This window comes from Staphylococcus hominis subsp. hominis, assembly GCF_002901845.1.
In the GTDB taxonomy this organism is placed as follows: Bacteria; Bacillota; Bacilli; order Staphylococcales; family Staphylococcaceae; genus Staphylococcus; species Staphylococcus hominis.
Genome location: NZ_PPQE01000030.1, coordinates 1 through 57671, shown reverse-complemented (window position 1 = coordinate 57671; position 57671 = coordinate 1). Strand labels below are relative to the sequence as shown.

Annotated in this window: 72 protein-coding genes (1 of these 72 running past the window's edge); 65 read left to right on the top strand and 7 right to left on the bottom strand. The window is 32.3% G+C overall.

The window, feature by feature from the left end:
• Window positions 1-376, top strand: the 3' end of a protein-coding gene (locus CD034_RS09430) for an AEC family transporter (RefSeq protein ID WP_002448531.1). It extends 533 nt beyond the left edge of the window; 376 of the gene's 909 nt are visible here — the last part of the coding sequence; the start codon falls outside the window, past its left edge; its stop codon occupies window positions 374-376.
• Between the two features lie 70 nt (window positions 377-446).
• Here the strand turns inward: CD034_RS09430 and CD034_RS09425 are convergent, their stop codons facing one another.
• The gene (locus tag CD034_RS09425) at window positions 447-1238 is read right to left on the bottom strand and encodes a glucose 1-dehydrogenase (RefSeq protein ID WP_002448461.1); all 792 of its coding nucleotides are present in this window, start codon (window positions 1236-1238) and stop codon (window positions 447-449) included.
• A 21-nt stretch (window positions 1239-1259) separates the two neighbouring features.
• Window positions 1260-2123, bottom strand: coding sequence for a GRP family sugar transporter (locus tag CD034_RS09420; protein ID WP_002448386.1), 864 nt, complete (start codon window positions 2121-2123; stop codon window positions 1260-1262).
• A gap of 286 nt (window positions 2124-2409) precedes the next feature.
• On the opposite strand from CD034_RS09420, the gene CD034_RS09415 reads away from it, so the two are divergent.
• Window positions 2410-4545 (top strand): DNA topoisomerase III, encoded by a 2136-nt coding sequence (locus CD034_RS09415; protein WP_002448594.1) that lies wholly within the window; start codon window positions 2410-2412, stop codon window positions 4543-4545.
• Window positions 4546-4657: 112 nt separating this feature from the next.
• On the top strand, window positions 4658-5992 hold the full coding sequence (locus tag CD034_RS09410; RefSeq protein ID WP_002448576.1) for an NCS2 family permease: 1335 nt from the start codon (window positions 4658-4660) through the stop codon (window positions 5990-5992).
• 57 nt (window positions 5993-6049) lie between these two features.
• On the opposite strand, the gene CD034_RS09405 is transcribed toward CD034_RS09410, so the two are convergent.
• On the bottom strand, window positions 6050-6439 hold the full coding sequence (locus tag CD034_RS09405) for a hypothetical protein (RefSeq protein WP_002448355.1): 390 nt from the start codon (window positions 6437-6439) through the stop codon (window positions 6050-6052).
• A gap of 383 nt (window positions 6440-6822) precedes the next feature.
• Here CD034_RS09405 and rpsJ point away from each other — a divergent pair, with 383 nt between their 5' ends.
• The 35 genes from rpsJ (at window position 6823) to rpsI (ending at window position 25458) form a co-directional block, all read left to right on the top strand.
• Entirely contained in the window at window positions 6823-7131 is a 309-nt protein-coding gene (gene rpsJ / locus CD034_RS09400; protein ID WP_001118667.1) for a 30S ribosomal protein S10, read from the top strand.
• 27 nt (window positions 7132-7158) lie between these two features.
• On the top strand, window positions 7159-7821 hold the full coding sequence (gene rplC, locus CD034_RS09395) for a 50S ribosomal protein L3 (protein ID WP_002448523.1): 663 nt from the start codon (window positions 7159-7161) through the stop codon (window positions 7819-7821).
• A 27-nt stretch (window positions 7822-7848) separates the two neighbouring features.
• The gene (gene rplD / locus CD034_RS09390; protein WP_002448327.1) at window positions 7849-8472 is read left to right on the top strand and encodes a 50S ribosomal protein L4; all 624 of its coding nucleotides are present in this window, start codon (window positions 7849-7851) and stop codon (window positions 8470-8472) included.
• Complete coding sequence (gene rplW, locus CD034_RS09385) at window positions 8472-8747, top strand: 50S ribosomal protein L23 (protein WP_103288317.1); 276 nt, start codon at window positions 8472-8474, stop codon at window positions 8745-8747. The genes rplD and rplW overlap by 1 nt, the downstream gene beginning before the upstream one ends.
• A 36-nt stretch (window positions 8748-8783) precedes the next feature.
• Window positions 8784-9617 (top strand): 50S ribosomal protein L2, encoded by an 834-nt coding sequence (gene rplB, locus CD034_RS09380; RefSeq protein WP_002448473.1) that lies wholly within the window; start codon window positions 8784-8786, stop codon window positions 9615-9617.
• Window positions 9618-9681: 64 nt separating this feature from the next.
• Window positions 9682-9960: a 30S ribosomal protein S19 gene (rpsS, locus tag CD034_RS09375; RefSeq protein WP_002448348.1), complete on the top strand. Its 279-nt coding sequence runs from the start codon at window positions 9682-9684 to the stop codon at window positions 9958-9960.
• Window positions 9961-9990: 30 nt separating this feature from the next.
• Entirely contained in the window at window positions 9991-10344 is a 354-nt protein-coding gene (gene rplV / locus CD034_RS09370; RefSeq protein ID WP_001829734.1) for a 50S ribosomal protein L22, read from the top strand.
• 23 nt (window positions 10345-10367) lie between these two features.
• Entirely contained in the window at window positions 10368-11021 is a 654-nt protein-coding gene (gene rpsC / locus CD034_RS09365; RefSeq protein ID WP_002448525.1) for a 30S ribosomal protein S3, read from the top strand.
• 2 nt (window positions 11022-11023) lie between these two features.
• Window positions 11024-11458: a 50S ribosomal protein L16 gene (rplP, locus tag CD034_RS09360; RefSeq protein WP_002448374.1), complete on the top strand. Its 435-nt coding sequence runs from the start codon at window positions 11024-11026 to the stop codon at window positions 11456-11458.
• Window positions 11448-11657: a 50S ribosomal protein L29 gene (rpmC, locus tag CD034_RS09355; RefSeq protein ID WP_000644737.1), complete on the top strand. Its 210-nt coding sequence runs from the start codon at window positions 11448-11450 to the stop codon at window positions 11655-11657. Before rplP ends, rpmC begins: the two co-directional genes overlap by 11 nt.
• A 26-nt stretch (window positions 11658-11683) precedes the next feature.
• Entirely contained in the window at window positions 11684-11947 is a 264-nt protein-coding gene (rpsQ, locus tag CD034_RS09350; protein ID WP_002448443.1) for a 30S ribosomal protein S17, read from the top strand.
• A 31-nt stretch (window positions 11948-11978) separates the two neighbouring features.
• Window positions 11979-12347 (top strand): 50S ribosomal protein L14, encoded by a 369-nt coding sequence (gene rplN, locus CD034_RS09345; RefSeq protein WP_002432661.1) that lies wholly within the window; start codon window positions 11979-11981, stop codon window positions 12345-12347.
• 35 nt (window positions 12348-12382) lie between these two features.
• On the top strand, window positions 12383-12700 hold the full coding sequence (gene rplX / locus CD034_RS09340; protein WP_002448459.1) for a 50S ribosomal protein L24: 318 nt from the start codon (window positions 12383-12385) through the stop codon (window positions 12698-12700).
• 25 nt (window positions 12701-12725) lie between these two features.
• Window positions 12726-13265: a 50S ribosomal protein L5 gene (rplE, locus tag CD034_RS09335; RefSeq protein WP_002448593.1), complete on the top strand. Its 540-nt coding sequence runs from the start codon at window positions 12726-12728 to the stop codon at window positions 13263-13265.
• Window positions 13266-13287: 22 nt separating this feature from the next.
• Window positions 13288-13473: a type Z 30S ribosomal protein S14 gene (locus CD034_RS09330; protein ID WP_001140799.1), complete on the top strand. Its 186-nt coding sequence runs from the start codon at window positions 13288-13290 to the stop codon at window positions 13471-13473.
• Window positions 13474-13504: 31 nt separating this feature from the next.
• Window positions 13505-13903 (top strand): 30S ribosomal protein S8, encoded by a 399-nt coding sequence (rpsH, locus tag CD034_RS09325; protein WP_002448514.1) that lies wholly within the window; start codon window positions 13505-13507, stop codon window positions 13901-13903.
• Between the two features lie 24 nt (window positions 13904-13927).
• Complete coding sequence (gene rplF, locus CD034_RS09320) at window positions 13928-14464, top strand: 50S ribosomal protein L6 (RefSeq protein ID WP_002448579.1); 537 nt, start codon at window positions 13928-13930, stop codon at window positions 14462-14464.
• A 31-nt stretch (window positions 14465-14495) separates the two neighbouring features.
• Window positions 14496-14858: a 50S ribosomal protein L18 gene (gene rplR / locus CD034_RS09315; protein WP_002448369.1), complete on the top strand. Its 363-nt coding sequence runs from the start codon at window positions 14496-14498 to the stop codon at window positions 14856-14858.
• A gap of 20 nt (window positions 14859-14878) precedes the next feature.
• Window positions 14879-15379, top strand: coding sequence for a 30S ribosomal protein S5 (rpsE, locus tag CD034_RS09310; RefSeq protein WP_002448405.1), 501 nt, complete (start codon window positions 14879-14881; stop codon window positions 15377-15379).
• A gap of 16 nt (window positions 15380-15395) precedes the next feature.
• Window positions 15396-15575 (top strand): 50S ribosomal protein L30, encoded by a 180-nt coding sequence (rpmD, locus tag CD034_RS09305; RefSeq protein ID WP_001096576.1) that lies wholly within the window; start codon window positions 15396-15398, stop codon window positions 15573-15575.
• Between the two features lie 19 nt (window positions 15576-15594).
• On the top strand, window positions 15595-16035 hold the full coding sequence (gene rplO / locus CD034_RS09300; RefSeq protein WP_002448533.1) for a 50S ribosomal protein L15: 441 nt from the start codon (window positions 15595-15597) through the stop codon (window positions 16033-16035).
• Entirely contained in the window at window positions 16035-17327 is a 1293-nt protein-coding gene (gene secY, locus CD034_RS09295) for a preprotein translocase subunit SecY (RefSeq protein ID WP_002448596.1), read from the top strand. Before rplO ends, secY begins: the two co-directional genes overlap by 1 nt.
• Window positions 17328-17345: 18 nt before the next feature.
• Window positions 17346-17996, top strand: a complete 651-nt coding sequence (locus CD034_RS09290; RefSeq protein WP_002448556.1) for an adenylate kinase — start codon at window positions 17346-17348, stop codon at window positions 17994-17996.
• A 199-nt stretch (window positions 17997-18195) separates the two neighbouring features.
• Window positions 18196-18414: a translation initiation factor IF-1 gene (gene infA, locus CD034_RS09285; RefSeq protein WP_001829792.1), complete on the top strand. Its 219-nt coding sequence runs from the start codon at window positions 18196-18198 to the stop codon at window positions 18412-18414.
• Window positions 18415-18445: 31 nt separating this feature from the next.
• Complete coding sequence (rpmJ, locus tag CD034_RS09280) at window positions 18446-18559, top strand: 50S ribosomal protein L36 (protein WP_001829709.1); 114 nt, start codon at window positions 18446-18448, stop codon at window positions 18557-18559.
• Window positions 18560-18581: 22 nt separating this feature from the next.
• On the top strand, window positions 18582-18947 hold the full coding sequence (gene rpsM, locus CD034_RS09275; RefSeq protein WP_002448629.1) for a 30S ribosomal protein S13: 366 nt from the start codon (window positions 18582-18584) through the stop codon (window positions 18945-18947).
• Between the two features lie 23 nt (window positions 18948-18970).
• Complete coding sequence (gene rpsK / locus CD034_RS09270; RefSeq protein WP_000101625.1) at window positions 18971-19360, top strand: 30S ribosomal protein S11; 390 nt, start codon at window positions 18971-18973, stop codon at window positions 19358-19360.
• Window positions 19361-19442: 82 nt separating this feature from the next.
• Window positions 19443-20387, top strand: a complete 945-nt coding sequence (locus CD034_RS09265) for a DNA-directed RNA polymerase subunit alpha (RefSeq protein WP_002448356.1) — start codon at window positions 19443-19445, stop codon at window positions 20385-20387.
• Window positions 20388-20408: 21 nt separating this feature from the next.
• Entirely contained in the window at window positions 20409-20780 is a 372-nt protein-coding gene (gene rplQ, locus CD034_RS09260) for a 50S ribosomal protein L17 (protein WP_002448491.1), read from the top strand.
• Window positions 20781-21081: 301 nt separating this feature from the next.
• Entirely contained in the window at window positions 21082-21894 is an 813-nt protein-coding gene (locus CD034_RS09255; RefSeq protein ID WP_002448370.1) for an energy-coupling factor transporter ATPase, read from the top strand.
• Window positions 21891-22754, top strand: a complete 864-nt coding sequence (locus tag CD034_RS09250) for an energy-coupling factor transporter ATPase (protein ID WP_002455011.1) — start codon at window positions 21891-21893, stop codon at window positions 22752-22754. The genes CD034_RS09255 and CD034_RS09250 overlap by 4 nt, the downstream gene beginning before the upstream one ends.
• The gene (locus CD034_RS09245) at window positions 22744-23550 is read left to right on the top strand and encodes an energy-coupling factor transporter transmembrane component T family protein (RefSeq protein WP_002448411.1); all 807 of its coding nucleotides are present in this window, start codon (window positions 22744-22746) and stop codon (window positions 23548-23550) included. The genes CD034_RS09250 and CD034_RS09245 overlap by 11 nt, the downstream gene beginning before the upstream one ends.
• A gap of 4 nt (window positions 23551-23554) precedes the next feature.
• Window positions 23555-24358, top strand: coding sequence for a tRNA pseudouridine(38-40) synthase TruA (gene truA, locus CD034_RS09240; RefSeq protein ID WP_103288316.1), 804 nt, complete (start codon window positions 23555-23557; stop codon window positions 24356-24358).
• A 250-nt stretch (window positions 24359-24608) separates the two neighbouring features.
• Complete coding sequence (rplM, locus tag CD034_RS09235; RefSeq protein ID WP_103288315.1) at window positions 24609-25046, top strand: 50S ribosomal protein L13; 438 nt, start codon at window positions 24609-24611, stop codon at window positions 25044-25046.
• A 19-nt stretch (window positions 25047-25065) separates the two neighbouring features.
• A complete protein-coding gene (gene rpsI, locus CD034_RS09230; protein ID WP_002448344.1) occupies window positions 25066-25458 on the top strand; it encodes a 30S ribosomal protein S9 in 393 nt (130 codons plus the stop codon).
• Between the two features lie 219 nt (window positions 25459-25677).
• On the opposite strand, the gene CD034_RS09225 is transcribed toward rpsI, so the two are convergent.
• A complete protein-coding gene (locus CD034_RS09225) occupies window positions 25678-26409 on the bottom strand; it encodes an NAD-dependent protein deacylase (RefSeq protein ID WP_103288314.1) in 732 nt (243 codons plus the stop codon).
• A gap of 205 nt (window positions 26410-26614) precedes the next feature.
• On the opposite strand from CD034_RS09225, the gene CD034_RS09220 reads away from it, so the two are divergent.
• The 9 genes from CD034_RS09220 (at window position 26615) to CD034_RS11490 (ending at window position 34302) form a co-directional block, all read left to right on the top strand.
• Window positions 26615-27370 carry a DeoR/GlpR family DNA-binding transcription regulator gene (locus CD034_RS09220; protein ID WP_002448463.1) on the top strand — a complete coding sequence of 252 codons (756 nt, stop codon included), beginning with the start codon at window positions 26615-26617 and terminating at the stop codon, window positions 27368-27370.
• A gap of 231 nt (window positions 27371-27601) precedes the next feature.
• On the top strand, window positions 27602-28030 hold the full coding sequence (lacA, locus tag CD034_RS09215) for a galactose-6-phosphate isomerase subunit LacA (RefSeq protein WP_064206705.1): 429 nt from the start codon (window positions 27602-27604) through the stop codon (window positions 28028-28030).
• 15 nt (window positions 28031-28045) lie between these two features.
• Window positions 28046-28561 (top strand): galactose-6-phosphate isomerase subunit LacB, encoded by a 516-nt coding sequence (gene lacB / locus CD034_RS09210; RefSeq protein ID WP_064206706.1) that lies wholly within the window; start codon window positions 28046-28048, stop codon window positions 28559-28561.
• A 12-nt stretch (window positions 28562-28573) separates the two neighbouring features.
• Window positions 28574-29506, top strand: coding sequence for a tagatose-6-phosphate kinase (locus CD034_RS09205; RefSeq protein ID WP_002488608.1), 933 nt, complete (start codon window positions 28574-28576; stop codon window positions 29504-29506).
• A gap of 3 nt (window positions 29507-29509) precedes the next feature.
• Entirely contained in the window at window positions 29510-30487 is a 978-nt protein-coding gene (gene lacD / locus CD034_RS09200) for a tagatose-bisphosphate aldolase (protein WP_011275158.1), read from the top strand.
• A 19-nt stretch (window positions 30488-30506) separates the two neighbouring features.
• The gene (locus CD034_RS09195; RefSeq protein ID WP_049432359.1) at window positions 30507-30821 is read left to right on the top strand and encodes a PTS lactose/cellobiose transporter subunit IIA; all 315 of its coding nucleotides are present in this window, start codon (window positions 30507-30509) and stop codon (window positions 30819-30821) included.
• Window positions 30822-30826: 5 nt separating this feature from the next.
• Entirely contained in the window at window positions 30827-32578 is a 1752-nt protein-coding gene (locus CD034_RS09190) for a lactose-specific PTS transporter subunit EIIC (protein ID WP_103288313.1), read from the top strand.
• A 15-nt stretch (window positions 32579-32593) separates the two neighbouring features.
• A complete protein-coding gene (lacG, locus tag CD034_RS09185; RefSeq protein ID WP_103288312.1) occupies window positions 32594-34006 on the top strand; it encodes a 6-phospho-beta-galactosidase in 1413 nt (470 codons plus the stop codon).
• Between the two features lie 29 nt (window positions 34007-34035).
• A complete protein-coding gene (locus CD034_RS11490; protein WP_308446610.1) occupies window positions 34036-34302 on the top strand; it encodes an alpha/beta hydrolase in 267 nt (88 codons plus the stop codon).
• Between the two features lie 278 nt (window positions 34303-34580).
• Here the strand turns inward: CD034_RS11490 and CD034_RS09175 are convergent, their stop codons facing one another.
• Complete coding sequence (locus CD034_RS09175) at window positions 34581-35582, bottom strand: LLM class flavin-dependent oxidoreductase (protein ID WP_002455023.1); 1002 nt, start codon at window positions 35580-35582, stop codon at window positions 34581-34583.
• 139 nt (window positions 35583-35721) lie between these two features.
• On the opposite strand from CD034_RS09175, the gene CD034_RS09170 reads away from it, so the two are divergent.
• From CD034_RS09170 to CD034_RS09145, 6 genes are all read left to right on the top strand, one after another.
• The gene (locus CD034_RS09170) at window positions 35722-36729 is read left to right on the top strand and encodes an NADP-dependent oxidoreductase (protein ID WP_002448412.1); all 1008 of its coding nucleotides are present in this window, start codon (window positions 35722-35724) and stop codon (window positions 36727-36729) included.
• Window positions 36730-36761: 32 nt separating this feature from the next.
• The gene (locus tag CD034_RS09165; RefSeq protein ID WP_103288311.1) at window positions 36762-37775 is read left to right on the top strand and encodes a zinc-binding alcohol dehydrogenase family protein; all 1014 of its coding nucleotides are present in this window, start codon (window positions 36762-36764) and stop codon (window positions 37773-37775) included.
• 163 nt (window positions 37776-37938) lie between these two features.
• Entirely contained in the window at window positions 37939-39513 is a 1575-nt protein-coding gene (locus tag CD034_RS09160; RefSeq protein ID WP_049432348.1) for a BCCT family transporter, read from the top strand.
• A gap of 168 nt (window positions 39514-39681) precedes the next feature.
• Complete coding sequence (amaP, locus tag CD034_RS09155) at window positions 39682-40218, top strand: alkaline shock response membrane anchor protein AmaP (protein WP_002448415.1); 537 nt, start codon at window positions 39682-39684, stop codon at window positions 40216-40218.
• Window positions 40219-40230: 12 nt separating this feature from the next.
• A complete protein-coding gene (locus CD034_RS09150; RefSeq protein ID WP_002448488.1) occupies window positions 40231-40467 on the top strand; it encodes a DUF2273 domain-containing protein in 237 nt (78 codons plus the stop codon).
• A gap of 78 nt (window positions 40468-40545) precedes the next feature.
• Window positions 40546-41094, top strand: a complete 549-nt coding sequence (locus CD034_RS09145; protein WP_002448598.1) for an Asp23/Gls24 family envelope stress response protein — start codon at window positions 40546-40548, stop codon at window positions 41092-41094.
• 110 nt (window positions 41095-41204) lie between these two features.
• Here the strand turns inward: CD034_RS09145 and CD034_RS09140 are convergent, their stop codons facing one another.
• Entirely contained in the window at window positions 41205-43148 is a 1944-nt protein-coding gene (locus tag CD034_RS09140) for an IucA/IucC family protein (protein ID WP_103288310.1), read from the bottom strand.
• A 213-nt stretch (window positions 43149-43361) separates the two neighbouring features.
• On the opposite strand from CD034_RS09140, the gene CD034_RS09135 reads away from it, so the two are divergent.
• The 6 genes from CD034_RS09135 to CD034_RS09110 all read left to right on the top strand — a co-directional run bounded on the left by CD034_RS09135 (window position 43362) and on the right by CD034_RS09110 (window position 50983).
• Window positions 43362-45119, top strand: a complete 1758-nt coding sequence (locus CD034_RS09135; protein ID WP_002455027.1) for an IucA/IucC family protein — start codon at window positions 43362-43364, stop codon at window positions 45117-45119.
• The gene (locus CD034_RS09130; RefSeq protein ID WP_002455028.1) at window positions 45120-46181 is read left to right on the top strand and encodes an alanine racemase; all 1062 of its coding nucleotides are present in this window, start codon (window positions 45120-45122) and stop codon (window positions 46179-46181) included.
• A gap of 192 nt (window positions 46182-46373) precedes the next feature.
• Window positions 46374-47372 (top strand): ABC transporter substrate-binding protein, encoded by a 999-nt coding sequence (locus CD034_RS09125; RefSeq protein ID WP_049417823.1) that lies wholly within the window; start codon window positions 46374-46376, stop codon window positions 47370-47372.
• A 12-nt stretch (window positions 47373-47384) separates the two neighbouring features.
• Window positions 47385-48416, top strand: a complete 1032-nt coding sequence (locus CD034_RS09120; protein WP_002455029.1) for a FecCD family ABC transporter permease — start codon at window positions 47385-47387, stop codon at window positions 48414-48416.
• Complete coding sequence (locus CD034_RS09115; RefSeq protein WP_002448568.1) at window positions 48413-49378, top strand: FecCD family ABC transporter permease; 966 nt, start codon at window positions 48413-48415, stop codon at window positions 49376-49378. The genes CD034_RS09120 and CD034_RS09115 overlap by 4 nt, the downstream gene beginning before the upstream one ends.
• A 288-nt stretch (window positions 49379-49666) precedes the next feature.
• Window positions 49667-50983, top strand: coding sequence for a YjiH family protein (locus CD034_RS09110; RefSeq protein WP_049417826.1), 1317 nt, complete (start codon window positions 49667-49669; stop codon window positions 50981-50983).
• Between the two features lie 59 nt (window positions 50984-51042).
• Here the strand turns inward: CD034_RS09110 and CD034_RS09105 are convergent, their stop codons facing one another.
• The gene (locus tag CD034_RS09105) at window positions 51043-51357 is read right to left on the bottom strand and encodes a heme oxygenase (protein WP_049432335.1); all 315 of its coding nucleotides are present in this window, start codon (window positions 51355-51357) and stop codon (window positions 51043-51045) included.
• 176 nt (window positions 51358-51533) lie between these two features.
• Here CD034_RS09105 and CD034_RS09100 point away from each other — a divergent pair, with 176 nt between their 5' ends.
• The 6 genes from CD034_RS09100 (at window position 51534) to salA (ending at window position 57274) form a co-directional block, all read left to right on the top strand.
• Window positions 51534-52052 (top strand): metal-dependent hydrolase, encoded by a 519-nt coding sequence (locus CD034_RS09100; protein ID WP_002448517.1) that lies wholly within the window; start codon window positions 51534-51536, stop codon window positions 52050-52052.
• Window positions 52053-52157: 105 nt separating this feature from the next.
• Window positions 52158-53345, top strand: coding sequence for a UTP--glucose-1-phosphate uridylyltransferase (locus tag CD034_RS09095; RefSeq protein ID WP_002448545.1), 1188 nt, complete (start codon window positions 52158-52160; stop codon window positions 53343-53345).
• A 16-nt stretch (window positions 53346-53361) separates the two neighbouring features.
• Window positions 53362-54045 carry a PAQR family membrane homeostasis protein TrhA gene (gene trhA / locus CD034_RS09090; protein WP_002448539.1) on the top strand — a complete coding sequence of 228 codons (684 nt, stop codon included), beginning with the start codon at window positions 53362-53364 and terminating at the stop codon, window positions 54043-54045.
• 187 nt (window positions 54046-54232) lie between these two features.
• Window positions 54233-55573 carry a multidrug efflux MFS transporter SdrM gene (sdrM, locus tag CD034_RS09085; protein ID WP_002448601.1) on the top strand — a complete coding sequence of 447 codons (1341 nt, stop codon included), beginning with the start codon at window positions 54233-54235 and terminating at the stop codon, window positions 55571-55573.
• Window positions 55574-55650: 77 nt separating this feature from the next.
• Entirely contained in the window at window positions 55651-56118 is a 468-nt protein-coding gene (locus CD034_RS09080) for a SepA family multidrug efflux transporter (protein ID WP_002448546.1), read from the top strand.
• Between the two features lie 91 nt (window positions 56119-56209).
• Window positions 56210-57274: an iron-sulfur carrier protein/transcriptional regulator SalA gene (salA, locus tag CD034_RS09075; protein ID WP_002448502.1), complete on the top strand. Its 1065-nt coding sequence runs from the start codon at window positions 56210-56212 to the stop codon at window positions 57272-57274.
• Window positions 57275-57671: the final 397 nt, after the last annotated feature.

The window sequence follows — 57671 nt, the reverse complement described above, 5'->3', positions numbered from 1 at the left end:
TCATTTACCAAAAGCTTCAATTGACTTTTTTACAATAATTTCTAAAGCGAACATGCCATTATCAATGATTTTACTTGGAATTATGTTGAGCTTCAGAATTGAAAAACAATTTTTACCAATTGCAGTGAAATATTTAATTGTCCATTACGGACTTGGATGTATTGCTGGTTTATTAGTCCACTTTTTCTTACCAACATCAGATGATATGATTAAAACAACGTTATTAATTACATGGTTACTTCCTGTGGGTGTGGCAATTATTCCATATTCAATTCAATTTAAATATAAAACATTACCGTTAGTGGGAATGGTTACTAATATTTCTATTGTGATAAGTATTATTATTATATATATTTATCAAGCTATCTTTGTATAAAAACTACATATACACATGAAAAAAGCAAGCGATTTTTAATCATCGCTTGCTCTTTTACTTTATAGTATGATTACCCTTTTCCACCCATAAATGCAGGATAGTTCATCATACCACCATCAACATATAATGTTGTTCCATGAACATAGCTAGCTAAATTAGAAGCTAAAAACAATGCACCGTTTGCTACATCTTTTGCATCACCGATTTCTCTAGCTGGAATCATTTCTAATGTTTCGGCACGTGTTTTTGGATCAGAGAATTTTTCTTTTGTATGCTCAGTCACAACGGCACCTGGAGAGATATTATTAATACGAATGCCATGTTGGGCATATTCCATTGACATTGTTTCCATCATTAACTTAAGACCGCCTTTACTTGCAGCATAGTTAACGTAATTTGGCCAAGGAATTGTATCATGCACGCTTGAAGTATTAATAATAATACCTTTCTTATCTTCTTTTAAAAATTGTTTTACCGCTTCACGTGAACCAATAAATGCACCTGTTAAGTTAATATCAAGGACTTTTTGCCATTCAGCCATAGACATTTCATGACTTGGAGTGGCTTTTTCAAAACCAGCATTATTAATCATGATATCAACTGTTCCAAATTCTTTAACAGCCGTTTCTACTAATCGTTTCACATCTTCTTCGACTGAAACATCGGCTTGCACCGTAATTGAGTCACCGCCAGATTTTTTGATTGTTTCTTGAAGGGCATCAAGTTCTTCCATATGATTTTCTGATCTATAATTTAAGACTACTTTCGCTTTTTCTTTACCAAAAACTTCCGCCATTGCTTTTCCTATGCCACTGCCAGAGCCAGTAATAACCACAACTTTATTTTCTAATTCAGAAAACATTGTATGACCTCCTCAATATACCTATTTTAAGTTTCCTAATATAATTGCTGCGATGATAATCAACGCAATACCTGACCAAATCCCAATCATTTGGCGTCGATCTTTTTTCTCACCTAATAAGAATATACCACCAAGAGTAGAAACTATAACTAATAATTGTGATAATGAGAAACTTGTTGCTACACCAACTTTAGGTTGAGAATAGAACATAAATAAGTTACCTATTCCCCAAACAATCCCTGGAATAATATTAAGTGCGGTAGATTTAATATTTGTTTCATGTCTCATTGAAAGTAGAAATCCACCAATAGCCATACCAACTGATTGGAAGAATAAGGCATCAGTACCATTTACGCCAAATATATTGCCGATTACTACATAACCTACATAACCTAATGTACCTACAACTAGAATTACCATTGCTTTACTAAAATTAGGATCTTTTGTAGAACGCTCATTTTTTCCTTTTAGTGATGTAAGTGCAATCCCTGTTACTAATAAAACCATTGCAATAAGTCCTAAAGTAACTTGTAATCCAGTACTCCATTCACCTAAAAAGATAGCACTAAATAAAGTTGTACCTACTAATTGTAAACCAGTAGAAATAGGCATTGTTTTAGATACGCCGACAAGGTTAACAGATTGTAATTGAGTTCCTTGACCGAATGCCCACATTGCACCAGAAATTAACCCTACAATGATGACAGTAGGGTTATCAAATTGTGCATGACCTGTAAGAAGTAAGATTAGACCAATAACCAATGTACCTAACGTTGTACCTCTAATTTGATTGTATGGACCTCCTCCTACAAATACATTGATTAATACGAGACTTCCCCAAAATAATGCAGGTAATAAGGCGATTAATATGTTAATAATCTGCATTTATTACTCACTCTCCTTTTCAAAAATAAGTGCTTTCCTTTCCATAACACTTGGTGAATATTTTATATTATTTGTGATTGATATAAAACGCAATTGCTCATTTTTTTATAAAATATAAAAGACTAATATTATAAAAATGTATAGCCTAAGTATTTTAGTAAGCTGAATTTAATATAGGGGTTTTACTTTAAATTAATAAGATGAGATGGAAAGTAACACTATTGCTATACATGTTACAATATTAAACGTATGAAAATAAAAAGTAAGAATGTGAAAGGAAATTTGAATGAAATCATTAATTCTAGCGGAAAAACCCTCGGTAGCGAGAGATATTGCAGAAGCACTAAATATTAAAGAAAAACATCATGGATATATTGCAAATCAGCGCTATATAGTGACATGGGCTTTAGGTCATTTAGTAACAAATGCTCAACCAGAACATTATGACAAAACATATAAAGAATGGAAATTAGAAGATTTACCTATACTACCTAAGCAAATGCATACTGTGGTCATAGGGAAGACAAGTAAACAATTTAAAATTGTAAAATCTTTAATATTAAATAAAGATGTGAAAAACATTATTATTGCTACAGATGCTGGGCGTGAAGGAGAGCTAGTAGCACGTCTCATCTTAGATAAAGTAAAAAATAAAAAGCCAATTAAACGTTTATGGATTAGTTCGGTGACTAAAAAAGCAATACAACAAGGCTTTAAACATTTAAAAGATGGTCGTGAATATAATCACTTGTATCAAGCAGCTCTTGCACGAAGTGAAGCGGACTGGATAGTGGGTATTAATGCTACTAGAGCACTGACAACTAAATATGATGCTCAACTTTCATTAGGAAGGGTACAAACACCAACGATTCAACTGGTTTATCATCGACAACAAGAAATTAATCATTTTAAACCTCAAAAGTATTACACACTTTCTTTAAAAGTAAATGACGCTACATTTGATATTCAAACTAATAAAAGATTTACTAATAAAGAAGAAATACAAAAATTATCTGAAAAAATAGAAAGACAATCAGGTCAGATTGAAGATGTTTCAATTAAGCAAAAAAAATCTTACGCAAAACCTTTATATAATTTAACTGATTTACAACAAGCATCTTACCAACGATTTAAAATAGGACCCAAAGAAACTTTGAATATTTTACAGAGTCTTTATGAACGTCATAAATTATTAACATATCCAAGAACAGATTCTAACTACTTATCTAACGATATGACAGATACCATACAAGAACGTCTCCAAGCCTTATTAGCGACTGATTATAAATCACATGCTCGTCAGTTAATGACTAAGTCATTTACAACTAAGATGCATATTTTTAATAATCAAAAAGTGTCAGACCATCATGCGATTATTCCAACTGAAATTAGACCCAACTTTGATACATTAACTAACAGAGAAACAAAAATATATTTAATGGTTGTACAACGATTTTTAGAAACATTAATGGATCCTTATCAGTATGAAGCGACACAGGTTATTTTAAAAGTGGGAGAATATCAATTTAAACATGCTGAAAACGTCACACGTAAATTAGGATTTAAAGCACTTAGTAACAATGATTCTACTTCTAATAAGACTATCACTTTTAGCAAGAATGAAACCTATCGTGTACAACAAGTCAAAGTAAGCGAACATGAAACCACACCACCTGAATATTTCAATGAAGGTAGCTTACTTAAGGCGATGGAAAATCCACAAAATTATATTCAATTGAATGACAAAAAGTATGCTAATACCCTTCATAAGACGGGAGGAATTGGAACAGTAGCGACGCGTGCAGATATTATTGAAAAACTATTCAAGCTTAATGCAATAGAATCAAAAGATGGGAAATTAAAAGTGACATCTAAAGGAAAACAAATATTAGAGCTTTCTCCTAAAGCACTAACTTCTCCTTTAATGACTGCGGAATGGGAAGAAAAATTACTTTCTATTGAGAAAGGTAAATATAATGCTAAACAATTTATTAATGAGATGAAAGATTTTACTAAAAAAATTGTTGGGGAAATCAAACATAGTGATCAAAAATATAAACATGATAATTTAACTTCTACTGAATGTCCAAATTGCGGTAAATTTATGATAAAAGTAAAAACTAAAAACGGACAAATGCTAGTGTGTCAAGATCCTACCTGTCATACTAAAAAGAATATTCAACGTAAAACGAATGCACGTTGTCCTAACTGTAAAAAGAAAATGACATTGTTTGGAAGAGGAAAAGAAGCGGTCTACCGATGTGTATGCGGTCATACTGAAACACAAGCACAAATGGATCAACGATTGAAAAATAAAAATAATGGTAAAGTTTCTAAAAAAGATATGAAAAAATATATGAATAATCACGATGAATTGGATAATAATCCTTTTAAAGATGCATTAAAGAACTTGAAACTTTAAATAAAATCGAACTTATAATGAAATAAATCGATAAAAGTTCGTTTTTAGTATTGTTTTTTTAAGTAAGTAATATTAAACTATTAAAGTATTTTAAAAAAAGGAGTTTAAAGCTGTGAAAAAATACTTCCAATTCGACGAGTATGGTACTAACTACAAAAGAGAAATCATCGGTGGTATCACAACTTTCTTATCAATGGCTTATATATTAGCCGTGAATCCTCAAGTCTTAAGTTTAGCAGGTGTTAAAGGTATATCTGGGGATATGAAAATGGATCAAGGTGCCATTTTTGTAGCGACAGCATTAGCAGCCTTTGTAGGATCTTTATTCATGGGACTAATTGCAAGATATCCGATTGCGCTTGCCCCAGGGATGGGATTAAATGCGTTCTTTGCATTTACAGTTGTTTTAACAATGGGAATTCCTTGGCAAATCGGTTTAACAGGTGTGCTGTTTTCTGGTATATTCTTTGCGATATTAACAGCAACTGGATTGAGGGAAATAATTATTAATGCAATACCCTATGAAATGAAAATGGCAGTTTCGGCAGGTATAGGGCTATTTATTACTTTTGTAGGTTTACAAAGTGCAGGTATTATTGTAAAAAATGATTCAACGCTTGTAACATTAGGTCATCTAACTAAACCATCAGTACTTTTAGCTATATTTGGGATTGCTATAACAATCATTTTATATGCTAGAAAGGTTCCAGGTTCAATCTTTATTGGTATGATTATAACTGCAATTGTAGGGATGATTACAGGTCAAATTCATACACCATCAGGTATTGTAGGTAAAATTCCAAGTATTACACCTACATTTGGAGCAGCTTTTGAAGCATTTAAAGATCCAGGCCAATTATTTACCATCCAATTTCTTATTGTTATTTTAACGTTCTTCTTTATTGATTTCTTTGATACTGCAGGTACTTTAGTAGCAGTAGCAACCCAAGCAGGTATAATGAAAGACAATAAGTTACCAAGAGCTGGAAGAGCATTATTTGCAGACTCACTTGCTACAATTGTTGGGGCTATTTTTGGTACAACTACAACAACCTCTTATATTGAATCTACTTCTGGTGTTGCAGTAGGAGCACGTACAGGTTTTGCAAGTATCATAACTGGTTTTTGTTTCTTATTAGCATTATTCTTTAGTCCGCTAATTGAAGTCGTTACAAGTGCAGTAACAACACCAGCGTTAGTTGTAGTTGGTATTTTAATGGCGGCAAACTTTGCTGAAATTAATTGGAAAAAATTTGAAGTAGCAGTACCAGCATTTATTACAATCATTATGATGCCTTTATCATATTCAATTGCTACAGGTATTGCATGTGGGTTTATCTTCTATCCAATAACAATGTTAATTACTAAAAAACATAAAGAAGTTCATCCTATCATGTATGTATTAATGGTATTATTTATTTTATACTTCGTGTTTGTACACGGTTAAACATAAAAAGACACATTTAATTCAAAAATTAAATGTGTCTTTTTAATATTGAAATTATTAATTGTTTTTATCATCTTTGTATTGAGTATAAATAACTTTAGAATCTTTATTTGGAATGTAAGTTGGTGCGTTGAGCACAACAAATATAAAGAATACCATTAAGAAAAAGAGTACCCAATGCGTAAACATACCAATAATAGGTAGAAAAGCAACAAATGATCCAATTAATCCAATAAATGGGATCATTGCCATAGGCTTAATTGTATTTTGAGAATCTACTAATAGAATGATGCCTAAAATAAGATAAAGTAAAGCATTTAATAACAAAGGTTGCCAACCAAAGCTAAGAATAACTGTGCCTCCTAAAAAAGGAATACCATAGAACAATTCGCTAGCTATTAAGAAAATACTAATGATTGATAAAGTAAGTTTCACATTTCTTTTCATTTATATAATATTCACCTCCGATAAAGTTCATGAATTTTAAAATAATTAACATTAAAAATATATAGTTGCAATTTCAAAATTCATTACTCTCTATATCTATTATAAAGGTTTATAGAAAAAAGGGAAAAAATTTACTCAAAATGGTTGAACTACATAAAAATTTTCAGTAAAATAATTAAGTATGTGTTAGACGTAAATAAAAAAGTTAAAGAAAAACCTTGATTTATTAGTGTTTTTCTTGTAACATATTTAATGTTGGACTTGAAGAAAGCGATGAAGCGAAAGGTTACTGACACACCCGGCCGCTTTGCCATGGCGTTGTGTGAGATAGTTTTCGTGGAGAAGTCTATCACTTCAATGTAGACGAACAAGGAGGGAAAATTATGGCAAAACAAAAAATCAGAATCAGATTAAAAGCTTATGATCACCGTGTAATTGATCAATCAGCAGAAAAGATTGTTGAAACTGCTAAACGTTCTGGTGCAGATGTATCTGGACCAATTCCGTTACCAACAGAAAAATCTGTTTACACAATTATTCGTGCGGTGCACAAGTATAAAGATTCTCGTGAACAATTCGAACAACGTACACATAAACGTTTAATCGACATTGTTAACCCAACACCAAAAACAGTTGATGCTTTAATGGGCTTAAACTTACCATCTGGTGTAGACATCGAAATTAAATTATAATAGATCAATTTAGGAGGTGGACTTTCGATGACCAAAGGAATCTTAGGAAGAAAAATTGGGATGACACAAGTATTCGGAGAAAATGGTGAATTAATCCCTGTTACAGTAGTAGAAGCAAATCAAAACGTAGTATTACAAAAGAAAACTGAAGAAGTTGATGGCTACAATGCTATCCAAGTAGGTTTTGCAGACAAACAAGCATATAAAAAAGATGCTAAATCAAATAAATATGCAAATAAACCAGCTGAAGGTCACGCTAAAAAAGCTGGCGCAGCACCTAAGCGCTTCATTCGTGAATTCAGAAACGTTAATGTTGATGAATACGAAGTAGGTCAAGAAGTCACAGTAGATACTTTTGAAGCTGGAGACATTATTGATGTTACAGGAACTTCAAAAGGTAAAGGTTTCCAAGGTGCAATTAAACGTCATGGTCAAGGTCGTGGACCAATGGCTCACGGTTCTCATTTCCATAGAGCTCCAGGTTCAGTAGGTATGGCTTCAGATGCTTCAAGAGTATTTAAAGGTCAAAAAATGCCTGGACGTATGGGCGGTAACACAGTTACAGTTCAAAACTTAGAAGTTGTTCAAGTTGATACTGATAACAATGTTATTTTAGTAAAAGGTAATGTACCTGGACCTAAAAAAGGTTTTGTAGAAATTAAATCTTCAATTAAAAAAGGTAATAAATAATAAGTAGCGAAAGGAGGAAAAAGCATAATGGCTAATTATGATGTATTAAAAGTAGACGGATCAAAATCTGGTTCAGTTGAATTAAGCGATTCAGTTTTCGCAATCGAACCAAACAACAGTGTTCTTTTCGAAGCAATCAATTTACAACGTGCTTCTTTACGCCAAGGTACACATGCAGTGAAAAATCGTTCAGCTGTTCGTGGTGGTGGACGTAAACCATGGAGACAAAAAGGTACAGGACGTGCACGTCAAGGTACAATTCGTGCTCCACAATGGCGTGGTGGTGGTATCGTTTTCGGACCAACTCCAAGAAGCTATTCATACAAAATGCCTAAGAAAATGCGTCGTTTAGCATTACGTTCTGCATTATCTTTCAAAGTTCAAGAAAACAACTTTACAATCGTTGATACTTTTGGCTTTGATGCACCAAAAACAAAAGAATTCAAAAATGTTTTAACTACACTTGAACAACCTAAAAAAGTGTTAGTAGTAACAGAAAACGAAGATGTAAACGTTGAATTATCTGCACGTAATATTCCTGGCGTACAAGTAAGTACAGCTCAAGGATTAAACGTATTAGATATCACTAGCGCTGACAGTGTAATCATTACTGAATCAGCTGCGAAAAAAGTTGAGGAGGTGCTCGGATAATGGAAGCTAGAGATGTTCTTAAGCGCCCCGTAATCACTGAAAAATCTTCTGAAGCAATGGCTGAAGATAAATATACTTTTGACGTAGATACTCGTGCTAACAAAACTCAAGTTAAAATTGCAGTTGAAGAAATCTTCGACGTTAAAGTTGAAAGTGTAAATATTATCAACTACAAACCAAAGAAAAAACGTATGGGCCGTTATCAAGGCTATAAAAATAAAAGAAGAAAAGCGATTGTAAAACTTAAAGAAGGTTCAATCGACTTATTCAACTAAAATAAAATAATATTACCATTAAGGAGGTAAGCGACAATGGCTCTTAAAAAATATAAGCCAATTACAAATGGTCGTCGTAATATGACTACGTTAGACTTCGCTGAAATCACGAAGACTACACCTGAAAAGTCATTATTACAACCGCTACCGAAAAAAGCGGGTCGTAACAATCAAGGTAAATTAACAGTTCGTCACCATGGTGGAGGACATAAACGTCAATATCGTGTAATTGACTTCAAACGTAATAAAGACGGAATCACTGCTAAAGTTGATTCAATTCAATATGATCCAAACCGTTCAGCTAACATTGCTTTATTAGTATATGCTGATGGTGAAAAACGTTACATTATCGCACCAAAAGGATTACAAGTAGGCCAAACAGTTGAAAGTGGTGCTGAAGCAGATATCAAAGTTGGTAATGCTTTACCATTACAAAATATTCCAGTTGGTACTGTAATTCATAATATCGAATTAAAACCTGGTAAAGGCGGACAAATTGCTCGTTCAGCAGGTGCAAGTTCACAAGTACTTGGTAAAGAAGGTAAATATGTATTAATCAGATTACGTTCTGGTGAGGTACGTATGATTTTATCTACTTGCCGTGCTACAATCGGTCAAGTTGGTAACTTACAACATGAACTTGTTAACGCTGGTAAAGCTGGTCGTTCAAGATGGAAAGGTATCCGTCCAACAGTTCGTGGTTCTGTAATGAACCCTAACGATCACCCACACGGTGGTGGTGAAGGTCGTGCTCCTATCGGTAGACCATCTCCAATGTCACCATGGGGTAAACCAACGCTTGGTAAGAAAACACGTCGCGGTAAAAAATCATCTGATAAACTTATCGTTCGTGGACGTAAGAGAAAATAATAACAACTTATTTGAGTGTGCGGCTTAACAGCTGCACGCACACAATAAGAAGGGAGGCGCCCAAATGGCTCGTAGTATTAAAAAAGGACCTTTCGTTGATGATCATTTAATGAAAAAAGTAGAAGCTCAAGACGGAAGTGAAAAGAAACAAGTAATTAAAACATGGTCACGTCGTTCTACAATTTTCCCAAATTTCATCGGTCATACTTTTGCAGTATATGATGGTCGTAAACATGTACCTGTTTATGTAACTGAAGATATGGTTGGTCACAAATTAGGTGAATTTGCTCCAACTCGTACATTTAAAGGACATGCAGCTGACGATAAGAAAACTAGTAGATAATAATATATATAAGTAGAGGAGGATATCCTAATGGAAGCAAAAGCGGTTGCTAGAACAATCAGAATCGCACCTCGTAAAGTAAGATTAGTTCTTGACTTAATTAGAGGTAAAAATGCTGGAGAAGCTATTGCTATTTTAAAATTAACTAATAAAGCTTCATCACCAGTAATTGAAAAAGTATTAATGTCCGCTTTAGCAAATGCTGAACATAACTATGACATGAATACAGATGAATTAGTTGTTAAAGAAGCATATGCAAATGAAGGACCAACTTTAAAACGTTTCCGTCCACGTGCACAAGGTCGTGCAAGTGCAATCAACAAACGTACAAGCCACATTACAATCGTCGTAAGTGACGGTAAAGAAGAAGCTAAAGAAGCTTAATAACTATTTAAGGAGGGAATACTGTGGGTCAAAAAATTAATCCTATCGGACTTCGTGTTGGAGTTATCCGTGATTGGGAAGCTAAATGGTACGCTGAAAAAGATTTCGCTTCTTTATTACACGAAGATTTAAGAATCCGTAAATTCATTGATAACGAATTAAAAGAAGCGTCAGTTTCTCACGTTGACATTGAACGTGCTGCTAACCGTATTAACATCGCAATCCACACTGGTAAACCTGGTATGGTAATTGGTAAAGGCGGTTCAGAAATTGAAAAACTTCGTAATAAATTAAATAACTTAACTGATAAAAAAGTACACATCAACGTTGTGGAAATTAAAAAAGTTGATATAGATGCTCGTTTAGTAGCAGAAAATATCGCACGTCAATTAGAAAATCGTGCTTCATTCCGTCGTGTACAAAAACAAGCTATAACTAGAGCTATGAAACTTGGTGCAAAAGGTATCAAAACTCAAGTATCAGGTCGTTTAGGCGGAGCTGACATCGCTCGTGCTGAACAATATTCAGAAGGAACTGTTCCACTTCATACTTTACGTGCTGACATTGATTATGCACATGCTGAAGCAGACACTACTTATGGTAAATTAGGTGTTAAAGTATGGATTTATCGTGGTGAAGTTCTTCCTACTAAGAATACTAGTGAAGGAGGAAAATAATAATGTTACTACCAAAACGTGTTAAATATCGTCGTCAACATCGTCCAAAAACAACTGGTCGTTCTAAAGGCGGTAACTTTGTAACATTTGGTGAGTATGGTTTACAAGCTACAACAACTTCTTGGATCACATCTCGTCAAATCGAATCTGCTCGTATCGCTATGACACGTTACATGAAACGTGGCGGGAAAGTTTGGATTAAAATCTTCCCACATACGCCTTACACTAAAAAACCTTTAGAAGTACGTATGGGTGCTGGTAAAGGTGCTGTTGAAGGCTGGATCGCAGTTGTAAAACCAGGTCGTATTTTATTCGAAATCGCTGGTGTATCTGAAGATGTAGCTCGTGAAGCATTACGTTTAGCAAGTCACAAACTTCCAGTGAAAACTAAGTTTGTAAAACGTGAAGAATTGGGTGGTGAAACAAATGAAAGCTAAGGAAATTAGAGACTTAACCACTTCAGAAATCGAAGAACAAATCAAATCTTCAAAAGAAGAGCTTTTTAACCTACGCTTTCAGTTAGCTACAGGTCAATTAGAAGAAACTGCACGTATTCGTACAGTTAGAAAAACAATTGCACGTCTAAAAACTGTTGCTCGTGAAAGAGAAATTGAACAAAGTAAAGCTAATCAATAAAGTATAAGAAAGAGGAGGTTACAAAAGTGAGTGAAAGAAACGATCGTAAAGTTTATGTAGGTAAAGTTGTTTCTGATAAAATGGACAAAACAATTACTGTACTTGTTGAAACTTACAAAACACACAAATTATACGGTAAACGAGTAAAATACTCTAAAAAATATAAAACTCATGATGAAAACAATTCAGCTAAATTAGGAGATATTGTTAGAATTCAAGAAACTCGTCCTTTATCAGCATCGAAACGTTTCCGTTTAGTAGAAATTGTTGAAGAATCAGTAATTATTTAATACAAGATTAGAGATAAGGGAGGTTTAACTAATGATCCAACAAGAAACGCGTTTAAAAGTAGCAGACAACTCTGGTGCTCGTGAAGTACTTACAATCAAAGTATTAGGTGGATCTGGTCGCAAAACAGCGAACATTGGCGATATCATCGTATGTACTGTTAAAAATGCAACACCAGGTGGCGTTGTTAAAAAAGGCGACGTTGTGAAAGCTGTTGTTGTTAGAACTAAATCAGGCGTACGTCGTAACGATGGTTCTTATATCAAATTTGATGAAAATGCATGTGTCATTATTCGTGATGACAAAGGCCCACGTGGTACTCGTATCTTTGGTCCTGTTGCTCGTGAATTACGTGAAGGTAACTTCATGAAAATCGTATCATTAGCACCAGAAGTACTATAATTTATTAAAACCATAATATTTAAGGAGGTGCCCACATGCATATCAAAAAAGGTGACAACGTTAAAGTTATCGCAGGTAAAGATAAAGGTAAAGAAGGTAAAGTAATCGCTACTGAACCTAAAAAAGACCGCGTCGTTGTGGAAGGTGTTAACGTTATTAAAAAACACCAAAAACCAACTCAATTAAATCCTGAAGGTGGAATCTTAGAAACAGAGGCAGCAATCCATGTTTCTAACGTACAATTATTAGATCCTAAAACAAATGAACCTACTCGTGTTGGTTACAAATTTGTAGATGGTAAAAAAGTTCGTATCGCTAAAAAATCTGGCGAAGAAATCAAATCTAATAATTAATAACTAGTTGAAAGGAGGATCCACTTTGAACCGTTTAAAAGAAAGATACAATACTGAAGTTACTCAAAACTTAGTTAAAAAATTCAACTATAGTTCAGTAATGGAAGTACCAAAAATCGAAAAAATCGTTGTAAATATGGGTGTTGGTGATGCAGTTCAAAACTCTAAAGTGTTAGATAATGCTGTTGAAGAGTTAGAATTAATCACTGGACAAAAACCATTAATCACTAAAGCTAAAAAATCAGTTGCAACATTCCGTTTACGTGAAGGTATGCCAATCGGTGCAAAAGTAACACTTCGCGGAGAAAGAATGTATGAATTCTTAGATAAATTAATCGCAGTTTCATTACCTCGTGTACGTGACTTCCAAGGTGTTTCTAAAACAGCTTTCGATGGTCGTGGTAACTACACTTTAGGAATTAAAGAACAATTAATTTTCCCAGAAATCGATTATGATAAAGTAAGTAAAGTAAGAGGAATGGATATTGTTATCGTAACAACTGCTAACACTGACGAGGAAGCTCGTGAATTGTTAACAAACTTCGGTATGCCATTTCGTAAATAATCTCTAAAAGGAGGCTAATTAAGTGGCTAAAACTTCTATGGTTGCTAAGCAACAGAAAAAACAAAAATATGCAGTACGTGAATATACTCGTTGTGAACGCTGTGGTCGTCCACATTCTGTATATCGTAAATTTAAATTATGCCGTATTTGTTTCCGTGAATTAGCTTATAAAGGCCAAATTCCTGGCGTACGTAAAGCTAGCTGGTAAGATCAAAGAGTTTGAAAGGAGGCAACAATAAATGACTATGACAGATCCAATCGCAGATATGCTTACTCGTGTAAGAAACGCAAACATGGTGCGTCACGAGAAATTAGAATTACCTGCATCAAATATTAAAAAACAAATTGCTGAAATCTTAAAAAATGAAGGTTTCATTAAAAACGTAGAATACGTTGAAGATGATAAACAAGGTGTTATTCGTTTATTCTTAAAATATGGTCAAAACAATGAACGTGTTATCACAGGATTAAAACGTATCTCAAAACCAGGTTTACGTGTATATGCTAAAGCGAACGAAGTGCCTAAAGTATTAAATGGTTTAGGTATCGCATTAGTTTCAACTTCTGAAGGTGTCATCACTGATAAAGAAGCTAGAAAACGTAACGTTGGTGGAGAAATCATCGCATACGTTTGGTAATAATAAATAAGGAGGTGCCATAACATGAGTCGTGTTGGTAAGAAAATTATTGACATCCCTAGTGACGTTACAGTAACTTTTGACGGACAAACTGCTACTGTAAAAGGTCCTAAAGGTGAATTAACTAGAACTTTTGATGAAAGAATGACTTTTAAACAAGATGAAAACACTCTAGAAGTTGTAAGACCTACTGATTCTAAAGAAGATAGAACAGTTCACGGTACAACTCGTGCGTTATTAAATAATATGGTACAAGGTGTTTCTCAAGGTTTTGTAAAAACTCTTGAACTTGTTGGTGTAGGTTACCGTGCTCAAATGCAAGGTAATGACTTAGTATTAAACGTTGGTTACTCTCATCCTGTTGAAATTAAAGCTGAAGATGGCATTACTTTCGCAGTAGAGAAAAATACAACTGTTACAGTATCTGGTGTATCTAAAGAACAAGTTGGAGCTATCGCTTCTAATATTCGTTCAGTAAGACCTCCAGAACCTTATAAAGGAAAAGGTATTCGTTACCAAGGTGAATATGTTCGCCGTAAAGAAGGTAAAACTGGTAAATAATAGATAACTCTCTAAAGAAAGGAGTAATACAATGATCAGTAAAATTGATAAAAACAAAGTGCGTTTGAAAAGACATGCTCGTGTGCGTACTAAATTATCAGGTACAGCTGAAAAACCACGTTTAAATGTATATCGTTCAAACAAACACATTTACGCACAAATTATTGATGATGCTAAAGGTGAAACTTTAGTACAAGCTTCATCTCAAGATAAAGATATCGCTAGTGATTCTACTTCTAAAGTTGATTTATCAACTAAAGTTGGTGAAGTAATCGCTAAAAAAGCTTCAGATAAAGGTATCAAAGAAATCGTATTTGATCGTGGCGGTTATTTATATCATGGTCGCGTTAAAGCGTTAGCTGAAGCTGCGAGAGAAAACGGATTAGAATTTTAATTTAAAGGAGGGACAAATACATGGCTCGTAGAGAAGAAGAAACGAAAGAATTTGAAGAACGCGTTGTTACAATTAATCGTGTTGCTAAAGTTGTTAAAGGTGGACGTCGTTTCCGTTTCACTGCATTAGTAGTAGTAGGAGATAAAAATGGTCGTGTAGGTTTCGGTACTGGTAAAGCTCAAGAGGTACCAGAAGCTATTAAAAAAGCTGTAGAAGCAGCTAAAAAAGATTTAGTAGTAGTTCCACGTGTAGAAGGAACAACTCCTCACACTATCACTGGCCGTTATGGTTCTGGTAGCGTATTTATGAAACCAGCTGCACCTGGTACAGGAGTTATCGCTGGTGGTCCAGTACGTGCCGTATTAGAATTAGCAGGTATCACTGATATCTTAAGTAAATCATTAGGTTCAAATACACCTATCAACATGGTACGTGCGACATTAAATGGTTTACAAAACCTTAAAAACGCTGAAGATGTTGCGAAATTACGTGGCAAATCAGTAGAAGAATTATATAATTAAGGAGGGAAAATAAATAATGGCTAAATTACAAATTACCCTCACTCGTAGTGTTATTGGTCGTCCTGAAACACAACGTAAAACTGTTGAAGCGTTAGGTCTTAAAAAGACTAATAGTTCAGTAGTTGTTGAAGATAACCCTGCAATTCGTGGGCAAATCAACAAAGTTAAACACTTATTAACAGTTGAAGAAAAATAATTAAGGAGGTGCCTAAATAATGAAATTACATGAGTTAAAATCAGCTGAAGGTTCACGTCGTGTACGTAACCGTGTAGGTCGTGGTGCTGGTTCAGGTAATGGTAAAACTAGTGCTCGCGGTCAAAAAGGTCAAAAAGCACGTTCAGGTGGTAGCGTAAGACCAGGATTTGAAGGTGGACAATTACCTTTATTCCGTCGTTTACCAAAACGAGGTTTCACTAACATTAATCGTAAAGAATATGCTATTGTTAATTTAGACCAACTTAATCAATTTGAAGATGGTACTGAAGTAACTCCAGCTTTATTAGTTGAAACTGGTGTGGTTAAGAATGAAAAATCTGGTATTAAAGTACTAGGCAACGGTTCACTTGATAAAAAATTGACAGTGAAAGCTCACAAATTCTCAGCTTCAGCGGTTGAAGCTATCGATGCTAAAGGTGGAGCACACGAGGTGATCTAATGTTTCAAACGTTTATGAGCTTCTTTAAGACTAAAGAAGTTCGAAACAAGATTTTCTTCACATTAGCAATGTTAGTAATATTCAAAATAGGAACTTATATTCCGGCTCCTGGAGTTAATCCTGAGCCTTTTGAACAGCAAGGTTCTGATCAAGGTGTCGCTGCTCTTCTTAATACGTTTGGTGGCGGAGCCTTAAAGAACTTTTCTATCTTTGCTATGGGTATAATGCCGTACATCACTGCTTCTATCGTAATGCAATTATTACAAATGGACATTGTCCCTAAATTTACTGAATGGGCTAAACAAGGTGAAGTAGGTAAAAGAAAACTTAGCAATGTAACACGTTATTTCGCTATTATATTGGCATTTATACAATCAATTGGTATGGCATTTCAATTTAATAACTATTTAGGCGGTAAATTGATTATTCATCAATCTGTCATGAGTTATTTATTGATTGCTGTAGTTTTAACAACTGGAACTGCATTTTTAATTTGGCTTGGTGATCAAATTACACAATTTGGTGTAGGTAATGGTATTTCAATCATTATCTTTGCAGGTATTTTATCGACGTTGCCATCATCAATTATCCAATTTGTGCAACAAGCATTTGTTGGTAATGACGATACAACGTTAGCATGGTTAAAAGTTATTGGTTTAATTGTTGGATTAATTTTATTAACAATTGGAGCGATTTATGTATTGGAAGCGAAACGTAAAATTCCAATTCAATATGCTAAAAAACAATCTGCACAACGTTTAGGATCACAAGCAACATATCTACCTTTAAAAGTAAACTCTGCAGGGGTTATTCCAGTCATCTTTGCGATGGCATTCTTCTTATTGCCAAGAACATTAACATTGTTCTTCCCTAAAGCTGATTGGGCGCAAAATATTGCAGAATATGCTAACCCTTCAAACACTTATGGTATGATTGTTTATGTCATATTAATTATTGCATTTGCATATTTTTATGCTTTTGTTCAAGTTAATCCTGAAAAAATGGCTGATAACTTGAAAAAACAAGGTAGTTATGTACCAGGAATTAGACCTGGAGAACAAACAAAAAAATATATTACTAAAGTACTTTATCGCTTAACTTTTGTAGGCTCTATTTTCTTAGCAGTTATTGCTATTCTTCCAATTATAGCGACAAAATTTATGAATTTACCTCAATCAATTCAAATTGGTGGTACAAGTTTATTAATCGTTATTGGTGTAGCAATTGAAACTATGAAATCACTTGAAGCACAAGTGAGTCAAAAAGAATATAAAGGCTTTGGTGGTAGATAATTTGTAGGAGGGCAATTTATGAATATCATTTTAATGGGTTTACCTGGAGCTGGTAAAGGTACTCAAGCGAGTGAAATTGTTAAGAAATTCCCAATACCACATATATCTACTGGTGACATGTTCAGAAAAGCGATTAAAGATGAAACTGATTTAGGTAAAGAAGCTAAATCATACATGGATCGTGGAGAATTAGTCCCTGATGAAGTTACTGTAGGTATCGTTAAAGAAAGAATTTCTGAAGACGATGCAAAAAAAGGTTTCTTATTAGATGGATTCCCTAGAACGATTGAGCAAGCTGAAGCATTAAACAACATTATGTCTGAGCTTGACAGAAATATTGATGCTGTTATCAATATTGAAGTTCCTGAGGAAGAGCTAATGAATCGTCTTACAGGTCGTCGTATCTGTGAGAAATGTGGTACAACTTATCATCTTGTATTTAATCCTCCAAAGGTTGATGGTGTTTGTGATATCGATGGTGGAAAACTTTATCAACGTAAAGATGATAATCCAGAAACAGTATCTAATCGTTTAAGCGTTAATGTTAAACAATCTAAGCCAATTTTAGAGTATTACGATGAAAAAGGCGTATTGAAAAACATTGATGGTGCGAAAGATATTGACGAAGTAACCAAAGATGTCATTGATATCTTAGATCAATTAAAATAGATCAACTAATGTGCGATCTAGATTTATGTGAACTTTGATTAGGTTTCTCTGGCAAGAATTTATTTTTTGAGTGTCGTATGACGATCATAATTCCCGCATTTTGTTAAACTTATAATAACTATTCACTATATTAGATTCGTATCGTTGAAGTTGTCTATTGACGATTACCTTACTATTGTAAAAAGGGGGAAGTTAATCAATGGCGAAACAAGATGTAATAGAATTAGAAGGTACAGTACTTGATACTTTACCAAATGCTATGTTTAAAGTAGAATTAGAAAATGGTCATGAAATTTTAGCACATGTAAGTGGTAAAATTAGAATGAATTATATTCGTATTCTACCTGGCGACAAAGTAACAGTAGAAATGTCTCCGTATGATTTATCACGCGGCAGAATTACGTATCGTTATAAATAATCGTCACTCCATAATATAGGGAGGTATAAAAATGAAAGTAAGACCATCAGTAAAACCTATTTGCGAAAAATGTAAAGTCATTAAACGTAAAGGTAAAGTTATGGTAATTTGTGACAATCCTAAGCACAAACAAAGACAAGGTTAATAAAAGAGAGGTGTAAAAATATATGGCACGTATTGCAGGAGTAGATATTCCACGTGAAAAACGCGTAGTTATTTCATTAACTTACGTATATGGTATCGGTACTTCAACAGCTAAAAAAATTGTTGAAGAAGCTAACGTATCAGCTGATACACGTGTAAAAGATTTAACAGATGACGAATTAGGTCGTATCCGTGAAGTAGTTGACGGTTATAAAGTAGAAGGTGACTTACGCCGTGAACAAAACTTAAACATTAAACGTTTAATGGAAATTTCATCATACCGTGGTATTCGCCACCGTCGTGGTTTACCAGTTCGTGGTCAAAAAACTAAAAACAATGCTCGTACTCGTAAAGGCCCAGTTAAAACTGTAGCTAATAAGAAAAAATAATAGGTAAAGGAGGCAAAATATAAATGGCACGTAAACAAGTATCTCGTAAACGTAGAGTTAAAAAGAATATTGAAAATGGTGTAGCACACATCCGTTCAACATTCAACAATACAATCGTAACTATCACTGATGAATTTGGTAATGCTTTATCTTGGTCATCAGCTGGTGCATTAGGTTTCAAAGGATCAAAAAAATCAACACCATTCGCTGCTCAAATGGCATCTGAAACTGCTTCAAAATCAGCAATGGAACATGGTTTGAAAACTGTTGAAGTAACAGTAAAAGGACCTGGACCAGGTCGTGAATCAGCGATTCGTGCATTACAATCAGCTGGTTTAGAAGTAACAGCAATCAGAGACGTTACTCCAGTACCTCACAACGGTTGTCGTCCACCAAAACGTCGTCGCGTATAATTTTTATTGATTGTTATGATTACAAATCACTGAGCGAAACAATTTTAAAATTAATTCGACGTTATTAAGGAGGATTTTGTAAATGATAGAAATTGAAAAACCTAGAATTGAGACAATTGAAATTAGTGAAGATGCTAAATTCGGTAAGTTCGTTGTTGAACCACTTGAACGTGGCTACGGTACTACACTAGGAAACTCCTTACGTCGTATCCTACTATCTTCATTACCAGGTGCAGCGGTTAAGTACATCGAAATTGAAGGTGTTTTACACGAATTTTCAGCTATAGACAATGTTGTTGAAGATGTTTCTACAATTATTATGAACATCAAAAAATTAGCATTGAAAATCTATTCTGAAGAAGATAAAACATTAGAAATTGATGTAAGAGATGAAGGCGAAGTAACAGCAAGTGATATTACTCACGATAGTGATGTTGAAGTTCTAAATCCAGAACTTAAAATTGCGACAGTGTCTAAAGGTGGACATTTAAAAATTCGTCTTGTTGCTAATAAGGGTAGAGGTTACGCATTAGCAGAACAAAATAATACTAGTGATTTACCAATTGGTGTAATTCCTGTAGATTCACTATATTCACCTGTTGAACGTGTAAACTATACAGTTGAAAATACACGTGTAGGTCAAAGTAGTGATTTTGATAAATTAACTTTAGATGTTTGGACTAATGGTTCAATTACTCCACAAGAGTCTGTTTCATTAGCTGCTAAAATTATGACTGAACATTTAAATATTTTCGTTGGTCTTACAGATGAAGCGCAAAATGCTGAAATCATGATTGAAAAAGAAGAAGATCAAAAAGAAAAAGTACTTGAAATGTCTATCGAAGAATTAGACTTATCAGTACGTTCATACAACTGTTTAAAACGTGCAGGTATCAATTCTGTTCAAGAATTAGCTGACAAGTCTGAAGCTGATATGATGAAAGTGCGTAATTTAGGTCGTAAATCTCTTGAAGAAGTTAAATATAAATTAGAAGATTTAGGATTAGGTTTAAGAAAAGAAGATTAATAAGTTAAAGGAGGTTAACTCATGGGTTACAGAAAATTAGGTCGTACTTCTGATCAACGTAAAGCTATGTTACGTGACTTGGCTACATCACTTATCGTAAGTGAGCGTATTGAAACTACAGAAGCTCGTGCAAAAGAAGTTCGTAGTGTTGTTGAGAAATTAATCACTTTAGGTAAAAAAGGTGACTTAGCATCTCGTCGTAATGCTGCAAAAACATTACGTAATGTTGAAATCTTAAATGAAGATGAAACTACACAAACTGCACTTCAAAAATTATTTGGTGAAATTGCTGAACGTTATGCAGAACGTCAAGGTGGATACACTCGTATTCTTAAAGTAGGTCCTCGTCGTGGTGACGGTGCTGAATCAGTTATCATCGAATTAGTAGATTAATTTTATATATAAATACACTAACTACTTGTATTTAAAGCAAATGAGTGCAACGATAATGTTTGCCACATACAAATATTGTCTAGCTCAGAGTACCCCATCAACTAAATACTAATATAAAGCGTGAACTCAACTAAAATGTGATGGGGTGCGCGCTTTTTTAATTTTAATGAATCTATACTGATTAAAAAGAGTCGTGCTTTTGAGGCATGACTCTTTTTATATATGAAAGACATTTACTCATGTACATCTAGTTTTTATTCATGTAAACTATTGTAGTAACTATTAATAAAGGAGGAAGGCTGTGAAAACTGATAATAACAATATCATCGAACTTAAACATGTACATTTTCAATATCAAAACGATGCGGCCTTCACTTTAGAAGATGTGTCATTTAATATACCAAAACATCAATGGACATCCATTGTAGGACATAATGGTTCAGGGAAATCTACAATTGCAAAACTTATAGTAGGTATAGAACAAGCAACTGAAGGAGAAATTTTTTATAACAATCATTTAGTTACTCCTGATTATTTAAGAGAGGTTAGACGCCATATTGGTATTGTCTTTCAAAATCCAGAAAATCAATTTGTAGGTTCAATTGTGGAATATGATGTAGCTTTTGGACTCGAGAATCACGCAGTATCTCATGACAAAATGAAAGCAATCGTCATTCAATCTTTAGATAATGTAGATATGAAAGAATATATGGAATATGAACCACATTCTTTATCGGGAGGCCAAAAGCAACGCGTGGCTATTGCAGGAGTCTTAGCACTAAGTCCAGATGTCATCATTCTTGATGAAGCAACCTCTATGTTAGATCCCCAAGGTAAACAGTCTTTACTTTCATTAATTAAACAAGTTAAACAAGAAAAAAATTTAACGATTATTTCTATTACTCATGATTTAAGTGAAGCGTTAGAAAGCGATCATGTCGTCATTATGAATAAAGGCAAAGTTTACAAAGAAGGTAAGCCAAACTTTATTTTTTTAAATACACAGTATTTAGTAGAGATTGGCTTAGATTTACCATTTGCAATGAAAATGAATCAAAAGCTAGGCTTTAAAGATGAATTCACTACATATGAAGGGCTGGTTGATAAATTATGACCATTCAATTTAATCATGTTTCATATATTTATCAAAAAGGCACTCCTTATGAATATCAAGCCTTAAATGATATCAATCTCAAAATTGAGCAAGGTAAATACTATGCGATTGTTGGTCAAACAGGAAGTGGTAAATCCACACTCATCCAACATTTTAATGGGCTATTAAAACCAACAAAAGGTAGTATTACGTTTGATAATAAGGAGATTACTCATAAAACAAAAGACAAGCATCTACGAGAATTAAGACAACAAGTAGGTTTGGTTTTTCAATTTCCTGAATCACAATTGTTTGAAGATAGTGTGGAAAGAGAAGTAGCATTTGGTCCTAAAAATTTTAAGATGAATGTGGAACAAGTTAAGTCTTATGCGTATCAGTTACTCTTAGATTTAGGTTTTGATCATCATATTATGGAACAATCGCCATTTGAAATGTCAGGTGGTCAGATGCGTAAAATTGCATTAGTTTCTATCCTTGCAATGAAACCGAATATAATTATTCTTGATGAGCCTACTGCTGGACTTGACCCAAAAAGTCGTCAGCAAGTGATGGAATTAATAAAATCAATTCAAGTCAATCATCATAAAACAGTCATATTAGTGTCACACGATATGAATGATGTGGCGCGATATGCAGAAGAAATCATTGTAATGAGACAAGGGAAAGTAATAGAACAGTGCTCTCCTAAATCATTATTCAGACAACACAAAAAACTGAAAGATTGGCATATTGCATTGCCTGATGTAGTACAACTGCAATATGATTTTGAAGATAAATATCAAACCATGTTTAATGATATTGCCTTAAATGAAGATGAGTTTGTAACATTGTATCAGGAGTGGCAAGAACATGAAAAATAAACTTATTATAGGACGTTATTTACCTAATAACTCTGTGATACATCGTCTTGATCCTAGAGCAAAGTTAATTTTTGTATTTGTATTTATTATTTTTATCTTTTTTGCTCATTCTTTTGCTACATTCGCTTGGGTAATATTATTAATTCTATGTTTTATGAAAATGGCTAAAATTCAATTTTGGTTTTTAATTAAAGGATTAACACCGATATTTTTCTTCTTAATCTTTACGTTTGTAATGCACATATTCTTTACTCACGGCGGGACTACGCTATTAGAAATAGGTTTTATTAAAATTGATAGTACAGGGGTATTAGAAGGTATTTTTATTTCTTTAAGATTAATAACGATTGTTATGGTTGCGACAATTATGACATTATCAACAAGTCCAATTGACTTGACTGATGCTTTTGAAAAGTTAATGGCCCCATTGAAACTATTTAAAATTCCTGTGCATCAATTAAGTATGATTATGTCAATTGCTTTAAGGTTTATTCCAACATTGATGGATGAATTAGATAAAATTATCCTTGCTCAAAAATCAAGAGGTTCTGAAATCAGTTCGGGGAGTTTAATGACAAGAATTAAAGCTTTCATCCCATTAATGATACCGCTATTTATTTCTGCCTTTCAAAGAGCTGATGAATTAGCCATTGCAATGGAAGTTAGAGGATATGATGCTAATGTACAACGTACAAGTTATCGTAAGTTGTCATGGCATAAGAGAGATACTTTGAGTCTATTCAGTCTGATACCTATTGGAATGATATTATTTATATTAAAATATATGGGAGTGTAAGACATTGCGCATACTAGTAAATATTGCGTATCAAGGATATGGATTTCTTGGTTTTCAAATTCAACAACAAGGTAGAACTGTTCAACAACAATTTGAAAAAATTTTAAAACGTATGCATCGCCGACATGTGCGTATACATCCATCAAGTCGCACAGATCGTGGTGTGCATGCTTATGAACAGTATTTTCATTTTGACACAGAATTGAATATTGAGCCTAAACAATGGAAATATGCGATGAATAGTGCGTTACCTGAGGATATTTACGTGAATAGTGTAAAACAAGTAGATGACACGTTTCATTGTCGTTATGATTGTGTAGGTAAGAGATATCGCTATAAAGTGTATCAAGCGGAACATCGCAATCCATTTGAAAGTGGTCTTAAGACATTTATAAAAGATGACTTAGATTTAGATAAGATGAATGAAGCGGCTAAACACTTTATTGGAACTCATGATTTTACTGGATTTTGTTCACAAAAGACTGAAGTTGAAAGTAAAGAACGTACACTATACCAAAGTGAAGTTGTAAAAACGGACGAAGGTTTTGACTATATCGTCACAGGTTCTGGTTTCTTATATAATATGGTGCGTGTACTTGTAGCTTTTTTAGTAGAAGTAGGTAAAGGGAAGCGACAACCTAACGAAGTTCCTGAGCTGCTTAAAGCTAAAAATAGAGATAATGTGCCTTTTACAGCACCCGCTGAAGGATTATATCTTGAAAAGATATATTTAGATCCAGAAGCACTTAAAAATGACTTTGGTGAGGATGTAAAAATACATTATAAAAAATCATTACAAAATGACTAATATGCATTGACAAATGGGTTTATAAAATATAAGATAGTTAACGGTATTGTTTTATATCATCCCACGATAAGCCCCGGAAACTTATTGTGTTACAAGATATATAAGCAGATTAGACAGGAATAAAATAAATGAACATTACGCTTTGAAATCGTAACAGAATGACCTAGATTGCAGGCCTCGTTCGTAGGTTCGACTGCGATGAGTACCTGTAATCTAAGACGAAGCATTTATTTTTAGGAGGATAATTATTATGCGTCAAACATTTATGGCAAATGAATCAAACATTGAGCGCAAATGGTATGTTATCGATGCTAAAGGCCAAACATTAGGTCGTTTATCATCAGAAGTAGCATCTATCTTACGCGGTAAAAATAAAGTAACTTATACACCACACGTTGATACTGGTGACTATGTAATCATCATCAACGCTGAAAAAATCGAATTAACTGGTAAAAAAGAACAAGATAAAGTTTACTACCGTCATTCAAATCACCCAGGTGGTATTAAATCAGTGACTGCTGGTGAATTAAAACGTAATAACCCTGCTCGTTTACTTGAAACTTCTATCAAAGGAATGTTACCAAGTTCACGTTTAGGTGAAAAACAAGGTAAAAAATTATTTGTATATAGTGGCGCTGAACACCCACACGCTGCACAACAACCAGAAAACTACGAATTACGTGGTTAATTAGAAGGAGGAAATTACATTGGCACAAGTTGAATATAGAGGCACAGGCCGTCGTAAAAACTCAGTAGCACGTGTACGTTTAGTACCAGGTGAAGGTAATATCACTGTTAACGATCGTGACGTACGCGAATACTTACCATTCGAATCATTAATCTTAGACTTAAACCAACCATTCGATGTTACAGAAACTAAAGGTAACTATGATGTATTAGTTAACGTATACGGTGGTGGTTTCACTGGACAAGCTCAAGCTATCCGTCATGGTATCGCTCGTGCATTATTAGAAGCTGATCCAGAATACAGAGGTTCTTTAAAACGCGCAGGTTTATTAACTCGTGACCCACGTATGAAAGAACGTAAAAAACCAGGTCTTAAAAAAGCACGTCGTTCTCCACAATTCTCAAAACGTTAATATTGGAATTGTTGCAAACTTGTTTGCTTACAAGTTCAGTATGCAAATTGCGTCAGCAATTTGTGTTCCATTAGAACGATTAAAGCACTTCTCAACTTTGAGAAGTGCTTTTTTATACATAGGAAAAACTAATGGAGCAATAGTCATATTTAATACAGTTATCGACTACTTAACATGTTAAAAACGTCTAAGACAGATGTCTTAGGCTGATATATCTTTTTATTTTTTCATCACTTCTTCAACAACTTCGGTCATATCACTGTGAATAACTAAATTAGCTTTCCTATCATATGGTGTAGCGTCTCTATTAATAATTACAAGATTGCCTCCTGTAAAGTTAGAAATAAAGCCAGCAGCAGGTTGTACGACCAAGGATGAACCTAACACAATGACAGTATCTGCTTTTTGGATTTTATCTAATGCTCTAAAGACAGTAGGCTGATCGAGCATTTCACCGTATAATACGATATCAGGGCGAATGACATCACCGCAGTTCTCACAATATCTTAATTTGTGTTCCATAACATATGATTTCGTATATTCTTTTCCACAATTGATGCAATAAAAGCGATTCAGTGTACCATGAATTTCATCAATATGTTCACTTCCAGCATCTTCATGTAACCCATCGATATTTTGGGTAATCACACCTAAAGATTTGCCTTCTTTTTCTAACTCTGCAATCCATTCATGGACGATATTAGGTTTTTTATCTGCTACTAGTAGTCGTTTATGATAAAAGTCGATAAAGCTTTCTTTATTATCATTTAAATGATCAATACTTAATAAATATTCAGGTGAATAACCCTCTTTTGAAATTTCATCAAATAATCCACCCATGGAACGAAAATCAGGTATACCACTTGCAACCGATACACCTGCACCAGTAAAAAATACAATTTTGTTTGATTTATCAACAATTTCTTTTAATTTTTCAATTTTATTACTCAATCTGAGCACCTCGTTTATAATAATGACTAATATAACTTTTTTAAAATGAATTTTATACTATTATTACAACATATTTTTACCTTTATTTTCTAGTTTTAAAACAAGTAATAGTATAGAATGAAATTGCGCTTAAAATCTTTATGAGATATATGTGTTCATTTTATATGGACATGTTTAATAAAATAAGTTGGATGTGAGAATTTGAATGAATAAATACGATCGTTTAGAAGAAATTACTAAACTCGTAAATCAAAAAGGAACAGTTAGGACAAATGAAATCGTTGAGGATCTTAATGTATCTGACATGACAGTACGTCGTGATTTAGCTGAACTAGAAGAAAAAGGATTACTAACTAAAATACATGGTGGTGCACGTAGTAATTCAGCTTTTCAAATTAAAGAAAAGTCTCATCAAGAAAAGCACACAGAGAATATTGAAGAAAAACGTGCTGTCGCAAGGAAAGCTGTTAACTTAATTGAAGAAAACGATACGATTTTTTTAGGACCTGGAACAACAATCGAGTTACTAGCTCAATTAATAGAACGAGAGTCATTAACTGTGATTACGAATTGTTTTCCAGTATTTCAAATATTATTTGAAAAGCGTTCGCTAAATTTTAAAGTTTACTTATTAGGTGGAGAAATGAGAGAACTTACTGAATCATTTGTAGGTGAAATGACAAATACGCTCCTTAAAACAAAACGATTTAGTAAAATGTTTTTTAGTTGTAATGGAGTAAAAGATGCAGATGTACTCACTTCTACAATTGACGAAGCGTATACACAACAACTTGCACTTCATCGTTCACTTGAAAAATACTTATTAATTGATACTTCAAAAATTGGAAAAGAAGATTTTACTCAATTATGTCATTTAGAAGATTTAACGGCAGTAGTTGTAGATAAAAATGATGAAGATAATGTACAAAAATTAAAAGCTTACACAGAAGTGATACATTAATTGAATGATACCAAGATTGTTTATTTAAACAATCTTGGTATTTTTTTAGATAATTGAACGCAATTAAACATAAAAATAAAATATTTTGTTTAAAAAACGAAACTTCAAACAATATTCGAACATTTATTGTTGATTATTTGTTTGTTTATGTTTATAATTTAGGTGTAAAGATTTGAAAGCGCTTTTTCAAACACATGTGTTTAATTATCTTATTTTCAAAGGAGAATCATTATGACAATTTTTATTGGTTCAGATGTCGCTGGTCAACGTCTTAAAGATGTTGTAAAAATATTTTTAAAAGAAAATAACCATGATGTAGTAGATGTAACAGAAGGAAAAGAATTAGACTTTGTAGATTCAACATTAGCAGTTGTACACGAGGTACAAAAGAACGATGATAATCTAGGAATTGCAGTGGATGCTTATGGTGCAGGTAGTTTTATTGTTGCTACAAAAGTAAAAGGAATGATTGCTGCTGAAGTATCAGATGAACGTTCAGCATATATGACACGTAGTCACAACAATGCACGCATGATTACAATGGGTGCTGAAATTGTAGGCGATACATTAGCTAAAAATATTGCTAAAGAATTTGTAAATGGACACTATGATGGCGGACGTCACCAAATCCGCGTAGATATGTTAAATAAAATGTGCTAATTGGAGGAATAAATAATGAAAATTGCTATAGGTTGCGATCACATTGTAACTGATACAAAAATGGAAGTTTCACAACACTTAAAAGCTCAAGGACACGAAGTTATTGATGTAGGTACGTATGATTTTACACGTACACATTATCCTATCTTCGGTAAAAAAGTAGGAGAAAAAGTTGCTAGTGGAGAAGCAGATTTAGGCGTATGTATTTGTGGTACTGGCGTTGGTATTAGTAATGCAGCAAACAAAGTCCCAGGTGTAAGAACAGCATTAGTACGTGATATGACATCAGCACTTTATTCAAAAGAAGAATTAAATGCTAATGTTGTTAGTTTCGGCGGTAAAGTAGCAGGCGAATTATTTATTTTCGATATCATTGATGCATTTATCGAAGCAGAATACAAACCTACTGAAGAAAATAAAAAATTAATTGCTAAAATTAATCATTTAGAAGCACATAACGATAATCAATCTAATCCTCACTTCTTTGATGAATTCTTAGAAAAATGGGACAAAGGTGAATATCACGATTAAGGAAGATGTGAAATGATTCTAACATTAACTTTAAATCCTTCAGTTGATATTTCTTACCCATTAGAACAGTTTCATCTAGATACTGTGAATAGAGTTAAAAAAACGAGTAAAACTGCTGGAGGAAAAGGATTAAATGTAACACGTGTATTATCAGAATTTGGCGAAAATGTATTAGCAAGTGGCTTTTTAGGTGGCGCATTGGGTCAATTTATTGAAGAACAATTAACGGATGCTCAAATTGAACAGTCTTTCTTCAAAATAAAAGGAGAAACACGAAATTGTATCGCTATTCTACATGAAGGACAACAAACTGAAATACTTGAACAAGGACCAACTATTGGCAAGGAAGAAGCAGAGAGCTATAAAACACATCTTTTAGAACTATTTAAAAGAGCTAATGTTATAGCGATGTCTGGAAGTTTACCTAAAGGTCTTAATACAAATTACTACGCTGATATTGTGAAATTAGCAAATAAACAAGGTCTACCTACGATTGTAGATAGTTCTGGTCAATCATTAATGGATGTATTGTTGAGCGAAAGTAAGCCTTCAGTGATAAAACCTAATATTGATGAATTATCTCAATTATTACACACTACTGTCACTACAGATATCGATAGTTTAAAAGAAGCGGTTACTCAACCCATTTTCAAAGGTATTGAATGGATTATTGTTTCTTTAGGTGGCGATGGCGCTTTCGCTAAACATCATCAAACATTTTATAAAGTAAACATTCCCAAAATAGAAGTTGTTAATCCTGTAGGGTCTGGTGATTCTACAGTGGCAGGTATTGCATCAGGTCTTGTTCATCAACAATCCGATGAAGATTTACTGAAAAAAGCTAATGCATTTGGAATGTTAAATGCAATGGAGCATCAAACAGGTCATATCAATGTAGATAAATTTAAAGAACTATTCAAACAAATTGAAGTTATAGAGGTGTAATTCATGACAAAATCACAACAAAAACTAGCATCAATCGAACAATTAAGTAATCAAGATGGGATTATTTCAGCTTTAGCATTTGATCAACGTGGGGCATTAAAAAGAATGATGGCTGAACATCAAACAGAACCTCCTACAGTTGAACAAATCGAACAATTAAAAGTACTTGTATCAGAAGAGTTAACACAATATGCATCTTCTATTCTTTTAGATCCTGAATATGGCTTACCTGCTTCTGATGCACGTAATAAAGAGTGTGGTTTATTACTTGCATATGAAAAAACTGGATATGACGTGAATGCAAAAGGTCGTTTACCAGATTGCTTAGTAGAATGGTCTGCTAAACGTTTAAAAGAACAGGGGGCCAATGCAGTTAAATTCTTACTTTATTATGATGTAGATGATTCAGAAGAGATTAACATTCAAAAGAAAGCTTATATTGAACGAATTGGTTCAGAATGTGTTGCTGAAGACATTCCATTTTTCTTAGAAGTGTTAACTTATGATGATAATATTCCAGATAATAAAAGTGCTGAATTTGCAAAAGTAAAACCTCGTAAAGTAAATGAAGCAATGAAGTTATTCTCTGAAGATCGATTCAATGTTGACGTGCTTAAAGTTGAAGTACCCGTAAATATGAATTTTGTCGAAGGATTTACAGAGGGTGAAGTTGTATACACAAAAGAAGAAGCAGCACAACATTTCCGTGATCAAGAAGCAGCGACACATTTACCTTATATTTATTTAAGTGCTGGTGTATCAGCTGAATTATTCCAAGAAACATTAACATTTGCACATGATGCAGGTGCACATTTCAATGGTGTGTTATGTGGGCGTGCGACATGGTCTGGTGCAGTTAAAGTTTATATTGAACAAGGAGAACAAGCTGCAAGAGAATGGTTACGTACAACTGGATATAAAAACATTGATGATTTAAATAAAGTACTAAAAACAACTGCAACATCTTGGAAAGCAAAATAACTTAGGGGAGGTTATTCATATGAATAGAGAAGAAGTACAATTACTTGGTTTTGAAATTGTCGCATATGCAGGAGATGCACGTTCAAAATTATTAGAGGCATTAAACGCTGCTAATGAAGGTGATTTTGATAAAGCTGAACAATTTACTGAGGAAGCAAATGAATGTATTGCAAATGCACATAAAGCTCAAACGAACTTATTAGCTCAAGAAGCGCAAGGTGATGACATTGCATTTAGTATTACAATGATTCACGGACAAGACCATTTAATGACAACGTTATTATTAAAAGATTTAATGAAGCATTTAATTGAATTATACAAAAAAGGGAGCTGACCCCTATGAATAAGTTAATAGCATGGATAGAAAAAGGAAAGCCGTTCTTTGAAAAAATATCTCGTAATATTTATTTAAGAGCGATTCGTGATGGATTTATTGCAGCAATTCCAATTATCTTGTTCTCAAGTATATTTATTTTAATCACATATGTACCTAACGTGTTTGGCTTTACTTGGAGTAAAACGATGGAAGGTATATTGATGAAACCATATAACTATACCATGGGAATAGTTGGTTTGATTGTAGCTGGAACAACAGCTAAGTCTTTAACCGATTCCTACAACAGGAAATTAGATAAAACCAATCAAATTAACTTTATTTCTACAATGATGGCTGCGATGAGTGGATTTTTATTCTTAGCAGCAGATCCTATTAAAGAGGGTGGATTTTTAAGTGCATTTATGGGCACAAAAGGATTATTAACAGCCTTTATTTCAGCCTTTATTACCGTAATTGTTTATAATTTCTTTATTAAAAGAAATATTACAATAAAAATGCCTAAAGAAGTACCACCAAATATTTCTCAGGTATTTAAAGATATCTTCCCGTTGTCAGCGGTTATTATCATTATTTATGCATTAGATTTATTATCAAGAACATTTATTCATACAAATGTAGCGAACGCCGTATTAAAAATCTTTGAACCATTGTTTACTGCGGCAGATGGCTGGATTGGTGTCACACTTATCTTCGGTGCTTTCGCATTCTTCTGGTTTGTAGGTATACATGGTCCATCTATTGTTGAACCAGCAATCGCTGCAATTACTTATGCAAATCTTGAAACAAACTTAAATTTGATTCAAGCAGGAGAACATGCAGATAAAATTATTACACCTGGTACACAAATGTTCGTTGCAACTATGGGGGGTACCGGTGCTACATTAGTCGTGCCATTTATGTTTATGTGGTTAACTAAATCAAAAAGAAATAAAGCCATTGGTAGAGCATCAGTTGTACCAACATTCTTTGGAGTAAATGAACCAATTTTATTTGGTGCACCACTCGTATTAAACCCAGTATTTTTCATACCATTTATTTTTGCACCAATAGCAAACGTATGGATCTTTAAATTCTTTGTTGATGTACTTAAAATGAATAGTTTTAGCATCTTCTTACCATGGACGACACCAGGGCCTCTTGGTATTGTGATGGGTACAGGATTTGCATTTTGGTCATTTGTGTTAGCAATTATATTAATCGTAGTTGACGTTATGATTTATTATCCATTTTTAAAAGTATATGATGAACAAATTCTTGAAGAAGAACGAGGCAACAAAGAAGTAAATAATGAATTAAAAGAAAAAGTATCCGCAAACTTTGATACGAAAAAAGCAGATGCAATTTTAGCAACTGCTGGTGCAAATGAAGCGACAACAACTGAACCAGCACCTTCCGATGAGGAAGTATCGGCTAAAGAGTCACCAAATTCAATTAACGAACAAACTAATGTTTTAGTCTTATGTGCCGGTGGCGGTACAAGTGGATTACTTGCAAATGCGTTAAACAAGGCTGCTGAAGAATATCAGGTACCTGTAAAAGCGGCAGCTGGTGGTTATGGTGCACATATGGATATTATGAAAGACTATCAATTAATTATTTTAGCGCCTCAAGTTGCTTCTAACTATGAAGATATAAAACAAGATACAGATCGATTAGGTATTAAATTAGCAAAAACTCAAGGTGTTGAATACATTAACTTAACTCGTGATGGCAAAGCAGCATTAGACTTCGTTCAACAACAATTTGAAAAATAATTAGGAGATGAAAGTATAATGAAAAAATTACCAGAAGATTTTATTTTCGGTGGTGCAACAGCAGCTTATCAAGCAGAAGGTGCGACTCAAACTGACGGAAAAGGTCGTGTAGCCTGGGACACTTATCTAGAAGAAAATTATTGGTATACAGCTGAACCTGCAAGTGACTTTTATCATAAATATCCAGTTGATTTAGAATTAAGTGAGAAATTTGGTGTTAATGGTATCCGTATATCTATCGCATGGTCAAGAATTTTTCCAACAGGTTATGGAGAAGTTAATCAAAAAGGTGTAGAATTCTATCACAATTTATTTAAAGAATGTCATAAACGTCACGTTGAACCGTTTGTTACATTACATCATTTTGATACCCCAGAAACACTTCACAGTGATGGAGATTTCTTAAACCGTAAAACGATTGATTATTTTGTAGACTATGCAAAATTCTGCTTTGAAGAATTTACTGAAGTCAACTATTGGACTACTTTTAATGAAATTGGTCCTATTGGTGATGGCCAGTATTTAGTCGGTAAATTCCCACCAGGAATTAAATATGATTTTGCAAAAGTATTCCAATCTCATCATAATATGATGGTCGCACATGCGAAAGCGGTTAAATTATTTAAAGACAATGGATATAATGGGGAAATTGGAGTCGTTCATGCATTACCAACTAAGTATCCATACGATTCTTCAAATCCAGAAGATGTAAGAGCAGCAGAACTTGAAGATATTATTCATAACAAATTTATCTTAGATGCAACATATTTAGGAAAATATTCTCGTGAAACTATGGAAGGTGTACAACATATTCTTTCTGTCAATGGCGGTAAATTAGATATTACCGATGAAGACTATGCTACATTAGATGCTGCAAAAGATTTAAATGACTTCCTAGGTATCAATTACTATATGAGTGATTGGATGAGAGGATATGAAGGAGAATCAGAAATTACACACAATGCTACTGGAGATAAAGGTGGCTCTAAGTATCAACTTAAAGGTGTAGGACAACGTGAATTTGACATAGATGTTCCTCGTACTGATTGGGATTGGATGATTTATCCACAAGGTCTTTATGATCAAATTATGCGTGTTATAAAAGATTATCCTAACTATCATAAAATTTATGTTACTGAAAATGGGCTTGGGTATAAAGATGAATTCGACGAAGAACGTAAGACAGTTGATGATGATGCACGTATCGACTATGTTAAAAAACATCTTGAAGTCATTGCTGATGCGATACGTGATGGTGCCAATGTAAAGGGCTATTTCTTATGGTCACTTATGGATGTGTTCTCATGGTCTAATGGTTATGAAAAACGTTATGGTCTATTCTACGTTGATTTTGACACACAAGAACGTTATCCGAAAAAAAGTGCATATTGGTATAAAGCATTAGCTGAATCTAAAGAAATTAAGTAATTTTATAAATTTGACAGGACAGAAATGAAATTTTCTGTCCTGTTTCTTATTTTATTGAGATACTAGTATTAAAAAATAAGGAGTATAATTTTGTCGCACATTCTATGGGGAATTTATCTTTCACGTATTTTATGAAAAGTGATGGTAATCATCCACCATTTCCGACACTAAATAAAAAAGAAGTCAATATGGCTAGAACATATAATGGCGTTCTTAATTTAAATGAAAAGGTGAATGAAATTCAAGTTGATCAAAATGGCAAACCAAACAAAATGAGTGAAGATGATAAAAAGTGACTTGGATTAAAAAATATTTATAAAGGTAAACAAATAGAAGATTTAAACATTTATGAAGATAATTAAAATGGTATGCATTTTGACGTTAAAGTATCTAATAGCTCGTCTCGGCCATTAAAATCTTTGTTAGAAGCAAGTCCAAAAACGTATAAAAATTCTTAATATATAGAATCAACGACTCAACATAGCCAACTTCATAAAAATAAAGATGTTGCAAATGAAAACATTAAAGTTTATGAAACAAATAAAAATTAGGAGCGTTCATAATACTGACTCTCCTAATTATCTAGACAAGCATGAGCTATAAGTTCAATTAATTTAGTACGATGAGTATGTCCGTATACATTAGGAAGAATCATGATTTCATCGACTTCAAATTCGTTTTGTAATTGTATTAACTGCTGAGCTACTTCATGTGGTAAGCCACTAATCATTCGACGTTTATTTTTTTCTATTTTTTCTTGATCTCTTTCAGAATAATGGCGTTGTTGTGCTGTTTCAATAGAAGGATATACTTTAGGTTGTTTAAGATAGTTAATACGTATTAACCACAAATTTAATGCATCTAATAATTGTTTAATCGTTAATTCATTTTCTGCCGTAACGACAAAAGTAGCTAAAATAATATAGGGTGAATGCGAATGACCATGATACTCTGTAAAACGCGATTTATAATGTCGAATGACATGTGTTAAATTTGCGTTCGATTGACCCATATGAGCAATCACAAAAGGTAAGCCTTTTTTTGCGGCAAGCTCAGCACTTTGTTCACTCATTCCTAAAATAAACATCTCAGGTGAATGCTCTGTGTATGGAGTGGCTTCTAAAGTTTTGAAACGATGTGAATGAATAGTGTCATTCGTAAAGTATTTGTTCAAATCATCTACTTGTTGAGATAGTTTGGGTTTTTGAGTTTTAAATTCATTTAGCGCTTCGTTTACATTTTTGAAGCTAGGAGATCGCCCAATTCCCATATCAATTCGGCCAGGATGTTTGACTTCCATAATTTTAAATTGTTCTGCAACTTTGTAAGCACTATAATGGGGGAGCATAACACCGCCACTTCCAATATGAATAGAGTGTGTATGTTCAAGTAACATAGCCATTACGATTTCAGGAGCGCTTGATACAACAGAAGGAACTTGATGATGTTCTGCTACCCAATAACGTGCATAACCAAGTTTCTCTGATAGTTGAGCAAGTTCAATTGAATGATTTAAAGCTTCTTGTGGTGTATCACCTTCAAAGAGTGGTACATAGTCTAAGATACTTAATTTCAAGTTTAAGACCTCACTTTGCTTGGTATAATAAAGTATTAAGTGTTATCATACTAGACATTATAAAGTGAAAGCAGTTGAATTGCGATAAAATTGTTTGTGATATGACACTGTTTTTGAATACTGAAAGGAGTCTTTTATAATGAATAATGAGCAAGTTTTATTAGCAAAATATCCTAAAGGTATGCCCCAAGATGATACATTTAAATATGAAAATATTGACATAGTTGATCCGAAAGAAAATGAAATTCAAATTGAATCTTTATATATATCTGTCGATCCATATATGCGTGGAAGAATGACTCAAGCCGATTCTTATGTGGAGCCTTTTAAAATTGGCGAACCTATTCAAAGTCACATTGTAGGCAAAATTATTAAATCAAATTCTGAAAAATTTAATGAAGATGACATTATTGTAGGTATGTTGCCATGGAAGCGTATTAATACAGTAAATGAAGAGAAAATAAGTAAAATATCTAATACAGATGTACCACTTTATTTATATTTAAGTACGTTAGGTATGACAGGTCAAACAGCTTATCATGGTTTATTAGAGATTGGTCAACCAAAAGAAGGCGACACTGTAGTAGTTTCAGCAGCTTCTGGTGCAGTAGGTGCTGTGGTTGGTCAAATTGCTAAAATCAAAGGTGCTAGAGTAGTAGGTATAGCTGGTGGAGATAAAAAAGTGAATTATCTAACAGAAGAATTGGGGTTTGATGCAGGTATTGATTATAAAAAGGATGATTTTGCAGAAGCATTAGCAAAAGCCGTACCGAATGGCGTAGATGTTTATTTTGAAAATGTAGGTGGCACAATAGCCGATGAAGTTATGAAACATCTCAACCGTCATGCACGTATTCCTGTTTGCGGTACGATTTCTAATTATAATAATACTGAACAAGAAAAAGGTCCACGTGTACAAAGCACATTAATTAAACATCAAGCACTAATGCGTGGTTTCTTGGTAGCAGAATTTGCCGATGACTTTGAACATGCAAGTAAAGAACTGGCAACGTGGATACAAGAAGGAAAAATTAAAACAAAAGTATCTATAGAAGAAGGATTTGAATATTTACCAAAAGCGTTCAGAAACTTATTTACAGGTGAAAACTTTGGCAAACAGATTGTTAAAGTGTCAGAGAATGTATAATTTAAAATTCAGTAAAAGGTAGGTATATAATTATGAAAGCTATAGGATTTAAACAACCATTTAAATTAGAAGAAGGAAATGTATTTGAAACATTTGAATTAGATATGTCCCAGCCATCTTCTAGAGAGTTGCTTGTTAAAATACAAAGTATAAGTGTAAATCCGGTTGATACAAAACAACGCCTTACTGAAGTTAAAAGTTCTCCGAGAATTTTAGGTTTTGATGCAGTAGGGACGGTTCAAAAAACTGGAACAGAGGTTACAATGTTTAAGGAAGGCGATATTGTATTTTATTCTGGTGCGCCTAATCAACATGGTTCAAATCAGGAATATCAACTTATTGATGAACGATTAGTCGCAAAAGCACCTAAAAATCTTTGGGCAGAACAAGCTGCTAGTCTTCCGTTAACTGGTATTACAGCGTCAGAAACTTTATTTGATGTGTTCAAAATTTCAGAGGATCCAAATCAAAATAAAGGGAAATCATTACTTATTATCAATGGCGCAGGTGGTGTTGGAAGCATTACGACTCAAATTGCTAAGGCATATGGTCTAAAAGTCATTACAACTGCGTCACGTCAAGAAACAATCGATTGGTCAAAAAAGATGGGTGCAGATATCGTACTCAATCATAAAGAAGATTTAAAATCTCAATTAGAACAACAGCACATTGAAGCGGTAGATTTCGTATTTTGCACGTTTGATACAGACATGTATTATGAAACAATGATAGATATAGTGAAACCAAGAGGACATGTTGCTACGATTGTAGCTTTTAAAGGATCACAAGATTTAAATTTATTAAAAACAAAAAGTGTTTCCTTTACACATGAATTTATGTTTACAAGACCAATTTTTCAAACAGAAGACATGATTAAACATCATTATTATTTAGAGGATATTGCTAAAAAAATTGAGAATAGTACGTATCAAAATACAACGACAAAAGTCATCAATGGCTTAACAACAGAACATTTATATGAAGCACATCAAATATTAGAATCCAATTCAATGATAGGAAAACTTGTTATAAATGTAGAAGAATAGAGAATGATTTAACACCTCTTAGTGTCTATAAATAAGACATTAAGAGGCGTTTTTATTATTTTATAATATATCAATTTGATTAATTATAAAAATTCCAATATATCGTTAGATATAACATGAATAGGGTATAGTATTTCTAACTATCAGAAAGGAGAATAATATAATGCGAAAAAAATCTATAAGCATTGTATTTTGGATTGCATTAGCTATCTGTACATTATTTGTAGTGTATGGAGCGATACTACCCAAGCAATTAGAAGCAATCACGCAAAATATTACATCGTTTATTGCAGTTAATTTTTCTTGGTATTATCTTTTACTAGTTTTAATTATATTTTTTATTTGCGTATACTTATTATTTTCAAGATATGCATCCATTACGTTAGGTGTGGAAGGAGAAGAGCCAGAATTTTCATTACTTTCTTGGTTTGCTATGTTGTTCAGTGCAGGAATGGGAATAGGATTAGTGTTTTGGACTACAGCTGAGCCAGTTAGTCATGCCTATAAAGCGACGCCTATACATAAAATTGGTACACAAGCAGCAATTAATGATGCGTTCCAGTTTGCTTTCTTCCATTGGGGAATTCATGCGTGGGCAGTGTATGGCATTGTTGCATTAGTTTTTGCTTATTTTAATTTTCATAAAGGATATCCAGGTTTAGTAAGCGCAACGCTTGTTCCGATTTTTGGAGAAAAAAGAATGAGAGGACCAATCGGAAGTGCTATAGATGTTTTAGCTGTTATTGCAACGGTTACAGGTGTAGCAGCTACCTTAGGTTTTGGTGCTTTACAAATTAATGAAGGTCTTCACTACTTGTTTAAAGTACCGAGTCATTTCGGCACACAAGTCATTATTATTATTATTGCAACTATTTTATTTAGTTGGTCTGCATGGTCCGGAATTGATAAGGGAATAAAAACTTTAAGTAATATTAATATGATTTTAGCTTTTATTGTATTAATAGGATTATTTCTAGTAGGACCTACTTTATATATTTTAAATACATTTACTAACGGATTAGGAAATTATATTTTTAATTTCTTTAGTATGAGTTTGCGTATTCCAATGGATGGTGGCGCAAAATTTCAATGGGTACAAAATTGGACTATATTTTACTGGGCATGGTGGGTGTCTTGGGCACCATTTGTAGGAATATTCATTGCACGTGTATCACGTGGTAGAACAATTAAAGAATTTATTTTAGGAGTGTTATTTGTTCCAGCTCTTGTATCTTTCTTTTTCTTTGCAGTGTTCGGAGGAGCAGCAGTGTATCTTCAGCATAGTGGAATTGCTAATATTGCTAAAGAAGCAACAGAGACTGCAACATTTGCCACTTTAGAGCATTTTCCATTGGGATTTGTATTAAGTATTGTTAGTTTAATCGTTATTATGATTTTCTTTGTAACTTCTGCAGATTCGGCTACTTATGTTCTTGGAATGTTAAGTAGTAAAGGAAATATTAATCCTAGCTCTTTCGTTAAAGTAAGTTGGGGGATTATTATGGCCTTATTTGCGATGATAATGATTTATACCGGAGGAACACAAGCAATTCAGAACTTATTAATTATTGCAGCACTCCCATTTTCCGTAGTTATTATTCTTATGATATGGTCTTTATTTAAAACGTTGAGTTTAGATCATCCGCGGGTATCAAAGAAAAATGTTTTAATGAAAAAAGATAATTTACAATACAATAAAACGAATAATATAAAAAACGAAAATAATTATGAAAAATAGGTTTTTATTGTGTTAAATTTGGGAATATTTAATCTAGAAGGTAAACTTTAATAAATTTAAAAAAATTAAATAAAAAATTTTAATGTTAACGTTTTAAAAAATTTTTAAAGGGTACTTAAATTTTATAATTAAATAATTTCAACAATGACTAAGGAGGTGTGTTTAGAGGTGCATAGATTTAAAAACTTTATCCTTGGCCTATTAATAGTTGCGATTGTTGGTTTCTTATTGTTTATGTACATAGATGATAGTCGTATTAAGCGTTATCAAGACTATTTCTTACAATTCAATTGGTTCCAACCATTATTAATTGGTTTATCTGCTTTACTCGTATTAATTGGTATTATATTGGTATTTAGCATCTTTAAACCAACATATAGAAAACCAGGTCTTTATAAAGACTATAATGATGGACATATTTATGTATCACGTAAAGCAGTCGAAAAGTCTGCATACGATACATTAACTAAATACGATGAAATCAGACAACCAAACGTGGTTACTAAACTTTACAATAAGAAAAACAATTCTTACATTGACATTAAAGCTGATTTCTTAGTGCCTAATGATGTGCAAGTAAAATCATTAACTGAGAGCATTAGATCTGACATTAAACATAATGTTGAGCATTTTACTGAAATGCCTGTTAGAAAATTAGAAATTAATGTTAGAGATCAAAAATCTGCCGGACAACGCGTACTATAAGGGAGGGATAACATGGCTGATAATAATCAAAATAGTCAAGATTCTACTCAACAAATTATCGACTTCCTAAAGTCGTATAAATGGCGAATTATAGGTTTCTTTGCATTCTTAATTATTGCAATCTTATTCCTGACTTTAGGGTTCTGGAAAACAATTTTAATTATTGTTTTATGTTTAATCGGAATTGGCGTTGGGTATATGAAAGACCGTACACAAGATTTCATGAACTTCTTAAATCGATGGAGTTAACATTCATTATTTAAGAATTCATATAAATTAAAAAATTAAGTATTAAAAATTAAATTTTATTTAAAAAGGAGAATTCACATGGCTGTAGATAATAACAAAGCTAAACAAGCATATAATAACCAAACTGGAGTAAATGAAAAAGAAAGAGAAGAACGTCAAGAACAAGCACAACAATACAGAGAAGAACGTCAAAATAATCAACAACATTTTGAAAATAAATTAACGTTCTCTGATGAAGTTATCGAAAAAATTGCTGGTATCGCTGCTCGTGAAGTAAGAGGTATCTTAGATATGAAAGGCGGATTCACTGACAGTATTTCTAGCGCATTCTCAAGCGGTAACAACGTAACACAAGGTGTTTCTGTTGAAGTTGGTGAAAAACAAGCGGCTGTAGACTTAAAAGTCATCTTAGAATATGGTGAATCAGCTCCAAAAATCTTCCGTAAAGTAACTGACTTAGTTAAAGAACAAGTTAAATACATTACTGGTTTAGATGTTGTTGAAGTTAACATGCAAGTTGACGACGTAATGACTAAAAAAGAATGGGCACAAAAAAACCAAAAAAATAACAACAACAATAACAATAATAACAACAACAATAATTTCGAAAGATCAGATTTACAATAATCTTATTGAAAAAAGACCTTGGAATGTTCCAAGGTCTTTTTATAGTTAATATCATTTTTTAACAAGAGACGGAATAACATTCAAATTGAATGTTATTCCGCTTCTTAATTTTAATGTAGTGGATTATTAACTTTAATATAAGTGTAATGATGTGCTTCATCTTCTAAACGCATAGTGGTTACACACTTATAATCAATTGTTGCAGCAAATAAAGTATGAGTAATCTTTTGTATACGTCCTGTATCAACGTCAGTCAACTTAGCTAATATATCTTGAATAATATGACTGATATGATGCCACATTATTTTTTCAAAATCCATATTTTCTACTTTTTCAGTAATTGTTAATATTAATTCAGCTAGATGATTTTGAACAGTTGAATAGAATACTTTATTAAAAACAGATGTAGTGGATTGAGTAAGAATTCTAGATTTCTTATGGAAATGTGATGTTTTATACCCCATTTTGTTTAATTGAGTTTCATCAATACGTAATCCTTCGAAATCTCGAATATAGATTTTACTTAAACTACCGTCTTGATTAAATGTAGCAATAGAATTTTGTAAATGTGCCTCTAGCGCGATTCCATATTTTACATATAGTGGCATAACTATTCCTAATAATTGAGTCGCATAATCTTGAATCCATGCATAAGCCGCTTTTTCAAATGACTTAAATTGACGTGTAAGTTGATATCGTTTTATTAAGCTTTCAATTGGCGGTTCAGTATTGTTTGGATAATAAGCAACCAGACTAGAAGGTATGACAGGTATTGTATCTTCTTCGATTAATGTATAAATATTTTCTCTAAATAATGTTCCCAGTTGTTCACTACGTTCAGTTTGGATTGTTGAATGATCTTTAGAATTATAAAAATGAATGCCAGCAATTTCATCTAATGTTTCTATGCGATAAGGTTGAAAATCAGGGTCGTTTTTTAAAATATCATTCACAATTTTAGTAACTAAAGGTCCATTATGCGTTGTTTGTTCAGAAAGCGTCCGTATTTCTCCAGTAATATGAACATTTGTAGAAAGTTTAATATGCGGGAATAGTTTAGGATATTTTGGCATTAATGTTCTGAATGATAAGCCAGCATAATAAGGTAAGGTCATATCAATAGGAATAATAAGTTGTTCATCTAGTTCTTGTTGATATTGACTAAGTAAAATATGTTCGAATTGCCAAGGATGGACCACCATTAAATGATAATCTTCAATTCTTATATTATTATAGTTATTTAAAAGGTGAGTAAATAATTTATGAAAAGATTGGTGAAGTGTATCATTATAGGTTGAAGATAAAGATTGAACATTTGCTATACTATTATGTATGAATACACATTTTAATTGGATTTCTTGACCGTATTCTGAACTATAATGAATATTCTCTTTAGCACTCATCCCTTTACGAAGCTTTGCGCCTGGATGAAGGGGATGACCTTCTATAACTGATTGTTCCGAACGTAAATAACTATCGTCACATTTTGCAATCAATTCCCATAAGGATTCGTAGTTTGAATGCATATGTTTAGCTTGATAACTTAGTGCCAGAATCATATTAGCAGCACTATTATTTAAGTCTTCTCTAAATTGTTCACTAGCAGCGTTATCAAGCTTTGGCGCTTCAGCTAAAATTAAATCTAGAATATCATTTGGATGTTGGATTCTTTCATATTCGTGATTACGATGTTTTAAGATATAAAAGGGGCCTTCCACATCTACCCGGTCGAAGGCATATCTACCTTTTATTTGACTGTAAATATCGATATTTGATTTTGGAAAATGAATACATAATACGTCTTTATCTTTAGAAAACATAGAGACGGTTAATTTGGTAGGTCTAATAATCTGACTATTATCTTTAGCGTGTATTAAGTTTTCACGATATAAAGATGTAATAAGACGTTGAGAAATTTTATCTCTACCTATTAAAATATATTGTTTAAAATGATCGATTAAATCAGGATAAAATTCATTTAAATATGTATAAACATCATATTCTTCATTAGTAAGTTGTAAGTTATGATTATTAATGGTTGTATTTTGATTCATATAACACCTCATCCACATTCTACAAAATTATAAATAGTTTGTATAATATCTAACTCTAAAATTAAACCTTTTTAAAAGATAGTTTAAATTTAAGACACAATATTTTAATAAATTCTAAGTTCATGTCATTGCTAGTACCCTTAATTAAATTTATAATTATTAAACTAGTTAAACTTAATTATGAAAACGAATGATAAGGCGGAGGATTTAAAAATGTTAAACGAGTGGAAGCATGCAGATAGAAATATGCAATATAGAGTGTTAAATGCTCTAATAAAGGAAAATATAAGGACTCATTCAACTACCATTTTTAAAGAAAATCATTATATAACGATTGAGTTCGAACAAGTGCTTCTAAACGTTCATTATAAATACGAAAGTGCATTATCTCGATATGAATTTGATGGGCCGATAATATATATGAATCATCAACATAAAGAATCAGTGGATAGTCTAGAAAAACTATTAGACATACTAGTAACAGACTTTCATATTGATATACCATTCCATTTAAAAAGTGAACTTATTCATAGCAGAGATAGTTTCATTGAAGTATATAAAGCATTCGATACACGTCATGAGTATCTTCAAAGACATGATAAATATATAAATGCCTCAGAACGTTTAAATTTTTTTACTTGGCTAGAAAAGTTGAAAAAAGATAATGATATAGATGACGTACTATATTCTGAAAGCTTAATATTTGAAGGTCATCCTACACATCCACTTACTAAAACAAAATTACCTTTATCAATGAAAGAAGTGAGAACCTATTCGCCAGAATTTGAAAAGATTATTAATTTGAAAGTGATGTTAATACATAATGAGTATGTAAATGTTACAACCATTTTTGATCATTCTCAGTTTATTTTAAATGAGGTTATTCCTGAATATATTGACGAATTACATACATTCATGAATGATAGAGAACGTTTGCTTAAAGACTATAAAGTCATTTTAGTTCACCCATGGCAATATGAACATACTATTCGTAATAAATATAAGGAGTGGCTACAAGATTATATTTTGATATCTACTCCATTTCAGGTTCCATCTAAAGCAACATCTTCTTTTAGAACAATGTCGCTAATCAATCATCCTTATCATGTGAAATTACCAGTCAATGTTCAAGCTACTAGTGCAGTTAGAACAGTGTCCCCAGAAACAACAATTGATGGACCCAAATTAAGTCAAGCATTACATCGTGAATTAAATCAGTATACACAATTAGATGTTGCACTTGAGCCCTATGGTTTATTTGCTAAAACAGACAGTGACGATGCTAGACAACTTGCTTGTATTATTCGTGAAAAACCTTTTACAAAAGATGATGGTATTTTATTAGTTACAGGTGCATTAGTAAATAAAAATGTAGTAGATAATGAAATCACAGTAGATAGTTACCTTAAATGGATTAATGATGACATTAATCAACATACCATTCGTCAGTTTATGCGAAATTATACTCGTCAGCTGGTAACACCTTTATTAGCTTTAATACAAGATTATGGTATAGCTTTAGAAGCACATATGCAAAATACACTAGTGCATTTAGGACCAAAGTATCAAATACAATTTATAGTGCGAGATCTCGGTGGCTCTCGAATAGATATTAAAACACTAAGTCAAAAATTAAAGCATATAGAAGTGGAAAATAAAAGTTTACTTGCAGACTCAATTGAAGAAGTCATTATGAAATTTCAACACGCAGTCGTTCAAAATCAACTGACAGAATTAATTTTTCATTTTAAAAAGTATGACTTTATAAAAGAAGAAGAACTTTTTAATATAATTCAAGAAGAAATAGAAGTAGCAATTAATGATACTAAGCCTCATGCAGATACATTAAGAAAAGTTTTATTTGGACCTACAATTACAGTAAAAGCATTGTTGAAAATGAGAATGAAAAAGAAAGTGAAAAAATATCTGAATATTAGTTTAGATAATCCAATAAAAAGAGAGGTGAATTAAGTGTCTCGTATTGTAATCAATTTATCAAAGATTGAATATAATGGACATGTATTAAAAATGTTGTTTGACAGCAAAAATATAGCCATTATACCTGTGATAAAAAGTATTGCTGGAGATGAACATATCATTAAACGATTAATGAAAGTAGGATTTAACTACTTTGCAGAATCTCGACTAGAAAATATACCGCAGCAATTTACAAAAGATTGTCAATTTTTACTTTTGAGATCTCCTTTAAAGCGTCAGTATGAAGATTTGATTAAAGAAAGTTACGTAAGTATTCAAACAGAAATGGTAACAATACGTCAGTTAAATCATATTGCAACTGAAATGAGTAATCAACATCAAGTTATATTGATGGTTGATTGGAAAGATCAACGTGAAGGTGTATTACCTTATCATATAGTTGAATATATTAATGAAATAAAACGAATGAATAATATAAAACTTTTAGGTCTTGCATTTAATTTCATGTGTTTTAAGTCTAAAGCACCAACATTAAATGATATTGACGAAATAAATCAATTTGTTCACCATGTACAATACGAAACAGGGGTATCATTTGAAGTTATTTCTGGAGGTAACTCAAGTATGCTTCCATTGTTAAAACAATATGATTTAGGATGTATTAATGAGTTGAGAATAGGAGAAACATTATTTCGTGGTGTGGATACAACTACTAATGAAAATATACCTGAGTTATTTCAAAATGCAATATTACTTGAAGCGGAAATTATTGAAATTAAACCTAGGTATACAAAGACAAAAGAAAGTTACTTACAAGCTATTGTAGATGTAGGATATATTGATACTGTGATTGAAAAAATAAAACCACTCAATCATCGAATAGAAATTATGGGTGCTTCAAGTGATCATTTAATGATAGATTTAAAAGAAGAAATTAACTATAAAGTAGGAGATTGCATACCATTTTCATTAGAATACGAAGCGCTATCACAACTAATGTATCATCAGAGAATGGAAAAGTATTATAGTGAAGAACTTGCTATTTCTCAACGTATTAACAATTTGAATCAATCAAAACATACCAACAATATATAATTCATTATATAGAATCTGAGACAACAATAGTGTCTCAGATTTTTTTATGCGTTAGCTGTCAACGTTTTCGGGATGAGACAACGAATTCAAAATGAATTCTGTGTCAATTCCTATTTTTTATTTTTTATTGACAATGATAATCGTTATCACTAAAATAAGAATATACATCAATACATATTAAGGAGTGTCATCATGAAAAGAACAACAATTTTTGGAATCATTTCAATATTATTGACTTTAATATTAATAACTGCATGTGGAAAGGTAAGTAACAATGGTTCAAAATCATCTAATCACACATCATCTTCTAAAGATACTATTGAAATTAAGCATGATTTAGGTACAACTAAGGTATCAAAAGGTGCTAAGAGAATAGTAGCTTTAGAATTCTCATTTGTTGATGCATTAGCAGCTTTGAATGTTAAGCCTGTAGGAATAGCAGATGATAATAAAAAGAATAGAATGATTAAACCGTTAAGAGATAAAATTGGAAATTATACATCTGTTGGTACGCGTAAACAACCAAATTTAGAAGAAATAAGTAAATTAAAACCTGATTTAATTATTGCCGACAGTAATCGACATAAAGGAATTTATAAGGAATTAAGTAAAATTGCTCCAACAATAGAATTAAAAAGCTTTGACGGCGACTATAATGAAAATATCGAAGCGTTTAAAGTTATAGCTAAATCTCTCAATAAAGAGAAACAAGGTGACAAACGTTTAGACGAACATAAGAAAAAAATAGTTCAATATAAACAAGAGATTCAATTTGATAAAAATGAAAAGGTACTTCCAGCTGTAGCTTCTAAGTCTGGATTACTAGCGCATCCAAGCGAATCTTATGTGGGACAGTTATTAGGTGAATTAGGTTTTAAAGAAGCATTAAATAAAGATGTGACGAAAGGATTAAGTAAATATTTACAAGGACCTTATTTACAACTCAATTCAGAAACATTATCTGAAATCAATCCAGAACGCATGTTTATTATGACAAATGGTGCAAGTTCTAATGAATCTTCTTATCAAGAATTGAAAAAAGATCCTATTTGGAACAAACTTGATGCAGTTAAAAATCATAAAATAGATGTGGTTGATCGTGATACATGGGCCCGCGCACGTGGTTTAATCTCTTCAGAAGAAATGGCTAAAGAAATCGTAGAAATTTCAAAAAAAGACAGAAATAAATAGGGTGGATTGACAATGGCTATACAAAAAAGTAATCGTCTTTCTACTAATAAAAGGTCAATCAAGAAGCGTATGACACTCACCTTTTCAGTGAGTGTTTGCCTTCTTTTTATTTTTGCTTATCTTAATTTAGCCACTGGAACTTTAAATATTCAAACTAAAGATATGTATCATTACTTTTTTACTTCAATTGAAAACAAGCAGACGTTTATCATTCAAAATGTTAGAATGCCAAGGATGATTGTTGGCATACTTGTGGGAGGAGCCTTAGCTCTAGCTGGTTTACTCATGCAATCTATAACTAGAAATCCATTAGCATCTCCGCAAATATTTGGGGTAAATGCGGGTGCTTCATTTATTATCGTATTAGTGACAGTATTAATGCCTACGATGGGAAACTATGCAACCTATTTAGCGTTTATTGGGGCATTTATTGGTGGGTTAACTGTGTATTTATTATCTGGTTCTACGAAAAAAATAACACCAGTGAAATTAGCTTTAGCAGGAATGGCAGTACATTTGTTTTTTAGTAGTCTTACACAAGGTATTATTTTACTTAATGAAGATTCTAATTCTACTGTTATGTTTTGGTTAGTTGGCTCTTTAAATGGAATGAAATGGAAAGATGTAATGATAATTTGTCCTTGGATTCTTATGGGACTTATCATACTAATTGGATTTGCAAGACAACTTACAATAATGGAATTAGGTGATACACTAGCCAAAAGTTTAGGTCAAAAAACTGAAGTGATAAGAATCATTATCGGATTACTTGTTATTATATTTGCTGGGACATCTGTTTCTATTGTAGGACCTATTGGATTTATAGGATTAATCGTGCCACATATAGTAAAACGTTATGCACCGCATAATTACTTCATTTTAATTCCGTTAACATTTATAGTTGGCGCAAATTTATTGTTATTATCTGATACATTGAGTCGTTTAATTACATATCCCTATGAATCACCAGTTGGAATTGTTACTTCATTTATAGGAGCATTTTATTTCTTATTTATTACTTTAAGGAGAGTGAAACGAATATGACACACCACTCATTAGCTATTCGTTATGCACTTGTCGTTACTATATTAATCATAAGTATATTTATTAGCTTATGCGTCGGCGCAACAATGTATCATCCCATTAAAGTAATAAATAGTTTATTGATACAAGATGATTTTATTCTAAATGAATATCGTATACCTAGAACACTTTTAGGATTAATAGTAGGAAGTAGTTTAGCTATTTCAGGAACAATCATACAAGGGGTAGTAAAAAATCCTCTCGCTTCTCCAGATGTTATTGGAATGACTAAAGGTGCGAGTTTAGCAGCGATTATTATTATTATGGTTTTTCCTAATGCTCCTTTAATCATTTTACCTATAGGTTCATTTGTTGGTGCACTAATAATCAGTTTAATTTTATCTTTTTTAATATCTCAATTTAATATTAAAGGGTCTACCTTGGCATTAATTGGCTTAGCAATTGGTGCTATATGTACAGCAATTGTACAATTTTTACTAATACGAAATCCCATGGATGCAAATAATGCGCTTATATGGTTAACAGGTAGTCTCTATGGTCATACGATAGAAAATGTATATTCAATTTTACCTTGGTTTATTATTACGATTCCAATCGTCATTGCTTTAAGTCATCAACTCGATATCTTAAACCTAGGAGATTCAATAGCGATAGCATTAGGTACACGAATAAAACGTATTAAAATGATACTGTTGATTTTATCAGTGATGTTAGCAGGATCATCTATTTCAATAGTTGGAGGAATCAGTTTTCTTGGATTAATTGCGCCACACATAGCTCGAAAAATCGTCGGATATCGTCATGTTCACGTCATAATGATGTCTGGTTTAATTGGAGCAATCCTCATTTTATTTAGTGATGGATTAGCAAGAGGTATTCATCCGCCACTTGATATACCAGTAGGCATAGTTATTGCCATTGTTGGTGTTCCATACTTTTTATTGTTACTTAGAAGAATTTAAATATTAAAAAGAATGAGATAGTATTCACAGTGAATGCTATCTCACATTTTTTTGTGAAATTTTAAACTTTTGTATATTGCAAGTTATTTGAAAATAAGATATAGTAAAATACATATTGTTTATAAAAATACATATAAAGTTATATTTATATAATTAATGGGCATTAATTTCGATGAAAATACAAAATAAATGAATAAATACAATTACCTATACAAATAGAAAGAAGGGTGAATATTGGAGAATTATAACAAACAGGAGAAAATAAAAGGAAGAATAAAATTTATATCGATGTCAATCATTGGTATTATTTTATTTTTAATACCCGTTCCAATTGTACAAGATGGGGAGAAACAAACAACATTACCAGTGGCATTTTTGGCAAATTGGTTAAAAGATTTATTAGGTCCTGCAATGTCAATTCTCATTATTACAATCATTACGTTATCGACTATTTTGACTATTTTATTTTCAACAATTTTAAAGAATAAAGTAAAACCAGGTGGTCTTATCGCGAATGCATTTCAAGTTGGCCCAGTGTGGATGATATTAAGAGTACTTGCAGTTGTATTTGTCTGGATGACTTATTTTAAAATTGGAAGTAAAGTGATCTATTCAGAAGATACGGGCGGATTAGTATTTAATGATTTATTACCTACATTAGTAGCAGTATTCCTTTTTGCTGCCTTATTTTTACCTTTATTAATGGAATACGGTTTATTAGAATTTTTAGGACCATTGTTTAGACCAATCATGAGACCATTATTTACTTTACCAGGACGATCAGCAGTTGATAATTTAGCCTCATTTATAGGAGATGGAACAGTAGGCGTGCTTATTACAAGTCGTCAATATGAAAAAGGTATTTATTCAAAAAGAGAATCAATAGTAATTTCTACAACTTTTAGTGTTGTATCAATCACGTTTGCTATTGTTATTGCTCAAACTATTGGATTACAACAAAAGTTTTTTGTATTTTATTTAACAGTGATCGTTTCTTGCTTAGTTGCAGCGATAATCATGCCAAGAATATGGCCACTAAATCAAATTCCCGATGATTTTACGAAAGAAGTATCTGAAAGTACACGACTTGAAAAACTTCCAGAAGGAAAAACTGCATTAGCTCATGGTTTTGATGAAGCTACAATTGTAGGGCTAAAAGCACCAGGAGTTAAAGAATTTTTTAAAACGGGAATTAAAACGGTAATTGATATGTGGTTTGTTATTTTACCAGTAGTGATGAGTATAGGGACTATTGCCACGATAATAGCAAATTATACACCAGTATTTGAAATCATAGGAAAACCATTTATTCCTATATTACAATTACTTCAAATTCCTGAAGCTGCAAAAGCGTCTGAAACTTTACTTATTGGTTTTGCAGATATGTTTTTACCTTCTATCTTAATAGCGACGGTACACAGTGAATTGACACGATTTGTTATTGGTGCTTTAAGTATATCTCAATTAATTTATCTATCTGAAGTGGGCGGTGTGATTTTAGGTTCTAAAATCCCAGTCAGTCTCGGAAAATTATTTATGATATTTTTAATCAGAACTGCAATCACATTACCAATTATTGCTTTAATGGCACATTTATTACTATAAAAAAAGAAGCAGAGTAAGGATTGATGAATGCAATTCCAATTCCTTCCTGCTTCTTTTTTCTATTCTAAAGTTGATAGTACGTTTGCTTTTACAATTTCACTTGTTACTACTGGTGAATCTTCTGTTGAAGATTTTCCAGTATTTTTATGCGCTTCTTTAAACGCATCACTTTGGGTCCAAGCTTTGAAGTTTTCTTCACTGTCCCACCATGTATTAACATACATATTTTCAGTATCATTAGTATTATCAATTTGCCAAACTTCAATTTTTCTGAAACCTTCTAGTTGTTCAATCTTACCACCTTTAGTGAAACGTGGTGCCATTTTTTCAGCAAATCCTTTTTTTACAGTAATACGATTTGTAACAACAAACATAGTCAGACCTCCTTACTTATTTATTTTAATAATATACAAATTCAAAGATATATCAAATAAAATACTTGTAATAAATAAGAAAAATAAACGTTTAAAGAAAGGTATCTATATACCGAAAATATGTTCGTATTTTAAGGCTATTTATGTTAATATATTTTTAATAAAGGAGAAGATAAATGACAGGAAAAACGCATGTAGCTGCTGGTTTGCTTGTAGGAGCAATAACAGTTGACCATTATCATACAGATCTATTTTCTACTGTAACAGTAATTTGTTTAGCAATATCAGGAAGTTTACTTCCAGATATTTGTCATACAAGAAGTAAGATTGGAAGACAATTTAAAATTCTTAGTTTGCTCGTTAGTACTATCTTCGGACATCGAACATTTACGCATTCATTGTTATTTTTAGGTATGATAGGTTTTTTACTTATTTTAATTCAAACTCCGACTTATTATTTAGTTACTATTATCGGTGCAATGGCTTCTCATGTTATACTAGATATGTTGACACCTAGAGGGGTAAAGTTACTTTATCCAATACCTTTATCGATTAAGTTTCCTTTTACTTTCAAAACTGGTGGTTTTTTAGATGCATCTTTATCAACAGCTTTTAGTATTGGAGCAATATACATAATATTTCAAGAGTTTATAAATGAAATCTTGAAATATGTGAGCCATTCATTGTCCGGATGATATCAATGAATATGATGGATCATCTTTCTTGTCTTAATATCAAATTTATAATTAATATGATAAATATATTTGAATGACACGAACTATCTATAAGGAGAGTTAGTAATGCTAGATCAAAGTAAATTAGAAAAATACAATCAAGAACATTTAATTGAATATGAGAAAATGATGAGTAGTAATGAAAAAGAACAATTAGATGAAAAAGTGAACTCATTAGATTTAGAATTTATTCAAGAACTTTATCAAAGTTTATATGTTAATCGTAAAACAATTACAGATGTTACTGCAGTTTCTGAAGTTGATTATAAAATTAAGGAAGCATTCACGGAGCAAGATCGTGAATATTATGAACATAAAGGAATAGAAGCAATAAGAAATGGAGAATTTGCTGTTGTTCTTATGGCTGGTGGTCAGGGCACACGTTTAGGTTATAAGGGACCTAAAGGTTCTTTTGAAATTGAAGGTATAAGCTTATTTGAACTTCAAGCAAGACAACTATTGCATCTAAAAAATGAAACAGGACATTGTATTAATTGGTATATTATGACTAGTGATATTAATCATGAGGAAACATTACGTTATTTTGAAAACCATGATTATTTTGGTTATAACCCAGAACGTATTCACTTTTTTAAACAAGACAACATTGTGGCTCTAAGTGAAAATGGTAGACTTATTTTTAATGAAAAAGGCTATATTATGGAAACACCTAATGGTAATGGCGGGATATTTAAATCGCTAGAGCATTATGGTTATTTAGATAAAATGGAGAAAGATGGCGTAAAGTTCATTTTCTTAAATAATATTGATAATGTGTTAGTAAAGGTTCTTGATCCTGTATTTGTAGGGTTTACAGTAGTAAATGATAAAGATATCACATCTAAATCTATTCAACCTAAAAAGGGTGAAAGTGTCGGACGATTAGTTAGTAAAGATAATAAAGATACTGTACTTGAATACTCAGAACTTGATGAAAATGTAGCGAATACATTTGATAATGCAAATATTGGCATTCACGCATTTAAGTTATCGTTTATAAATCAAGTGGTAAATAATGATTTACCATATCATTTAGCCATTAAAAAATTGAAACAACTGGATGATGACTTTGGTTTAATTGAAAAAACATCTTTAAAATTTGAACTATTTTATTTTGATATTTTCCGATATGCGAATAGCTTTATTACATTACAAGTTCCAAGAAAAGAAGAATTTTCACCTTTGAAAAATAAAGAGGGAAAAGACAGTGTAGAAACTGCAACTGATGATTTAAAACGAATGAATGTAATTTAAAGGATGGTGGAATACGATGTCTAAATCATCTCAGCATACAAAAGATAATGTAATTGAATCATTTAAAGACATCATTCCACTATCTTTTGGCGAGGAAATTGGTAATGCAACTTCACATGGTGTTGCTGCACTAATGACTTTATTTTTACTGCCTTATGTAGCAGTACATAGTTATAATGAGTATGGAACACTAAGTTCTATTAGTGTTTCTATCTTTGTTATTAGTATTTTCATGATGTTTATTTCTTCTACTGTATATCATTCAATGAAAAATAATACATCGCATAAGTATATATTAAGAATTATTGACCATAGTATGATATATGTAGCAATTTCTGGAACGTATACACCTGTCTTACTAACAGTTGTTGGAGGTTGGTTAGGATGGCTGGTCTTTTTGTTATTATGGGGAACAACAATATGGGGTATTCTATATAAGTCAATTTCAACTCATGTAAATCCCAAATTAAGCTTAATCGTATACTTAGTTATGGGATGGGTTGGCATTATATTTTTACCTGTGATTATTATTAGAACATCTTGGTTATTTATTTTATTTATCGTATTAGGTGGTCTTTCTTATACCATTGGAGCATGGTTTTATGCACAAAAAAACCGTCCATATTTTCATATGATATGGCATATTTTTATTGTTATCGCATCACTCTTTCATTTTATAGGAATCGTATATTTTATGTAGACCTAGCTGAAAGGTTATATCATTGAGAATAACTTAGTTTATTAAGTGCTTATTTAGAAACAGGACTATGAATTCAAAAAGAATTCTACCCTGTTTTTTCTTTTTTTAATAATACATTAAAGTTGTTTACGAATATAATTAAGAATATTCTATATTATGAACTTTTTAAATACATAGGAGGGCAAAGATGAAATTAAAATCAATAGGTATTGTAGTGACTTTGGTTTTAACAATGTTTATGGCAGCAATTGAAAGTTCAATTATTTCACTAGCATTGCCTACCATTCGTAAAGATTTGAATGCTGGTACAGCAGTGCCATTAGTCTTTACCGTTTATTTTATAGCACTTGTTGTAGCAAATCCTATTGTGGGTGAACTTCTCACAAGATTTAAGATTCTATATATAACTGTAGTCGGCATACTATTATTTGGTATTGGAAGTTTTATGTCAGGTATGAGTGAAACGTTTACAATGTTAATTATTTCAAGAGTCATACAGGGACTTGGCGCAGGAGTTATGATGTCTTTGACTCAAATTGTACCAAAACTAGCATTTGAAATTCCGCTTCGTTACAAAATAATGGGCATCGTTGGAAGTGTCTGGGGAATTTCAAGTATTCTTGGACCGTTATTAGGTGGTGGAATATTAGAAGTTGCAACATGGCATTGGTTGTTTTATATCAACATACCCATAGCATTGATAGCTATTGTTTTAGCTTTTCTTACTTTTCATTTTCCAGAAGAAGCGGAAGTACAACACATACACTTTGATGCAAAAGGATTATCTTTGTTTTATATATTTATCGGACTTCTTATGTTTAGTTTATTAAATAAAACAGGTGTTACTTTTAATATTATTGCATTTATACTAGCAATAGTTATATTATTCGTTTTATTCAAATATGAAAATAAAAAAAATATGCCTTTTTTACCAATAAGTGAATTTAATAAATCAATTTCACTGGTATTTATAACTGATTTACTTATAGCAATATGTCTAATGGGGTATAACTTATATATACCTGTTTATTTACAAGATTATTTAAAATTATCTCCAATACAAAGTGGATTAGTTATATTTCCACTTTCTGTTGCATGGTTAGCTTTAAACTTCAATTTAGCTAAGGTAGAATCAAAATTTTCAAGAAAAAAATTATATATCGGAGCTTTCATATCATTAATTTTAAGTAATATGATTTTAGTATTTGGACTTCATATTCCTCTTATTATTGCGGGAGCTGTGATTCTTGCAGGATTGAGTTTTGGTTTCGTTTATACTAAAGACAGTGTAATTGTGCAAGAAGAAACAAGTCCTAAATATATGAAAAAAATGATGTCATTCTATGCATTAACTAAAAATTTAGGATCATCTATAGGATCTACATTGATGGGGTCATTATATGCACTTCAATTTGGTTTATTAGGAGGTAACTTTTATAATATATTAACTGTAATCACAATTGTTGCGCTTATATTAATTTTAATGTGGGTATTTTTATTTAAAGAGAATAAAGAAAGTATAAAATAATAATTTTAAGTTACTATATATAAATGATAAAGTATCATTATAAAGTATTATTGATGAAAAGAGGAGGAAAGAGAGGAATGAAATTTTCTAATCAAAAATTTAACGGTATCTTTCCGGCTCTTCTTATTCTTATTATTTTTATTCTATCAGGTTGTATATTTTTAATATTTTTAGGATTTGGGTTATTTGGATTAAGTCGAATTCTTATTTTTTTAAAATTAGGATTTTTTACATACAATAGGGATTTATTCAGCAATTTAGTATATTACGGTAGCTATATAGTATTTGGATACTTTTTGCTATTTGCTATTGAGCATTTAATGGATTACTTTAGAAAACAATTACCTAATAATCCATATTTTAATGGAACACTATTTCATTTAATTTCATATGTAATTACGACTATCCTATTCTATTTTGTTATTCATATTCATTACGTATATATTAAAATTGAATTTTGGGTTATTGCATTAATTATTGGAATACTATATTTATGTAAAATGATTTTTTATCCAGATAGCGAAGACTTGAATGATAAGAAGTAGATATAAGTTATAAATTCTTGATAAATTCAGCACAGATTGTAAGTAAATTTGTTAAAATATGAATATAAAGAAACTTAAGGGGGATAATGAGTTGTTAACGGTAGAACAAGTGGAAAAAATAGTGGGAAACTTAAAAGATCCAATTATTAATGTGCCTTTAAAAGAAACAAAGGGAATTGTAGAAGTAAAAATAAAAGAAGAAATTCAACATGTAAGTGTTAAAGTTGCTATGGCTCAATTAGGTGGACAACCACAGCTTGATTTGCAAATGTCAGTGGTTAAAGCTTTAAAAGAAAATGGTGCAAATACAGTGGGCATTCGTTTTGAGGAACTACCTGCTGAAGTTGTGGAAAAATATACAGGAAAAGAAAAAGAAAAACCTAAGACAATTGAGGGATTATTGTCACAGAATAATCCAGTGGAGTTTATTGCAATTGCTTCTGGTAAAGGGGGAGTAGGAAAATCAACTATAGCCGTAAACTTAGCAGTAGCATTAGCAAGAGAAGGTAAAAGAGTAGGACTCATAGATGCTGACATTTATGGTTTTAGTGTTCCAGATATGATGGGTATAGATGAAAAGCCTGGTGTGCAAGGAAAAGAGATTATTCCTGTAGAACGTCATGGTGTTAAAGTGATTTCAATGGCATTTTTCGTTGAAGAAAATGCACCAGTTATTTGGCGTGGTCCTATGTTAGGAAAAATGTTGACGAATTTCTTTGTTGAAGTTAAATGGGGAGAGTTAGATTACTTATTACTTGATTTACCTCCTGGAACAGGGGATGTAGCTCTTGACGTTCATTCAATGTTACCAAGTAGTAAAGAAATAATAGTAACCACACCACATCCAACAGCAGCATTTGTAGCAGCAAGAGCTGGAGCTATGGCTAAGCATACAGAGCATTCTATTTTAGGTGTTATTGAAAATATGAGTTATTTCGAAAGTAAAGAAACTGGAAAAAAAGAGTATGTATTTGGTAAAGGTGGAGGACGTAAACTTGCGGACGAGCTAAATACCCAATTGTTAGGAGAACTACCTCTTGAACAACCTTCTTGGAATCCTAATGACTTTTCACCATCTATTTATCAAGAAGAAGATCGATTAGGAAAAATCTATAAAACAATTGCGCAAAAAGTAATTGCTGCAACAATAAAATAATAAATAAAAATTAGTGTAAAAGTGCTCGAAAAAAATATCATTTCGAGCGCTTTTTCTATTGCAAAATATAAAAATTCTGATAGAATATTTTTTTGTGAGCAAGTTAAAAGAATTGCTTAAAACAAAAATAAAATTATTAAAATAATTTGTTGACACTAAATGAATTTTTTGATAAGATATAAAAGTCATTTTCAAGAAATATTAATACATTTTAAAAAATGTAAATTCGGTGTAAAATTTACCATTGCGAAATCTTGGAAAACGATATAAAATATTAAAAGTAATCAAAATTAGTTATTGACTTTCGAAATTGAAATTGATATAATTTGATAGATTACATTTTAAATGAACATTGAAAACTGAATGACAATATGTCAACGTTAATTCCAATAAAGTA

Bases quoted from the DNA above. Each gene is read 5' to 3' on its own strand.
- CD034_RS09140 (WP_103288310.1), bottom strand. From the start codon at position 43,148: ATGAATCAAAATACAACCATTAATAATCATAACTTACAACTTACTAAT.
- rpsH (WP_002448514.1), top strand. From the start codon at position 13,505: ATGACTATGACAGATCCAATCGCAGATATGCTTACTCGTGTAAGAAAC.
- rpmD (WP_001096576.1), top strand. From the start codon at position 15,396: ATGGCTAAATTACAAATTACCCTCACTCGTAGTGTTATTGGTCGTCCT.
- rplD (WP_002448327.1), top strand. From the start codon at position 7,849: ATGGCTAATTATGATGTATTAAAAGTAGACGGATCAAAATCTGGTTCA.
- infA (WP_001829792.1), top strand. From the start codon at position 18,196: ATGGCGAAACAAGATGTAATAGAATTAGAAGGTACAGTACTTGATACT.
- rplQ (WP_002448491.1), top strand. From the start codon at position 20,409: ATGGGTTACAGAAAATTAGGTCGTACTTCTGATCAACGTAAAGCTATG.
- rplC (WP_002448523.1), top strand. From the start codon at position 7,159: ATGACCAAAGGAATCTTAGGAAGAAAAATTGGGATGACACAAGTATTC.
- rplR (WP_002448369.1), top strand. From the start codon at position 14,496: ATGATCAGTAAAATTGATAAAAACAAAGTGCGTTTGAAAAGACATGCT.
- CD034_RS09160 (WP_049432348.1), top strand. From the start codon at position 37,939: ATGCGAAAAAAATCTATAAGCATTGTATTTTGGATTGCATTAGCTATC.
- CD034_RS09195 (WP_049432359.1), top strand. From the start codon at position 30,507: ATGAATAGAGAAGAAGTACAATTACTTGGTTTTGAAATTGTCGCATAT.
- CD034_RS09420 (WP_002448386.1), bottom strand. From the start codon at position 2,123: ATGCAGATTATTAACATATTAATCGCCTTATTACCTGCATTATTTTGG.
- lacB (WP_064206706.1), top strand. From the start codon at position 28,046: ATGAAAATTGCTATAGGTTGCGATCACATTGTAACTGATACAAAAATG.
- CD034_RS09095 (WP_002448545.1), top strand. From the start codon at position 52,158: ATGCTAGATCAAAGTAAATTAGAAAAATACAATCAAGAACATTTAATT.
- sdrM (WP_002448601.1), top strand. From the start codon at position 54,233: ATGAAATTAAAATCAATAGGTATTGTAGTGACTTTGGTTTTAACAATG.
- CD034_RS09190 (WP_103288313.1), top strand. From the start codon at position 30,827: ATGAATAAGTTAATAGCATGGATAGAAAAAGGAAAGCCGTTCTTTGAA.
- rpsE (WP_002448405.1), top strand. From the start codon at position 14,879: ATGGCTCGTAGAGAAGAAGAAACGAAAGAATTTGAAGAACGCGTTGTT.
- rplP (WP_002448374.1), top strand. From the start codon at position 11,024: ATGTTACTACCAAAACGTGTTAAATATCGTCGTCAACATCGTCCAAAA.
- rpsK (WP_000101625.1), top strand. From the start codon at position 18,971: ATGGCACGTAAACAAGTATCTCGTAAACGTAGAGTTAAAAAGAATATT.
- rplF (WP_002448579.1), top strand. From the start codon at position 13,928: ATGAGTCGTGTTGGTAAGAAAATTATTGACATCCCTAGTGACGTTACA.
- CD034_RS09405 (WP_002448355.1), bottom strand. From the start codon at position 6,439: ATGAAAAGAAATGTGAAACTTACTTTATCAATCATTAGTATTTTCTTA.
- CD034_RS09265 (WP_002448356.1), top strand. From the start codon at position 19,443: ATGATAGAAATTGAAAAACCTAGAATTGAGACAATTGAAATTAGTGAA.
- CD034_RS09145 (WP_002448598.1), top strand. From the start codon at position 40,546: ATGGCTGTAGATAATAACAAAGCTAAACAAGCATATAATAACCAAACT.
- CD034_RS09150 (WP_002448488.1), top strand. From the start codon at position 40,231: ATGGCTGATAATAATCAAAATAGTCAAGATTCTACTCAACAAATTATC.
- CD034_RS09080 (WP_002448546.1), top strand. From the start codon at position 55,651: ATGAAATTTTCTAATCAAAAATTTAACGGTATCTTTCCGGCTCTTCTT.
- CD034_RS09245 (WP_002448411.1), top strand. From the start codon at position 22,744: ATGAAAAATAAACTTATTATAGGACGTTATTTACCTAATAACTCTGTG.
- rpsS (WP_002448348.1), top strand. From the start codon at position 9,682: ATGGCTCGTAGTATTAAAAAAGGACCTTTCGTTGATGATCATTTAATG.
- rplW (WP_103288317.1), top strand. From the start codon at position 8,472: ATGGAAGCTAGAGATGTTCTTAAGCGCCCCGTAATCACTGAAAAATCT.
- CD034_RS09115 (WP_002448568.1), top strand. From the start codon at position 48,413: ATGACACACCACTCATTAGCTATTCGTTATGCACTTGTCGTTACTATA.
- rplM (WP_103288315.1), top strand. From the start codon at position 24,609: ATGCGTCAAACATTTATGGCAAATGAATCAAACATTGAGCGCAAATGG.
- rplO (WP_002448533.1), top strand. From the start codon at position 15,595: ATGAAATTACATGAGTTAAAATCAGCTGAAGGTTCACGTCGTGTACGT.
- rplV (WP_001829734.1), top strand. From the start codon at position 9,991: ATGGAAGCAAAAGCGGTTGCTAGAACAATCAGAATCGCACCTCGTAAA.
- CD034_RS09220 (WP_002448463.1), top strand. From the start codon at position 26,615: ATGAATAAATACGATCGTTTAGAAGAAATTACTAAACTCGTAAATCAA.
- rpsM (WP_002448629.1), top strand. From the start codon at position 18,582: ATGGCACGTATTGCAGGAGTAGATATTCCACGTGAAAAACGCGTAGTT.
- rplB (WP_002448473.1), top strand. From the start codon at position 8,784: ATGGCTCTTAAAAAATATAAGCCAATTACAAATGGTCGTCGTAATATG.
- CD034_RS09250 (WP_002455011.1), top strand. From the start codon at position 21,891: ATGACCATTCAATTTAATCATGTTTCATATATTTATCAAAAAGGCACT.
- lacA (WP_064206705.1), top strand. From the start codon at position 27,602: ATGACAATTTTTATTGGTTCAGATGTCGCTGGTCAACGTCTTAAAGAT.
- CD034_RS09290 (WP_002448556.1), top strand. From the start codon at position 17,346: ATGAATATCATTTTAATGGGTTTACCTGGAGCTGGTAAAGGTACTCAA.
- CD034_RS09135 (WP_002455027.1), top strand. From the start codon at position 43,362: ATGTTAAACGAGTGGAAGCATGCAGATAGAAATATGCAATATAGAGTG.
- rpsJ (WP_001118667.1), top strand. From the start codon at position 6,823: ATGGCAAAACAAAAAATCAGAATCAGATTAAAAGCTTATGATCACCGT.
- CD034_RS09125 (WP_049417823.1), top strand. From the start codon at position 46,374: ATGAAAAGAACAACAATTTTTGGAATCATTTCAATATTATTGACTTTA.
- CD034_RS09170 (WP_002448412.1), top strand. From the start codon at position 35,722: ATGAATAATGAGCAAGTTTTATTAGCAAAATATCCTAAAGGTATGCCC.
- lacD (WP_011275158.1), top strand. From the start codon at position 29,510: ATGACAAAATCACAACAAAAACTAGCATCAATCGAACAATTAAGTAAT.
- rplN (WP_002432661.1), top strand. From the start codon at position 11,979: ATGATCCAACAAGAAACGCGTTTAAAAGTAGCAGACAACTCTGGTGCT.
- CD034_RS09100 (WP_002448517.1), top strand. From the start codon at position 51,534: ATGACAGGAAAAACGCATGTAGCTGCTGGTTTGCTTGTAGGAGCAATA.
- CD034_RS09415 (WP_002448594.1), top strand. From the start codon at position 2,410: ATGAAATCATTAATTCTAGCGGAAAAACCCTCGGTAGCGAGAGATATT.
- CD034_RS09120 (WP_002455029.1), top strand. From the start codon at position 47,385: ATGGCTATACAAAAAAGTAATCGTCTTTCTACTAATAAAAGGTCAATC.
- CD034_RS09205 (WP_002488608.1), top strand. From the start codon at position 28,574: ATGATTCTAACATTAACTTTAAATCCTTCAGTTGATATTTCTTACCCA.
- CD034_RS09425 (WP_002448461.1), bottom strand. From the start codon at position 1,238: ATGTTTTCTGAATTAGAAAATAAAGTTGTGGTTATTACTGGCTCTGGC.
- CD034_RS09110 (WP_049417826.1), top strand. From the start codon at position 49,667: ATGTCAATCATTGGTATTATTTTATTTTTAATACCCGTTCCAATTGTA.
- rplX (WP_002448459.1), top strand. From the start codon at position 12,383: ATGCATATCAAAAAAGGTGACAACGTTAAAGTTATCGCAGGTAAAGAT.
- CD034_RS09105 (WP_049432335.1), bottom strand. From the start codon at position 51,357: ATGTTTGTTGTTACAAATCGTATTACTGTAAAAAAAGGATTTGCTGAA.
- trhA (WP_002448539.1), top strand. From the start codon at position 53,362: ATGTCTAAATCATCTCAGCATACAAAAGATAATGTAATTGAATCATTT.
- secY (WP_002448596.1), top strand. From the start codon at position 16,035: ATGTTTCAAACGTTTATGAGCTTCTTTAAGACTAAAGAAGTTCGAAAC.
- rpmC (WP_000644737.1), top strand. From the start codon at position 11,448: ATGAAAGCTAAGGAAATTAGAGACTTAACCACTTCAGAAATCGAAGAA.
- CD034_RS09165 (WP_103288311.1), top strand. From the start codon at position 36,762: ATGAAAGCTATAGGATTTAAACAACCATTTAAATTAGAAGAAGGAAAT.
- rpmJ (WP_001829709.1), top strand. From the start codon at position 18,446: ATGAAAGTAAGACCATCAGTAAAACCTATTTGCGAAAAATGTAAAGTC.